We start from the raw sequence: 57671 nt of genomic DNA, 5'->3' as shown, positions 1-57671 counted from the left end.
TTAAACGATATATTTAAAAATAAAAAAACCGCCTAGGCGGTTTTTTTTATTTTTAATCAGCTAAATTTGCGCTGAAAATTCGCTCTGAATCGCGGGGGATGTGGCCAGTTGATAAAAGCTAGCAATGCGTCCTGCACGCGCTTCAACTTCAATATCACGCGATTGTTCTTCGCTTTTAGCGGTTTTTACTTCTGAACTTTCACTATTAGAAAACGACGCACTGACTCTGCTTTTATCTTCGCTGCTGTCTTCGTCATCAGCTGAAGCTAACTCAGCTTGTGCGGCAGCCATTTTCTGTGTGGCGTCTGCCGCAATCGCTCTGTCGGCACCTGAGGGTTCTGCTGGTGCTAGTGCAGCAGCACGTACCGTTTGCATTTTATCGATGGTTGCTTGCGGATCGCCATTGATAATCCCAACATCAATCGGTACTTCACCACCTACGGCATAATTAGTGCCATCGGGGCCTCTTTGGTATTCGTAACTGGGTGAACCGGCATATTGTCCACCAACAGCCGCATGCGCTTGCTCGTGGGTTCGCACTTCGGTATCGCGAGCTTTGAGCTCTTTAATTTGTTGCTGTTCTTGCTCAAGTTGAAGCTCTTCTTGCTCAAGTTGAAGCTCTTCTTGCTCACTAACTTCTTCGGCAGCTTGCTGTTTTTCTTGCTCGGCATCATCTTGATCACTATCAGCATTGCCTTCGCGTTGTTCAATAATTTTGTTGTCTGCAATTTTGCCGCTTGCAGTATAAGTTGAACTATCGCTGTTACCAGGTAGTTTGGCTTTTTCTGCATCACTTTGAGCTTTGTTTTCAGTACTACCAGCGGTGTTTGCAGCGGCTGGGGGAATGACTTCACGTAACTGATTGTCACGCCGAGCAGTCTCCGTATAAACATTTGCAGTGTTTATATTGATAGACGGAAACGGCGTGACGATATTCATGAGGAATTACACTTTGATATCAACTAAAGTGCCTAGTACATCATCTGCAGTTTGAATTGATTGCGTGTTAGCCTTGGCATTAAACTCTTCAACTTTTAAGTTTACTAATGCATCATCAATTCGTGCAGGTTGGGATACCGGCGCGGTTACGGCTTCTTCAGGGCGAGCAGCCGTTAATTGACGTTGCTGCGCTAATTGAGAATCATCTTGCTGCTCTATGCTGGCACGGTTAATCTCAGCGCTGGCCTTTTCAATACCTTGGCTGGCTCTATTAAACCCTTCAACACCGCTATTAAATACAGATCCAATCGGCATAATAATAAACCTCCACCAAATAAATATTGTTTAATTATCGCTCAAAAATCACGCAAAATAAAGCTTTAAACCGCTGTATTCATGGCTTTGCTTCAAAGCATTGATTTAACGGCAGATAAAAATTCTTTTTTATGAGAAATAAATGGCGCATGGGATGCTTTGTCTATCACTTCGTACTCAAAGCCAGAATTAAGTGCGACCATTTTTTCAATTGCTCGATAAGGAACGAGAGAGTCTAAACGCCCAAAAATTCCACTAATCGCGACGGGACAGTGAGAAAATAATTCACGTAAGTCTTCACTTTGCAGTATATCTAACCCCGCACTCAATGCTTGGTTACTCGGCGGCGGTGACTGACTCAATAGTTGTTTTAGCTGTTTTACATCATCTCGCGCCGACTCACTGCCCATCGCTTGAATCGCCAAAAAGCGCTCTATCGTTTTTGAACGCTCTTGCAATAGCTGTTCTTTAAACTGTGTGAGCACTTTAGGTTTAATACCTTCCCAGGGCAATTGCTCTACAAAAAAAGGAGTGGAGGCAACTAAAATAACTTTTGACACTTTTTCTGGCCAATGTTTGGCAATATAAATGGCAAACAAACCGCCTAAAGACCATCCCATCAAAACAGATTGTGGTTTTAATTGCTGACTCACCAGCTGAGCTGCATCATGTAAAGTATACGGTTCCAAAGAGACATCATGAGCACCGTAACCAGGTAAGTCTAAACTACGTACCTTACCAGAATATAAAAATTCTAATTCTGGTTTTATTAACTGCCACACGCCTTGGTTCATTCCCCAACCATGCAACAACACACATTCATTTTGCATATTTGCCTAACCTTAACCAAACTTAAATCTATGATAGCGTTTTAGGGGGAGTTTGTAATGAGGAGAATCAGCGAATGAAACTTAGCCTAACTGATTGGCTGTTTCCCTCGTATTGCGTGTTGTGCCAGAATCAGATACACAGCTCACTGGGACTATGTCAGTTTTGTTTAGATGACCTGCCTTTGCTAGATTTGGCTGAGTATGACAATTTATTTTACCGCCCAGATATTGTAGAAATGTTTCCTAACTGCAGCTTTGAGAAACTATTTGCCTGCGCTTTTTATCAACCCCCTTTTGATTTATGGCTAAAACAACTCAAATTTAATAATCAAATTCATTACAAAAAAGCACTGCAGCAAGTCATCAAAAAACAACTTACTATTTTTACTAATAAACAGCATTTAGCTGCTGCTGTATTTATTATTTTACCTTTGCACAAGTCGCGTTTTTTTAGTCGAGGATTTAATCAGGTTACCCAAGTATGGCAGCCTTGTTTGTCATCCTTTAAGGTCTTGAATAATGTTTTAATACGCAATAAAAACACCTCGGCACAGTCACAACTGAGCAAAACAAAGCGGATAAAAAATTTACAGCAGGCTTTTTCATGTACTGCCAATTTAGAGGGTAAAACGGTGGTCATTATTGATGATATTATGACCACCGGTGCAACACTCAATGCAGCCACCTTGTCGCTAAAAGAAGCGGGCGCTAAACAAGTCTGGGCATTTACGACCTGTTTAACGCCACTTTAGATTTAGTTACCACTGACGCGAAAGGTATGACCGAAAAATAAAGCGTTACTTAATAATCGGCTGGTGCCATACCAGTAACCTCTAAATACAGGGTTGTCTGTCATCGCAATCACACTACCTCGACCATAAGAGTGAGCCATTAGCGCAGCACCGCCGGCCACTTGCTCTACATTAACTGCATCAGTAAAACCAGCAAGTAACGGCTGTTGTGTATAGGTGAGTATATTTACAAACGGCGCTTGCGAGGCTTCAAGTAACCAGGTACTGTTTTTAAATACTGGCAGAGTGTCACGCTTAAATGAAAACGTCAGTGGGTGCGTTGTATCTACATCAGTATTAAATATAGCGCCTGCAATACGCTGGCGACCCGCTAGATGGTCTTTGTCTGCATATTTTAAACCTTGAGTATCAAATGCGCTGGCAACATCTTTACGTGATAAGTAGTTTGCTTTTAATAACTGCTGATCAGCTAAGAACTTTGCCCCGCCTTTATGACCCCAAATAACGCCGCCTTTTCTCACCCAGCTTTTAATTGCCACTTTGTCGGTATCAGATAACGTCGAATAATCGCCATGCGCCAAAACAATATGGCTGTAATTACTGAGCTCTAAAGACGCTAAACGGTTCATTTCAACAATGGTAGGCGCTACGCCTACAAAGCGATCTAGGTAATACCACACTTCACCTGCTTCATATTGGCTAACCCCTTTACCGCCAACTAATAACACCTTAGGCGCAGAAACAACCGCCATAGAGCGCGAGCCTAAGTCGGCACCTTTACTGGTTAAGCCTGTGGTAATTGGCTTAATTTCAATATCAAATTGGCTTTGTGCTTGGTTTAGCTTTGCCACCCAATCAGTCTCTGTTTGCAGTCCTGCAGGGATAATAATACTGCCAGCATCAAAATTTATCTCATTACTTGTTGATGTTGCGGTTAATGGCTTTAATGCAACACGCGCTTTAATGCCTTGCTGTAATAAACTATTGAGCATTTTTGGGGCAAGCATGTCGTCCCAAGCAAATCCGTAGGCATAGTTTTTAGTTAGCGGCGTTAAAACAGGCTGTTTTGCTTTTTGCCAAGCCGTAGTATCAACCTCTAATCCCCAGCGGCTGTTTACTTTAGCAAATGGTAAATTAAACGCATGCGCTAATGTCCAACCTGATACATCGTAAAAAGTGTTATCGGCAAAGTTTTGCTGTTCACTAAAAATAGCTTTAACTAATCGGTATTGTGGTTGCGCAAGCGGCACAAAATAGCTATTAGCGGTAAAGTTTTTACCTTCAGCTTTTAGTCCCTCTTTAACTGGATAAGCATTAATTTGGTGCTGTTTAAGTATGCTTAAAAAGTCGTTAGTACGTGTTTTGTCTTCCCCACCTTGAACAATATAGCCTTGATAGTCTTCATCTTTGGCAAGCTCAACCGCTTTGTTATAAAAGTTAGCCTGATACTCAAGTAAAGCTTGGCGGTTATCAATCGCCGCTTTAAACGTTGATAAGCTCGTTAAAAGTTGGTTTTTAATCGTAAACGCAAAAGTTAGCGGGCCATTGATCGTTTCTTGAATATGACCGCGAGAACTTGCTTGTTCAAATAAAATACCGACACCACCATTTACATCAGGGTAAGTTGAACCTTTGCCATAATAAAAGTCATCAAAGCTTTCTTCTGTAAAATACAGTGCGTTGTTTTCATCTAAAGTTTTTGCATGATAATTTGCAATTGCTTTGGTTAAGCTCACATTTTCTTCAGGGGTAATGGGGTGTTTACGACTTGGGATCCCTGGTTGAAAAAAGTAGCTACTGTTTGGTCCCATTTCATGAAAGTCAGTTAAAATATTAGGTTTCCAATAATGAAACTTGGCTATACGCGCTCGCGACTCAGGGTGCTGCAGTAAAAGCCAATCACGATTTAAATCAAACCAGTAATGATTGGTACGGCTACTTGGCCAGCTCTCTACATGCTCACGCGTTTGCGGATCTGACGATAAGTTCATTCCACGATTACTATTAGCCCAATTAGCAAAACGTGCTAAGCCGTCTGGGTTAAGTGCCGGGTCGAGTAAAATCACCGTGTTGTTAAGTAGCTCATTTATTTCATCACCTTGCGCGGCTGCTAAATAATAAGCCACTAGCAAGGCAGCATTACTCCCTGACGATTCGTTCCCATGAACACTGTAACCCATCCACACAACGCTTGGCTGCTCTGCTAATTTATTGTTTGAGTTATTTAGACGAGCTAAGTGTGCTTGGCGAGTTTGTTCTATATTTTTTAGTTTGTTAGCTGCGGTAATAGTGAGCATAACTAGTGGGCGCTGCTCGTGGGTACGACCTATTACTTCAAAATTAACTCGATCGCTTTTTTGAGCTAAAATTTCCATATAGCGTACAAGCTGATCATGCCTTACATGCCATTCACCCACTTGATAACCAAGTACTTTTTCAGGTGTTGGAATGCTGGGATCAAATTCAACCTGTTGCTCAAAATAATACGACAGGGGCTTTGCCGCACTTGAAAAACTGGCTAGTATCACCATTACTGTAAATATAAACCGCATATAAATAACTCTAAAAATGTTTGTTAATTGCACGCTACCATTGCTTAAAATAGATGCCAACTTTTTACGCTCAACACTAGCCGCAACACGATGAGCGGAGTATGATATGCAGTATCCGAGTAATTTAGTCAAGTATAGACGGTTTTATGATTTCAATTTCCGAAACAGCGCAAGCGCATTTTGCTAAGCTATTAGCAGATCAATCTCAACAAACGAATATTCGTGTGTTTGTTGTTAATCCTGGTACATCACAAGCTGAATGTGGTGTTTCTTATTGTCCAGAAGACGCGGTAGAAGAGAGCGATATTCGCCTAAACTTTAACGGTTTTGACGCTGTTGTTGATGCCGAAAGCGCGCCTTTTTTAGCCGAAGCTGAAATTGATTTTGTTACTGACAAAATGGGCACGCAGCTAACTCTAAAAGCGCCTAATGCTAAAGCACGTAAGCTAGGTGAAGACGCAAGCCTAAATGAACGCGTTCAACACATGTTAGAAACAGAAGTTAACCCACAACTTGCAAATCATGGCGGCCAAGTAAGCTTAGTAGAGATCACCGCTGCTGGTATTGCTGTGCTTCAATTTGGTGGTGGTTGTAATGGTTGCTCTATGATTGATGTCACACTAAAAGAAGGCATTGAAAAAGAAATGATTGCTAAGTTTGATGAGATCACCGGTGTGGCTGACATAACCGATCACGAAGCTGGCGAGCACTCTTATTACTAAGTATTAACCCACTATGCTAAAGCCACTCATTTACCGCTTAGGGAGCGACCCTAAGTTGAGTCTAAAGCGCTTTTTTCTCGGCCTAGCACTGTTTGTGCTGGCCGTGATATTTATCACTTTGGGTTATTACAGTCATTATAGTTTACAAGTCATTGGCATAGTAATTTTAGCGCCGGCATTGTTTTTTGCATTCTGGGGCTACGCGGGTATTTTTGCCAATCGTTTTTCGCAAGTATTGAAAAACATCCCTGCCAAAAATAACGACCCCGATCTGTGGAAATAACGGTTTAATCAAGTAATTGATTATTAGTTTTTAGCTGCTGATATTTAATTATAAGTGTTACACCCCGCATTAGCATAAAGCAACTCATTGCCAACCATAAGCCATTATTTTGCCATTCCTTAAATAGCCAAAACACCCCAAAAAAACCTATTGTCGCCGATAACAGCATACTATTTCGCATTGCTTTAGCACGTGTTAAACCAACGAATATACCATCAAACAAAAAACAACTCATCGCTAAAATTGGCAGCACAATTACCCACGGTAAGTAATGAGTAGCTTCTTCAATAACCTCAGGTACATTAGTCAACAGCTTTATAATAGAGCTGCCAAATAATATAAAAAATACACTATACAAAATGCCAAACAACATGCCCCAAAATACGCTTATTTTTACCCATAGCCTTATCTTTTCAACACTTTGTTGACCTTTCGCTTGGCCTACTTTGGCCTCGCTCGCATAAGCAATTCCATCAAGCGCAAAGCTGACCAACATTAAAAAGTTGAGTAGTACCGCATTGGCTGCCAATGTAGTTTCACCTATACGTGCAGCATAAAAGGTCATAAAGCTAAAACATAACTGCAATACTAAAGAACGAATAAAAATATCGCGATTTAAACTTAATAATCCTGCCATTTTTTCTATGCTAAACCAATTTGCAACCGCTAAACTTATGCCCTGTTTTTTAGCTAGCTGAACCACTAACAGCAAAGCAAAAATTAAAGCCGTGTAATCCGCTATTAATGATGCCCAAGCCGCCCCTGCAACCGCCCAATCAAGATAAACTACAAAATAAATGTCGAGTACAATATTGGTAATATTAGTGACTAACAATAAATAAAATGGCCCTCGCCCATAATGAACGCCGAGCATCCAGCCTAATAAAACTAAGTTACATAGCGCAGCAGGGGCACTAAAAATACGAATACTAAAATACCGATAGGCCTCATTGAGCACATCACTATTGGCAGCAGATAAATAAGCAATGGCGTGTTTTATAAGGGGGGATAATAAAATCAGAATTAAAGCTACGCTGCTGGCCAATAACAAACTGCGTTTGAGTAAAGCTGCCAGCTGAGTTAAATCATTTTTACCGTAAGCCTGTGCCACCAGCCCAGTGGTGCTCATTCTTAAAAAACCAGCAAGCCAAAATAAAATGGAGATCACGGTAGAACCTAAGGCAATTCCCGCTAAATAATGCGCACTCCCCAGGTGACCAATCACTGCCGTATCAACAATTCCTAACAACGGCACAGTAATATTTGATAATATCATTGGACCGGCTAACAACAACAAGCTTTTATGGTGTGCTTTATTATGTATAAGAAATTGTTTCATTTAGTATTATTGTTCCTGATTTGTGGTTCTTTACGTGCGCAAGCAGCTGTTATTCTACAGTATCATCACGTCAGTGAAACCCTTCCCGCGGTGACCAGTGTAAGCGCCAACACTTTTACTAAACACTTAAATTATTTAAAAGAGCATAACTTTAACGTTATTCCACTAAACGAGCTGATTAGCGCATTAAAACAAGGTAAGGCTTTAGACGATAAAACGCTCGCGATTACTTTTGATGATGGATACAACAATAACTACGAACAAGCTGCGCCTATTCTTGAGAAATTTGGCTATCCGTACACTATTTTTGTAAACCCAAAACTCATTGATGAACAAGCGGGTTATGTGATGGGATGGGATAAGCTCAGAGAGCTGGCAAAAAAAGGCGCCCTTATTGCCAACCATAGTGCCGAGCATAACTATCTGCATAAAAAGCGCGAAAATGAAACACAAAGCCAATGGCGTGAACGCACTAAAAACGACATTCTTAGTTCACAGCAGCGTATTAAAGAAGAAATAGGCCACGATTATAAATACCTTGCCTATCCATACGGAGAGTTTAACAATCAGCTACAAGCTCTCGTTACTGAACTAGGCTTTATTGGCATTGGTCAGCACTCTGGTGCAGTTAATCAACATTCTAATTTTAGCCGTTTACCACGTTTTCCCGCATCTGGTTTTTATAGCAAATTAGATACGTTAATTACCAAGCTCAATTCAACTGCTTTTACTATTAATAAATTAACCTATGAAGATAGTGTAACCACACAAAATCCACCGTCGTTAACTATAAATCTAGAGACTGATGATTTTCATAAAAGCCAATTTGCCTGTTATGTATCAAGCGTTGGGCAAGCTGATTTAAATTGGTTAAACGATAATACGGTTGAGGTGACCTCGCCAAAGCAGCTTAATAAAGGCCGCTCTCGCTTTAACTGCACCGCTCCCTCAATAAAAAAAGCAGGCAGTTATTATTGGTTTTCACAGCCTTGGGTGATCAATTAAATTCTATTTTTTAATCACTTGATTTAATAACCGCTGGGTCATTTTCTCCAGCGGTGCTACTTCATTTGCAGCCCCCATATCAATAGCGGCCTTGGGCATTCCCCATACCACAGACGAAAACTCATCTTGCGCCAGCGTATAAGCCCCTTGTTGTTTTAACGCCAGTAAACCTTTCGCGCCATCACTTCCCATACCGGTTAATAGTGTGGCAACAATATACTTAGCACCAATTTCAAGTAATGAGTTAAACAGTACATCTACTGCGGGCTTATGCCTATTTACAGGTTCACCATCATCAAGCTGACAATATAATGCACTACCTTGTTTGCTAATGCGTAAATGTAGCCCGCCGGGAGCTATATAAGCGCATCCTGCTACCAGCTTATCGCCTTGTTGTGCCTCTTTTACGTTAATGGTACAGGTGCGCTGCATTCGCTCTGCAAATGAGGTACTAAATACAGGAGGAATATGCTGCGTTATTACAATGGGTGGGCAGTTTTTTGGCATGCGTATAAGTACTTCTTTTATCGCCTCCGTGCCTCCGGTTGACGCACCAATCGCAATCACTTTATTTACTAAAAATTCGGCATTAGTGGGGATAGGTTCTGCTACAGCACTATTTTTTTTATAGCCTCGAACCCGTGCACTGGCTGCCACTCTGACTTTTTGCTGAACAATATCAGCATATTGACTCATTTGCTCCTTAACGTTAACTGTTGGCTTAGCAATAAAGTCAACTGCACCAATCTCAAGCGCTTCAAGCGTAATGGGTGAACCTTTTTGTGTGAGTGTAGAAATCATCACAACCGGCATAGGACGTAAGCGCATCAGGTTTTTTAAAAAACTAATGCCGTCCATTTTTGGCATTTCAACATCCAACGTTAGTACATCCGGATTATATTTTTTGATCATCTCTCGGGCTTCGTATGGGTCTTGTGCACCCCCTACTACCACAATATCTTTTGCCTGTTGCAGTATCTCTGTCAGCAATTGTCTGATCAGTGCCGAGTCATCAATTATTAATACTTTAATCATAGCCATCCTTAAAACAGCTCTATATCAGTGGCTTTTGTTTGTTGCTCAAGATTATGTAAGTAACGCACTTCACGTTTTTCAATCGTATTATTGTGTAAGTTACGTAGCTTTTTAACTTGTACCTTTCCATTATGAGGATTAAAAAATATTTTTCGTGGCCAAGGCCCGCCCATATCATGCGCCACTAAATTTAGCGCTTCTTCTGCTATATATGCATTGGCAAAACTGATATTGCCAATACCAATATCTGTCATGGCGCTAATTATTTTGCCTCCCCCAAACAGTTTTACTTTTAAGTTTGCCCGGGATGCGCCATTTTTAAGCACTTCATTAATTAAATATTCCATAGCCCAATTACCGTAACGACAACTTAAACTATGCGCTTGCTCAATTCGCTCACCTTTTTGAATTGGTAGCATAAAGTGGTTAATCCCGCCTATGCCTAGCTTATCGTCGTAAACGCAGGCAGCAATACACGATCCTAGTACGGTGGTGATTAGCTCATCATTTTTAGAAACATAAAACTCACCTGGTAATACCTTAGCGACCACACGATCTCGCGAGGCGTCCCAATAGCGTTTAATATGCTCAAAACCCGCTAATACTGGCTTAAATTGCGTGTGCATGGGCTACTTTTTGATACATGGTTTTCCCTAAGTTTTTAAATAAAACATGCTCTTTACCCATGGTTTCTGAATGCCCTAAAAATAAATAACCTTGGTCATTAAGAATATCGGCATAACGGTTAAAAAGCTGATCCTTTGTCTCTTTATCAAAGTAAATCACTACATTTCGGCACAAAATCAAGTCGAAAGGGCCTTTCATTGGCCAGTCTTGTAATAAGTTTAAACGCTTAAATGAAATACATTGCTGCAGCTTAGGTTTAACCTTATAACTTTGCCCATCTTTACTGGTTAAAAACCAGCGTTTTAGTAAAGCATCATCAAGACCATTTACGTTCGCTGCGGTATAAATACCACTTTGCGCCTTCGCCAGTACATTAGAGTCAAGATCAGTGGCTAATATCTTCACATCCCAATCACTTGGAAAAGCTCCTTGCAGCGTCATTGCTAAACTATAGGGCTCTTCACCGGTAGAGCAGCCTGCAGACCAAATTCGAACGCGCTTAGTCTGTTTATTTGTCTTTAACAGGGTTGGTATTAACTGATCTTTTATAAACTCAAAGTGATGCATTTCACGAAAAAAAGAGGTTAGATTAGTGGTAATGGCATTGATAAATGCATCAAACTCCTGATCTTTATGATTTTTTAAGTAATCGAGGTAGCTTGAAAAGTTTGTTAATTTTCGCTCACGAATTCGTCTTGCCAAGCGTGAGTAGACCATCTCTCGCTTATGCTCTCCTAGTACAATACCGCAGGCGTTATAAACTAAATGAGCCACTTCCTTAAAATCACTATCCGTTAATAAAAACTCTTTCATTATTTGCTCTCATTTAAAAATAAAGCGAGGTTCACGCATACATTGCAGGTGAACCTAACTAAAGTGAGTTTAAAACTCCTCCCACTCTTCAGCCGAGTCTACAAAATTTTCACCTTTGCTTTTATTACTAACGAAGCTATTTTGTTGCTGATGAGATATTTCAGGTGTGCGAATAACAGGCGATACCACTGCCATATCTTGCTGGCCTAATGAGAAAAAGTGCAGTAAACGGCGCATTTCATTGGCTTGTTCCGCCATTGATTCACCTGCAGCCGATGCTTGTTCAACTAATGCCGCATTTTGCTGGGTCATTTCATCCATTTGCGATACAGCTTTATTTACTTGCTCAATACCTGCACTTTGCTCTTCAGAGGCTTGGGTAATATCGGCTATCATTTGCGTTACGCGTTTCACCGATACCACAATCTCTTGTAACGTCACACCTGACTCATTCACAAGCGCGCTACCGTCAGCAACTTTGCCAACACTGTCTCTAATTAGCTCTTTAATTTCTTTCGCTGCACCTGCCGAGCGCTGCGCTAAGTTACGTACTTCACCTGCAACAACCGCAAAACCTCGGCCTTGCTCACCGGCTCTAGCAGCCTCTACGGCAGCATTAAGTGCAAGCAAATTGGTTTGGAATGCTATTTCGTCTATCACTCCAATGATGTCGGCAATTTTCTTACTCGATTCATTAATCGCAGACATGCTGGTTACCGCTTTATTAACCACTTCTCCACCCTGAATCGCCTTATCACAGGTTTCTTCAGCTAAGTCATTTGCCACTTTAGCATTATCGGCGTTTTGGCGAACCGTACTGGTCATTTCTTCCATGCTAGAGGCTGTTTCCTCTAACGATGACGCTTGCTCTTCTGTGCGCTGGCTTAAATCAGCATTGCCTTGTGAAATTTCTTCAGCCCCACTGGCCACCAAAGTGGCTGATGTATTAATTCGGTTAATAACCTCAGTTAGTTTATCTGCTGTCGCATTTGCATCTGTTTTCAGTTTTTCAAACGAGCCTTGGTATTCTTTTTCAATCCGTTTAGATAAATCACCAGTGGCCATGGCATCGAGCATATTGCCAGTATCAGTTACCGCATCGTCAACCACTTTAACTAAACTATTAAGACCCTGAGCTAAACGTAAGAAAAAGCCATCTTTACCTTGCTCAGCTACTCGTGCATTTAAATCACCTTTGCTTGCTGCGCCGACTAATTGAGCAATTTCTTTTTCAATAGCGACTTCTGCGGTTCTGTCTTCCCACTCAACTACCGTCCCAATACGCTCATTGTCTGTGGTGATTATAGGGTTTGCCACTAAACCAAAGGTTCTGCCGCCCACTTTAATTTCTGTACTGTAAGTATCCGTTAACTTAGCCAACATATTTTGCTGATGGGCTGGATTTTTATGAAATATATCAATACTTTGATTAAGTAAGTTTTTGCTATCAAAGTTAGGTAAGTCAGTGCGTATATCATTTTGCGCAACACTCATCATATTTCTCACTGCGCTATTCATATACACAATGACATTCGAGGCATCAGCAATCATGGTATTGGTTGCCACGGTATCTAATGCTTGGCGAACACGTAAGTTTTCTTGCGCTCTAGCACGTTCAGCATCCGCTTTAGACACCTCATCAGTAATATCTTGCCATTCAACAATAGTACCTAAGCACTTGCCATCTTGATTTGTCCAAGGAGAAGCAATGATGTCAAAAATAAGACCAGCTAAATTCAACGAAGTTTTATAAGGAGCATCTAAGTTTTTTAGTCGCTCTTGCTGATTAGCTAGTTCCTGATGAAACTCATCAACACGGATATCCATTAACCCAGCGACTGAAAAACTAGGTAAAACAGTTTGCAACTCTTTTTCACGTGCTTTAAACATTTGCTTGATGCAGTCATTCACAAAAATAATGTTTAAATTTTTATCAGCAATCATCACACTTGCTTGGCATACTTTTAATGCGTTAGCCAAGTCGGCCGCTTTTTTAGAGGTTTTTTCTAGCTCTTTTTGCGCTGTGATATCGGTGGCGTACTTAATCACTTTAAATGGCTTACCATTCATATCATAAATAGGATTATAAGAGGCATATATCCAAATTTCCTCGCCTTGTTTACCTATTCTTAAATACTCACCACTGTCATACTCGCCACGCCCAAGTTTATCCCAAAACGCTTGATATTCTTGGCTATTTGCATATTCAGAAGTAACAAACAATCTATGATGCTGCCCTTGTATTTCATTTGCCTGATAACCAAATGTTTTTAAAAAATTATCATTAGCGCCAATAATGGTTCCATCTAAATTAAACTCAATAACCGCTTGTGACTTACTGATTGCGGTAATTTGGCCTGCAGCTTCAACCGCTTTTAACTTTTGCTCAGTAATGTCTGTTGCAAATTTAACGACTTTAAGTACTTGCCCTTGCGAGTCTATAACAGGATTGTATGTTGCTTGGATCCAGACTTCTTTGCCATTTTTTCCAATACGCTTAAATTCATCTGAAATAAATTCACCCGCGTTCAAACGCTGCCAAAATTGACGATATTCATCACTTTGCGTTTCGCTAGGGCTTACAAATAAAGAATGGTGCTGGCCTTGAATCTCAGCGAGTGAGTAGCCCATTACACGAAGAAAATTAACATTGGCAGTAATGATTCTTCCATTAGGCTCAAATTCAATTATTGCTAATGATTTATGCAATGCATTTATGATCAAATCATTGCTTGATTTAGACTGTTTTGAATTACTAAACCATCCCATGCTTATCACCACCTTTAAGTTATTTGCTTTATTTAGTTACTATTACCGCTAAATATTCATGGTTGCCTGTAGGTTAATTAGCGCGACCATTTTATCGCCCACATTCACTAGCCCTGCGACATATTCACTTTCATTTGTTTGGGTTAAACTCGGCACTGCTTTAGCGTCTTGCTCAGCAATACTGTAAACATCCGCTACGGCGTCTACCGTAATCCCCATCACTTTACTTTCTTGCTCAAACTCAACTTTTACAATAATGACTACCGTTAACGGTCCATACTCAATGGTGGGTAAACCAAAGCGCAATCGTAAATCAATAATTGGCACAATGGTGCCGCGTAAATTAATCACGCCTTTTACGTACTCAGGGGCATTTGGCAGTGCGGTTATATCTTCCCAGCTACGAATTTCTTGCACCGTTAATATATCTACTCCGTACTCTTCTTCAGCCATAATAAAGGTGAGAAACTGCTTAATGCCCTCTTTGCGCTGTAGTTCAATATTGCTATTTAATGCTATTGATTCAGAGAACATGAATCCTCCAAGATGGTCGATGGCTCAATACTCAATGCTTGGCTACCTGGCTTTTTTAACCCTGAAAGCTTTATCAAGCCGCTAATATCTAAAATTAACGAAACACGCCCATCACCTAAAATCGTTGCCCCCGACACACCATCCACTTTGTGGTAATTAGCCTCTAAGCTTTTTATAACCACCTGCTGTTGTGAAAGTAAATCGTCGACAAGTAACCCAACTTTTTGATTATCGTTTTCCACGACAACTAGTAAGGTTTTATCTAACGATTCAATGGCATTTTGGTGATTAAAAATGTCGTATAAACGTAAAATAGGAATGTATTCATCACGTAATCTGAGTACATCTAGGTCTTTACCAACACGGCTTACTTTTGCAATATCAATTTGCAACGATTCTACAATCGAGATCAGTGGAATAATGTAAGTATGCTTGGCTACTTTGACTAATTGCCCATCTAAAATAGCTAAAGTGAGCGGTAGCCGAATAGTAAAAGTAGAACCAATTCCAGCAGCAGATGTCACTTCTACCGAGCCATTTAATGATTGAATATTACGCTTAACCACATCCATACCCACACCACGGCCAGATAAGTCACTGACCTCATCAGCGGTAGAAAATCCTGGCATAAAAATGAGTTCGTTAATTTCATCATCTGTTAGCTCACTGTCAGCGGCGATCACTTCATTGGTAATCGCTTTTTCTTTGATCTTTTGAGTGTTAAGACCTTGGCCATCATCCATAATTTCAATGACGATATTGCCGCCCTGATGAAAGGCATTTAATGTAACCTTACCCACAGGATCTTTTCCTGCTGCAATACGTTTTTCTACCGTTTCAATACCATGATCCAATGAGTTTCTTACTAAATGCACCATAGGATCGGATATTTTTTCCATAACGGTTTTATCTAATTCTGTTTGTTCTCCTATCAGCTTTAACTCCACCTCTTTATTAAGCTTTTGGGCAATATCACGTACTAAACGTGGAAAACGACTGAACACAAAGTTAATTGGCAGCATGCGAATACGCATCACGTTTTCTTGTAAGTCGCGGGTGTTATGCGCTAATTGCGCAAGCCCCTCTTGAAGCGAGGTCACCGTGGTAGGCGTCATTTCTTGTTCGCTAAGCTGATTTAGCATTGCTTGGGTAATGACCAACTCTCCAACCATATTAATCAATGAGTCGACCTTATCAATGCCAACACGAATGGAAGTTGACTCAGGCGCTGCTTTTGCACTAGTTGGTGCTTTTGGTTTATTGGTTTTGGGTTCAATAACCGCTTTTGGTGTTTCAATAACAGGTTCGTTGACCACTGCAGCTTCTGCTGCTTTACCATCATTAAATAAGCCTCCGCAAAGCTCAATTTTAATATCGGCATCGTCCTCAACCCACTCAAAAATTTCTCTAATTGCTTGATCGTCACGGTCAGTGTTTAAGAAAAATCGCCAATATAAAAAGCATTCATCGGTCGTTAAATCTTTTATATCAGGTATGACATCAGTAAACGCTTGTACTTCCAATTCACCAAGTTCAGCTAATTCACTGATCATAAACAGCGGTTCGTTACCCGTTTTAAACAAATGAAAATGCGGTTTAAAATCAATTTGATAAGTATTAATAATGACCTGTTCAACACTGGCTTCTGTCACTACGGTTTCACTTTCAGGCATACCAAGTAATCTTTCAAACTGCTCTCGTAATGAGTCAGCTTGGCTTAAATCAGGCTCTTCCTGTACTTTAAGCGAATGCAACAAGGCTCTTAAGCAATCTACTGATTTAAGTAATAAGTTAATATGTTCACTGCTTATATTTCGCTGACCTTCACGTATTTGATCCAGTAATGTTTCTAGAACATGAGTGAAGTTTGCGATTGAATTAAACCCAAAGGTAGCACTGCCTCCTTTAATAGAATGGGCAGCCCTAAAAATAGTATTAATGGTTTCTAAGTCTTCTTCGCCCGGCACTAAGTTGAGTAATTCAGTCTCCATAACATCGAGGCCTTCAAAACTCTCTTCAAAGAACACTTCAAAAAACTGGCTTAAATCAATACTCACAGTGCACTCCTAGGTTAGCGGATTACTTTTTTTAGCACGGCTAATAGTTGATCTGGATTGAAAGGCTTTACAATCCACCCTGTTGCCCCTGCAGCTTTCCCTTCTACCTTTTTATCCATGCCCGATTCTGTGGTTAACATAAGTAGCGGTGTAAACTTATAATTCGGAAGCCCTCTTAACTCTCTAATAAGCGTGATCCCATCCATAACAGGCATATTTACATCAGAAATAACTGCATCAAAACCTTGCTGCTTGGCAATCGCTAATGCCTCACTACCGTCTTTGGCTTCGGTAACATCAAACCCTGCTGTTTTTAACGTAAAACTCACCATTTGACGCATTGATGCAGAATCATCTACAGCTAATATTCTTTTCATATAGACCTCTAATTAGTACTTTCTGGTGCTAGGTATTCACTTAAACCGAGTTGATCAATGGCATTGGTTAATGCATCACTACTGCCAACCCAGGCAATTTTTTGATTAATAGTAAGGAGATGTTTTTGTAGGGCACATAAAAGTTGAACCGAGGCCGTATCAGCAGACATTACATCGCTAATATCTAAGCAAATATCTCGGCTATTATTAAGTTCGCTTAATAAATCTTGATGTAAAACTTCAACATGAACAATTGAAAGTTCGTTTGGTAGTTTAAGCATTTTTTAAGCTTTTCCTTATCAACTCAATCCATAACAAAAGCTTAGACCGAGATAATGAAAACGCCATAAAAACGACTGAAAAATAACCAATTAATTAAAAACCGTTAATAAAAAACGCGAAAAGGGGCATAAAGCCCCTTTAAAATCGTAAAACCTTTAAAAACTAGTTTTTGTAGTATTCGGCTATTTCAATAAATTCTGCGGTTAATTTTGTAGTATTAACCAAAGGCACATCACCTTGTTTAAATTCAGGCTTAAAAATAGCTCTTAGTGCGCCACTGCCATCAACAAGGGCAACAGATGCACTATGATCCACCGCATAGTCTGATTCATTACTATCACTAATTGCGTAAATTAATCCAAGCTCGCGGACAAATGGAAATAAGTCTTTATGCTCACCTGACACAGCTAAAAAATCTGGATTAAAGTAATCTATGTACTCTTTACGTTTTTGGGCAATATCACGTTTAGGATCAACAGATATAAACCATACTTGTAGTGGGTACTCAGCCTGCAAATTTTTATAGACATTGTTGAGCTTAGCTAGCGTCATTGGGCAAATATCAGGGCAACTTGTGTAACCTAAAAACACTAAATTCCATTGACCTAAAAACTGCTGTTTGGTTACTGAATTCCCTTGTTGATCATTCAACGAGAAATCAGATAACGGCTTTGCGGTTTCATAAACTAACGCATCAAGATCTTGTAAATTATTTTTATCACTACAGGCTGATAAAAAGAGTACTGAAAAAACAACTAAACCACACCATAACTGCTTCATATAACTAGCCATTTATCTATAAATAAGATGATAAATAGTATCATCAAATGAATAATCGAAAAACGAAATAAATCCATCGCAGTGTCTTCTTTGGCGGCAAACTTTAAGTTAATTGCTTTGTATATAAATACAATATTGAGAAGACATGCCCCGCTTAGATAAATAAGCCCTGACATGCCAATCAAATAAGGAAACACACATACAATGGCGAGTAATACCGAATATGCAAGCACGCATGTTTTACAAAAATCGATACCATGGGTGACCGGTAACATGGGGATTTTAGCCCGCTCATAATCACTTTTACGCGCGATGGCGAGCGCCCAAAAATGAGGTGGGGTCCAGGTAAATATAATCATCACCAGCAACCAAGGGGCTGCCGCCATTTGATTTGTTTCAGACACCCAACCGAGTAATGGAGGCATTGCACCGGCTAATCCCCCTATAACTATATTTTGTGGTGTGGCACGTTTTAAAAATGACGTATAAATAAACGCATAACCAACAAGTGCAAATAAGGTCAGTATGGCTGTGAGCGTATTTGCCCACAACATCAGCATAATAAACCCAGCAACCCCAATCACAGTGGCAAAGCTCAGTGCATGTAATTTACTTAAACGCCCTTTAGCAACAGGGCGATGGCGGGTGCGTGCCATTTTGCTATCAATTTCACTATCAACAACATGATTAATGACTGCGGCGGCCGCAGAGAGTAATCCAATTCCTAATAAACTGATGAACTGAACCCCAACACCTCTGCCAACATCAGGGGCTAGCGCTAAGCCAACCCATGCTGTTAACACTAGCATAGCCACTACTTTAAATTTACTTATTGCCAAATAATCTTGGATTAAGTGGTAACTTTTAGTCAATAACGATGCGCTATAAACGGGCTGCATTGCTTTTTTATTAATTGTAAGTGCCATAATCATTCCCCTCTAAGTACGTACTTTTAGGTAATAACATAACCTAACCATAGTTAATAACAGTATGGCAGCCATTAAGTTATGCGCCAGTGCCACGCCTAACGGAAAATGAAAATGCACCACGGCTAACCCTAAAGCTATCTGGCAAAATAACGCCACTAGCACACTCACCGTACAGCTTTTAATTTTTTGCGAATAGGCATGACTGTATATACGCCACATCACCAAGGCTAAAACAATGCAAGTAACTAAGGCCCATATTCGATGCAGTAAATGAATAGACATACGCGCCTGTTGCGACAACACACCAAATTCATAATTACTGTGCTCAAGGGGGAGCTGAAAGACACTACTGAATGAAAAAGGCTGAGCGTAACTACACAGCGGTAAGCCATTACAATGTGGAGCCGCATAATTAGCCGCTAACCAACCACCAAGGGCGATTTGTAAAATCAGTACCGTTAATGCCACGAGGCTTAATTTAAAGTGAGGTTTTGCGCCCGCATCACCACCCGTAATAGGTTGACTGGTCAGACGCAAATACAATAGCGTTAATAACGCTAAAATACTAAATCCTCCGAGCAAATGCCCCATAACTATAAGCGGCTGTAGGTTCATAGTAACCGTCCACATACCTAATGCGGCCTGAAAAATAACAAGCAGCAGCAATATCATAGGCAACCTTACAGGCGTGGTTGGGTACTGACGCTTTAGAAAAGCTAAAATAAACAACACTAAAATTAATACCCCAAGCGTGCCTGCAAAGTAGCGATGGATCATTTCTTTCCATGCTTTTGCTTTTTCAAATATCATATCGGGATAACTTTGAATCGCTTGTGCAATCTCTGCTTCGTGTTTAGGCACGGTTAAAAAGCCATAACAACCAGGCCAATCGGGACAACCAAGCCCTGCGTCACTTAAACGCGTGTATGCGCCCAGAGCCACCACAATTAATGCGAATAAACTCGTTGCTAATACCAAATTTTTATAGTTTTTATACATAGCATCCTCTACTTAGCTCGAACGAGAGTAATTGAGTAATTTTTTTAGATCTTTTAATAACCCTTTTTGGATCAAACGGTTTTCTTGTGGTTGAGAACTAAATGGATACTCCAGTACAATTAGCCCCATATGATCGATTAAATACAAACTGGCAGACTTTAACTGCTGTTGCTCATCAATAACATGCCAACGCGTTGTAACTAGCTCAGGCTGTCCCATAATAGCCATATCAACTTTGTGTTGGTTTTTGCCAAGGGCAACATATAAATTGTCTAAAGCGGCTAATTGCTCTGTGCAAGACGCTTTGCATTGTGCTGAATAATTTAAAGCGATGGTCCATTGCTTAGGGTTATGCTGCGCCCAATTGTCTAGCTTAATTTCACGCTCTAAAAATTCACCATGGTTAGTAATTGCTGTAGGTAGCCAATCAAGTTTTAACGCGCTGTAAGCCAGCACTAAGGGAATAGCGCAGCACACAGCAAAGAGTAACAGGGGTTTATTTTTCATTATCTATCCTCTTCCTGCTTGCAAAAATAGCGACCACCACACAGGCAACCGCAATTAAAAACCACTGTACTGAGTAGGCATAATGTTTTTCTGGACTCATAACAACGGCTTCATAATGAGGGGCAGCAATTTCATCAGCTTGACCTTGGCGGTAAGCCATAAAATTCACTAAAGGGCGATTAGATTGGCTACTCAATGCTTGTAAATCAATGATTTGAATTCGTTTGGCTAAATCCGACTGAGTATTGTTATTGGCTAAGGTAAAGCCACTTAAATTATCTTCTTTAATTTGTGCCGTTAACGTAAATTTACCACTAGGTATTGTTACGTTTGGTAGGATTTCTCTTGAACGTTCTGCTTTTACCCAGCCTAAGTTCACTAACAAAAAGCGTGATTCATCAGACAGTTTTAATAATGCCAGTAAGTCGTATCCAACCTGACCATTATAAATTTGGTTATCGAGCAGCCAATAATTATTAGTATCAAAATAACCACTCAGCGAAACTAATACGCCGGTTTTATTCCACTCTTTTGGCAGTTGTTGCAACTGTGCCCAGCTCATAACTCCTTGCTGTTGAATATTTTCAATGGCATTAAGCTGTTGTTGCTTTTGATCTGCGCGCTGTAATTGCCAAAACCCTAAACGCACACAAACTAATACCACAATAACAACCAAGCAAACTGTGATTATTGAGCTAAGCTTTTGTTTGTTAAATACAACTAACTGCATAAGGGTAAATCCAGTGATTATTAAAATTATTATTGTTCTACTGTTATTATTTATATTGTTTAATTTATTTCGTGCTTTATTTATTATGGTGTCGGGAAAAACCAATGGACGCCCCATGTCTCACTTTTTAGGGCGTCGAGTATTATTTTCTGTTGTGGTATTAGTGATGGTAATTGCCGCACTAAAGCTCGGTTTAATTACGGCAAATCAATCACCTTTGCCCACTACAGTACATATACAAAAACAAACAAACATAGCCAAACAACATCAACAAAATGCCAGTACCACGCCGCAGCTTGAAACGCGAAGTGCTTATTTTTTGTAAAGTGGCCTTTTAAAATCCGTAGGAAAACGATTAATAAAATAATGGTACCTAAGGTGACATGCATACCGTGAAAACCGGTTAGCAAAAAGAAAGTATTACCGTAAATTCCCGCATCAAGGGTTAAATTAAGGTCATTATAAGCATAAATATATTCTTCTACTTGGAGCCCTAAAAAGCATACTCCTAGCAAAATAGTTACGCCTAAAAACACCTTAAGTGGCGTGCGTTTGTTATTTTCCATCGCTACATGAGCAAAATGCAGAGTTACCGACGAAGCTAATAAAATAAGGGTATTTATAAGTGGTAACCCTTGCCAGCCCATTGCTTGCGTAGTGGTGCCTCCAGGGGTATTTAACAATGGCCACACAGCCTCAAAAGTAGGCCATAACACTTCGTTAGTCATGGCGTTGTTATCGGCGCCTCCAAGCCAAGGCACAGAAAACATGCGGGCATAAAAAAGGGCCCCAAAAAAGGCCATAAAAAACATGACTTCTGAAAAAATAAACCAGCTCATACCTTGTCTAAATGAGCGATCCATTTGTGCAGAATATAAACCTTGATGCGACTCTTCAATCACATTTTTAAACCAGCTAAACAGCATATAAAGCAATACGGCAATACCCACATACAGTAAGTAAACACCACTGCCTCCCTCTTTACCCATATCCATAACTGTTAAGGCTGCCCCTACCGCAATAAAAAATAGCGCCACCGCGCCAACTATTGGCCATGGGCTTTGATCAGGTACGTAATAATGTTCATATTTTTGATTCATTTCATTTGCTCCTAGTTTTTCACTAGTTTTATAAGCTAGTTATTACTGGCTACTAACTTCTCGCTAATATCAAATACGGTATAAGACAGAGTTAACTCCTCCACATCACTGGGTAACTCAGTATCAACATAAAAAAGTAATTTAAACTCTAACTCCTCGCCAGCTTTTAAAGGTTGCTGGTCAAAGCAAAAACACGCTATTTTGTGTAAATACTTAGCCGCTTTACCCGGCGCTACCGAGGGTATCGCTTGCATCACTTTGTCTTCATTACTGTTGTTTTTAGCGCTAAACATAACCTCACGCATGGCCCCTGGTTTTACATCTACACTGTATTCTTTAGATTTAACCTCAAAAGGCGCACCACTTTGGGCATGCGTAGTAAAACTAACGCTGACCTCTCTATTCTCAGTAATCAAGGTACTTTGCTGTGCTTGTTCTAGCGAGGGCTTACCATTAAGCCCGGTTATATCGCAAAACACGTCATATATAGGCACCATGGCAAATGCAAAAGCAAACATTGCAATGCAAATAACCACCAGCTTTTTTAATAACGGCAAGTGAGTCATTATTTAATGTCCGGTGGCGTTGAGAACGTATGATATGGCGCTGGTGAATCAACTTCCCATTCAAGCCCTTCTGCCCCATCCCAAACTTTTGCAGGCACTTTATCGCCCCCTTTTGCACATTTATACACAACAACAACAAACAGTAATTGTGATAAACCAAAGGCAAACCCACCTATACTAATAATGGCGTTAAAGTCAGCAAACTGCAGCGCATAATCAGGAATTCGACGTGGCATACCGGCTAACCCAACAAAATGCATTGGGAAAAACAGCACATTTACACTTACCAACGACAACCAAAAATGCCATTTTGCCAAGGTAATATTGAACATATTTCCGGTCCATTTTGGCAGCCAATAATAAGCCCCCGCCATAATAGAAAACACCGCGCCCGTTACGAGTACATAATGAAAGTGCGCAACCACAAAGTAGGTGTCGTGGTATTGAAAATCGGCAGGCGTAATAGCCAACATCAATCCCGAAAAGCCACCTAAAGTAAACAGCACAATAAATGCGATACTAAACAGCATCGGCACTTCAAAGCTAATAGAGCCACGCCACATAGTTGCTACCCAGTTAAATACTTTTACGCCGGTAGGTACCGATATCAGCATAGTCGCGTACATAAAAAACAACTCTCCCGCCACGGGCATACCTGTAGTAAACATATGATGCGCCCACACAATAAAGCTCAACAAGGCAATCGAGGAAGTGGCGTACACCATAGAGGCATAACCAAATAGTTTTTTACGTGAAAAAGTAGGCACAATCGTAGAGATAATGCCAAAGGCAGGCAAAATCATAATATAAACTTCAGGATGACCGAAAAACCAAAAAATATGCTGGAACATTACCGGATCACCACCACCAGCGGCATCAAAGAAGCTGGTCGCAAAGTATTTATCGGTGAGTACCATAGTAACTGCACCAGCAAGTACCGGCATAACCGCAATAAGTAAAAAAGCCGTGATCAACCATGTCCACACAAATAACGGCAGTTTCATCCACGTCATCCCCGGAGCACGCATATTCACTATAGTAACCACCACATTAATGGCACCCATAATCGAACTGATACCCATTATGTGTACCGCAAATACAAACATTGCTGTGTTGTCGTTACTATAAGTGGTGGAAAGCGGGGCGTAAAAGGTCCAACCAAATGCAGGGCCACCACCAGGCATAAACAATGACGCTAACAAAATTAAAAACGCAAACGGTAAAATCCAAAAACTCCAGTTGTTCATTCTCGGTAATGCCATATCTGGCGCACCAATCATTAGCGGGATCATCCAGTTTGCCAATCCAGTAAATGCAGGCATTACTGCACCAAATACCATGATCAGTCCATGCACTGTGGTCATTTGGTTAAAAAAGTGTGGATCAACTAACTGTAAACCCGGCTGAAATAGCTCAGCACGGATCACCATGGCCATTGCTCCACCAATCAAAAACATGGTGAGGGAAAAAATTAAATATAAGCTTCCGATATCTTTATGGTTGGTTGTAAATAACCAGCGCTTAAAGCCAGTAGCGGGTTGGTGGGCATGATGAGCCTCATTGGTGTTAGGTTGTTCTGCAATGCTACTCATTATTTAGCCTCCCCATCAGCATCCAGTGCCGCTTGTATTTCGCTTGGTTGAATTACCTCTCCGGTGTCATTACCCCATGCGTTACGCTTATAAGTAATAACGGCTGCTATCTGCTTAATAGATAATTGCTTTGCAAAAGACTGCATCGCTGTACCTGGTTTACCATAAAGTAAAATATCGATATGACCTTTGATATCACCTACCACTATTGGGCTACCTTTAAGTGCAGGAAAAACACCTGGCAGGCCTAAACCAGTTGGTTGGTGACACGCAGCACAGCTCGCCATATAAACTTGCTCACCCAGTGCCATTAACTCTTCTTTTGGTACTACTTGGTCTAATAACGCAGCGTCTGCTTCAGCTGCTTTTTGCTTGGCTTGTTTAGCCTCTGCTAACCACGTTTTGAAGTCTTCTTCTGTTTTAACTTCTACCACAACAGGCATAAAACCATGATCTTTACCGCAAAGCTCTGCACACTGCCCACGGTAAGTACCAACCTCATTAATATTGGTCCATGTTTCGTTAATAAACCCAGGGTTTGCATCTTTTTTAACGGCAAAGTCAGGCACCCACCATGAGTGAATAACATCATCTGAAGTCATTAAAAAACGTACTTTTTGATTAATTGGTAGTACCAGCGGTTTATCGACCTCGAGCAAATAATTCGGGTTTTTATCAGCAAGGTTGGTTATTTCATTTTGAGGTGTAGCTAGCATGGAATAAAACTCAACGTCCTCCCCCATATACTCGTAATGCCACTTCCACTGTGAGCCTGTAATTTTAATGGTGAGATCAGCTTTGCTGGCATCCTCCATGGCAATTAAGGTTTTAGTCGCAGGAATGGCCATAACAATTAATATGACAAAAGGGATCGCAGTCCACAGTATTTCTACTTTGGTGCTTTCATGGAATTGGGCAGGGACAGCCCCTTTAGATTTGCGATGATGAATGAGTGCCCAAAACATAATGGCAAACACGATCACCCCAATCACACAACATATTAAAAAAATAGTCATGTGCAGTTGGTATACATTATTACTTATATCGGTTACGCCTTTACGCATATTATATTGGCTATTAGCAAGCACATTCTGCGAAAAAACAAACAATATAAGCCACAAGGAAGAACTCAGCTTACCCATGTGACGGCTCCTTTGATGCTATTGCTGACGCAAAGCGAAGAGGCATACGGCTTAAACGCCTATTCGTTATTTTTATTTTTTATAAGGGTGCTGGATTTAGTAAATGTGTGTTCTCAAAACGACTAAGCTGTGAGTTATTTTTATTCCAGCTCTTTAATAACTAGTTAAAAAATAAACAATAAGCAAGGTGAGTATGAAAAATAAACAAGGTGTATTTTTTAAAATGCGCAGCTAAAAAAATAGCAACTAGTCAGGCAATTAATCTAAGAGTCAGGTTTAGTAAGGGGTGTATTGAAATTACAGGATAGAAATATAAAAAATTGTTAACTTAAAAAAGCAGAGTAAATTTGTTTATTTATAAAGTATTTAGTGATTTTATTTATGATAGGAGAAGCACTTAACAACATATAGTCATACATTTGATAAGTTAGACATTGTGCTGCTAACAAACCCAGCGCCTAATCACTATTAAGCGCTAAATTATGCTTTAATACTACATCCAGTCAGCGTTACGAATAACACCTACCGCTAAGCCTTCAATATTGAACGACTCATTTTCTAAATCGACCTCAATAGCTGAAAACTCATCATTTTCAGCATGTAAGAGTACTTTTCTGCCCGCTTTTTCTAAACGCTTCACGGTTACATCGTCGTCAACACGGGCAACAATAACTTGTCCATTTTCGGCAACTTGGGTTTTATGCACAGCAAGTAAATCACCATCCATAATACCAATGTCTTTCATACTCATACCGTTAACACGCAATAAAAAATCGGCCGCAGGTTTAAACATTAAAGGGTCAATTTTACAGTGGCTTTCTACATGCTGTTGCGCCAATATTGGCTCACCGGCAGCAACCCTGCCAATTAAAGGCAAGCCCAACTGCTCTGGCTCCTCTTCTTCAACAAGCTGAATGCCCCGACTCGCGCCTGGCTTCATTTTAATAACACCTTTTTTGGCCAGTGCTTTTAAGTGTTCTTCTGCAGCATTCGCACTTTTAAAACCCAGTGTTTGTGCAATTTCGGCACGTGTAGGAGGCATACCAGTGTCTTTAATAAACACTTTAATGAGTTCGAGTATTTGCGCTTGGCGTTTCGTTAATGGTCGCATACAACTGGTTTTCCATACAGTACAATTAACTGTGAGTATATACAGTTATTTAAAAATCGCAAATATAAATTAATGCCTTATATGCCGTTATCATCAAACAATAACCTACTTTAAAAGCAGGGTGATAAATGTAATTATTAGCAACGCATTATCATATTAATAAATTTTAATTCTCAATTACTTATCCAAGGAGCTAGCATGAGTATTTGGCATCAACCGATTACATTAGAGTTTTGTAAGCAATTAGATCAAGGTATTACAGGCCAAGGGACACTCATGAAAACCATGGGAATAGAGATCAGTGAAATTGGTGATGACTACTTAGTGGCAACTATGCCGGCAATTCCAGAGCATCATAACCCTATGGGTATCGTTCATGGGGGTGCAAATGTGGTGCTTGCTGAAACAGTAGCAAGTTATGCCGCTAATTTTGTGGTTGATTTCAATCGATTTTATTGTGTTGGCCAAGAAATCAGTGCAAGTCATTTAAAGGCATCACGCAATGGCACATTAACGGCCACAGCGAGAGCTTATCATATCGGCAAGCGCAGCTCGGTTTGGGATATTAAAATAACCAATAGCCGCAATGAGCTTTGCTGCGTATCACGTATGACCGCAGCCGTAGTTGAGCGAAAAGGCTAGTAAGTCAATTAACCAAGGTTGAAGTTAAATTACTTTTCGAGAGGGTAAATAGTAATTTCTACGCCTGCACCAATTGCAGATATACGTAACAAGGTATCTGCATGTAAGGCTTGGTTAAAGCATTTTGGCGAAGTGCCAGACTCAAACCCAATATCGAAAGTTCTGCGTGAACAACTCAACCATTGCTTTAATGCATTGCGTGAACACGACTCGATTAACTCACACAAGTGATTAATCGCTTTATCTGGCGTGGTTATTTCACCTGCAACCTCAATGCGAGCAAGTTGACGGTATTCGTCTTTATCATAATGTAAAATAGTTGCGACCTTTTTTAAATCAGCAACTAATACGCTAATATCTTGCTTTGACTCAAGCTCTAGATCTACATTTAAAAATTGAATTTCCGACATTATCTCGTTTTTACCCTCTATTAATTTCATTGCAAACTTTAACGCAGTTTTACCGTTATACCAAATCAACAACGCAGGAATTACCTCATTAACGCATTTTTAGCGTTAGCCTCTGAATATTGCCCACTATTTACTCCTCAAAAACGCCCTCTACAAAATACGCAAATTAAAATTAAAGCATGCCGGCGGCAGTTTACTTTTTTATTCTAGGCCTTAAACTAGCCGCTCCTGTAGTTCACGTATGTGATGGATATGATTCGGTTTATTTTAGCTTTGTTGGCTTGCTGTGCTTGTTTTTCAGCAATGGGCGAACAATTTACGCGGTTTTCGAGTGCCAAAAAGCACTTAATTAATACCCTTCCCGAAAACGCTAAAAGTATTTATTGTGGTTGCGATATAAAAAAACAAGGCAAAAAGTTGGTACCCGACCCTACCCATTGTGGCTACGTGCCTCGCAACACACTAACCCGCTCAGGCAAAGTAAATCAACGTGCCCTGCGAATTGAATGGGAACATATTGTCCCTGCATGGGAATTTGGTCACCAGTTACAATGTTGGCAAGATGGTGGGCGTAAAAACTGCCGCAAAGTTAGCGCTAAGTTTCGCATGATGGAAGCCGATATAAACAATTTAGCCCCTGCAATTGGTGAAATTAACGCCGATCGCTCAAACTACCGCTTTGGCATGTTAGCCCAAAACGCGACGCAATATGGTCGCTGTGAGGTTAAAGTTAATTTTAAACAACGTGTTGTTGAACCGCCTGTTCATGCACGTAAACGCATTGCCGATGCGTACGCTTACATGCAAAAAACGTATGGTTTAAAAATTTCAGCTAAACAACAAAAGCTATTTAATGCTTGGCAACAACAAGCTTATGCTGCTAACACAAATAGTAAAAAGCTGTAAGTTTAAATTAAAAGCGTGTAACACACGCTTTTAATTAACCTATAACGCTTGGTGTGGTCCAAATATTTCGTAGTGAATGTTTGAGCTTTGCACACCTAAATCAAGTAGCTGGCCTTTTACGTAAGCCATAAATGATGCTGGTCCACACAAATAAAATGCCCCTTCGCTAATAGGTAATGATGTCTCAAGCACCGTTAAATCCATTAACCCAGTGAAATCACACTCCTCGCCACCTTGATTAAACCAAGTAAATGTTTTTAGCTGTGGATGCATTGCCGTTTGCTGCGCTAAATACCCTTTAAATGAAAATTCGCGGCTGTTTTCACATGCGTGCAAATAACTAATCGCTTGATTTTTATCACCACTAAGTAGCGTTTGAAGCATCGCCATCATCGGGGTTTGGCCAACGCCTGCTGAAATAAGTACCACTGGAGTTGCCTCATTTTTTAAAATGAAGTCTCCCGCTGGCGGGTATAACTCTACTCGTGCGCCTTGCTCTAGTGAGTGTAAATAATTAGACACCACGCCAGGCTTTGGTTGGCACTCTTTTTTAACGCTAATACGATAGTTTTTAGCATTGCTCTTTTGCGAAATAGAATACTGGCGGATCTCTTCATATTCTGCGCCCTCAGGCTTAACTTTAATGCCAATGTACTGTCCTGGCTTGTAGGTAATAACTGCTTTACCATCCACAGGTGTCAGCGTAAAACTAGTTACGAATTCAGATTCAATATGTTTATCAGTAATTTCAAACTGGCGCGTGCCTGCCCAGCCACCATGGTTGTTTTTACTGTGCGCATACAATGCCGCTTCTTCGGTAATACAAATATCAGCAAGTACACCGTAGGCTTCGCGCCACGCATATTCAACATCGGCAGTAAACTGCTCAGGAATAAGCTCTTTTAACGTACCGATTAAATGTGCGCCCACAATAGGATAATGCTCAGGTAAAATATTTAAGCTGGTATGCTTATGATTAATTCGCGCTAGCGCCTCTTTTAACACGGCTAAATTATCAAGATTTTGCGCGTACGCAGCCAATGCATTAAATAATGCAAATTGCTGACGACCCGTTTCTTGATTAGTCATATTAAAAATATGTTTAAGTTCGGGATTATGACTAAACATGCGCTTGTAAAAATGATCGGTTACGACCGTACCTGCCTCTGCAAGCAATGGCACCGTGCTTTTAACTATTTGTATGGTTTTATCGGATAACATGTTTATTTCCTATGTAATAACTAACTGCTTGCATTTAGCATTACACAGAGCGTGCCAACTAATTAAACCTATAATATTCAATAAGTTAAATTAACTCGCTTTACAAGATGAGTCTTTATGACCTACTATAAAACCTGTAAAAATACACTAACAGGTCATTTTGACATGAACCAACAATTCAACCTGACGCAAGTTGCATTAGAACTTGCGCAAAGTACGTTACATGCTCACAGTTTTGAGCAACTTTTAGCCACGGTTGAACGTGTTATTCCCAGCGATGCCAGTGCATTATTGATTCGCCAAGGTGAGCAATTAAAACCCTTAGCCATTAAAGGCCTTATGCCCGATAGCCTAGGACGACGTTTTGATATTGCGGAGCATCCTCGCCTTAAAGCCATCTGCAGTAGTCGTTTGGCTCTGCAATTTGCACATGACTGTCCACTACCTGATCCATACGACGGGCTACTACTGGCTAAAACCGGTGATATTCCAGTGCATGCCTGCTTAGGGTTACCCCTTTATGATAAAAACGCACTACTTGGCATTCTGACCTTTGATAGCCTTAACGCCAATGCGTTTGACGGTATCACCACTGATACACTCAACACCTTACAAACCTTGTGCAGTGCGCACTTTAAAACAGCCCTAGAGCTTGCCCATTACAAACAACATGCGCAGCACTCTAGTGAATTAGTACAAGCGTTAAACCGTGAGGCGCTCAAACGTGATGGTGGTGAAATTATTGGCCAAAGCTCTGCAATACAAACGCTTAAAAATGAGATAAAACTGGTTGCGGCATCAAACTTTAGTGTCCTTATTTTAGGTGATACTGGGGTCGGCAAAGAGTTGGTGGCACGTAATATTCACTTACACTCCGCACGTAAAGATCAGCCATTAATTCATTTAAATTGTGCATCACTGCCTGAAAACCTCGCAGAAAGTGAATTTTTTGGCCATGCAAAAGGCGCTTTTACGGGTGCGCAAAATGCTCGCCAAGGTAAATTTCAGTTAGCCGATGGCGGCACCTTATTTTTAGATGAAATCGGCGAGCTGCCTCTGGCTATGCAAAGTAAATTATTACGCGTACTGCAAAGTGGCGAAGTACAAACCGTTGGCGAAGATGAACTTAAATATGTCGATGTTAGAGTGATTGCAGCAACCAATCGCGACCTAAAACACGAAGTAACACAAGGACGGTTTCGCGCCGATTTGTACCATCGATTAAGTGTTTATCCACTCACAGTCGCTCCATTGAAAGCCCGTGATGAAGATGTTATTTTATTAGCTGGTTATTTTGCAGAAAAAACAGCCCGCAAGCTCGCTATTAAACAGCTAAAACTCAGTATTGAAACGCAACTGCTGCTTAAAAAATATGACTGGCCAGGCAATGTGAGGGAGCTTGAGCATGTGATTAATCGGGCTGCATTAAAGGCTAAACAACATCAGTGGCAGCAACCAATTATTACTATTGAACCTGCGCATTGTGAGCTAAATTTAAGCGCTGTTAACACCTTAGCTCTTGAACACTCAAACCAGCTTGTAATCCCACCTTTAGCAAACAACATTTCGTTAAAGCAAGCCACAGATACCTATACTCAGCAACTTATAATACAGCAACTTAAACAACATAATTATAACTGGGCAAGCACAGCGCGTAGTTTACAGGTCGACCGCGCTAACTTAACGCGGCTAGCCAAGCGCTTAGGTGTTTCAATAAAAAAATCGTTGTAGCCTTTTTAACTTAACTTTCGCTGCCTAAAATAATTTTTTAATAGCTGACTAAACGCTTGAACTTTTGCCGTTCGATGCACTAAATGATGCGTAACCAGCCACAAATCGGTTGGCCAACTCAGTTCATTAGGCAGTACAGGGACTAAATCAGAGTATTGCGCTGCAACATCATGCTGTAATCCGCCAATACCGAGTCCTTTTACTATGGCGCGGGTCGCTTCTGAGGTTTCTGACACTCTTAGCTTAACTTGCGACGGGGGAATATTTTCATCAACCCATGCAAAGTAAGGCACTTTGGCATTATACCCTGCTACACCTGACACAAAGCTATGCAGCGATAGTTGCGCTAATGTTTGTGGCAACCCATAACGGCTAATGTAATGCTTTGATGCATAAAATCCTGACGAGAGCGCCGCTAAATGCTGAGCAATATAATCACCCTCATCCGGTCTGGGTCCAGCTCTTACTGCGATATGTGCTTGGCCATGATCTAAACGTAAACGTTTTTGATCCATAATCACTTGTAATTGCACTTGCGGATGCAAGGTTTGAAACTGCTCACACACCTCACTTAATACATCAATAAAGCCACTAACTGTGGTGAGTAACAAGCTACCTTGCAAGGTGCTATCTGCAGCAATAATGTCATTATGTAGGCGCTCTAGTTCACCATTAATCGCTTGTGCTGTGGTAAATAACTTAGCGCCAATTTCTGTGACTTTGTAGCCGCGAGCATGGCGATGAAATAGTCGCGCATTTAAGCTTTTTTCTAAGTTATTTATTCGCCTGAGCACCGTACTATGGTGAACATCTAACACTTCGGCAGCGGCAGTTAAAGTACCTAAGCGCGCTACCTCGTAAGCAACCTTCAGGTCTTGCCAATCATTAAATTGAATTGCCATGATAACTACTCTTTAATCTGTGCATATACGCACACAAGTTTTGCGTTTATTTGGCTTTTCTGCAAGTGATTATTTGTTAAAGTCACATTATACAAACTCATTATCAGGAGCAGCTCATGACAACACCAAAAATTATTGCCCTAGCAGGTAGCTTACGTAAAGATAGCTTTCATCAAAAACTCATTAACGAAGCGGCACGCTTTGCTTTAGAAAGTGGCGCTGAAGTAGAAGTGATTAAACTCGCAGACTTAGCCATTCCTATGTTTGATGAAGATCTCGAGGCACAAGGCACACCAGCCGGTGTACAACAACTTAAAGACAAACTTCGCGCAGCCGATGGCATTTTGCTGGCCAGCCCAGAATATAATGGCTCTATTACCGCCGTGTTAAAAAATGCTATTGATTGGGCATCGCGCACCGAACAAGGCGCAGAGCCTGCATTTGCAAATAAAGTAACCGCGTTATATGCAGCCTCACCAGGTGGGTTGGGCGGTTTACGGGGCTTAAATCATGTGCGTGATATATTATCAGGCATTGGCAGCTTAGTATTAGCGAACCAACTGGCAGTACCGGCTATTCATACTTTATTAGATGACAACGGTCGAATTAGCGACCCCGCTACCGCTGAAAAAGTGGCTGGTCTTGCACAGCAGTTAGTTAGCGTAGCAAGTAAGCTTAAATAAGCAGCCACTATAACTTTGTTGCTGCAAGCTTTGCAGCAATAAAGTCTTCATGGGTAACATACAATAAATTAGCAACACGACGAATAACGTATTCTTCTTGTGGATCAAGTTCTCCATCGGAGTACGCTAAACGCCAAAGTAATTCAACTATATCAATGCGTTGCTGTGCACTACATTGATTGTTAATTTGCTTAGAAAATTGAAAATAATCAATGGCGTCATCTAAGCTTGCACTTGCTTGCTCGGTTAACTCATCTACTGCTTCATCCGTTAAATCAAAATATTTTTTTAATGTTAGACTTAGCGTATGTTGCTCATCAGCCTGTAAATCGTTATCCGCTCGCATTACCTCAATTAATAATGCGGCAACCGCTGTTTTTAAATCATGTTGTTCAATATCATAATCTTGCTGATCAATACTCGAAAAAAGCTGTTTAATTTGCTTGAACATCACATTTCCCCTTTTTGGGTGTTAGACTTATATCATAACGGGTTTAATAGATATGCTGATCACACTACCCAAAATCAAGATGGAGTTAAAGGTTTATGAGTATAAAAGCCAATCATTACATACATGGAATTATTAGCTGGTGTTTATTAACAGGGTGTTTGAGTGTGTCGGCAGAGCAAAGTGAAATGCAGCGACTTTATGATTTTGATGAAAAGGTGCATTATAAGCAAACTCAAATAGACACTAACAATTACCACTTAGAAATACAGTCTGACGACTACCCACATTTTAGAAACCAAAGTGTGTTTTTGTTGCGCCACGCAAATCGTTTATGTCACGATAATCCTTTTATGTTAAAAGTGACTGAGGGCGTGCAGGAGTACCAACGCTTTCCAACTAAACCGCGTGCTTATCAGCCACCGCTCAGTGTATTTGTGCAGTGTGAAATGCCTGCAGAAAAAACCTCAAAAAAATAACACCTCGTTATTTTCAGTAAAACCACTGAGTATTAAAATAGCCTGTGGTTTTACTGTAGTTAACCTGAACTAAGTTAGTTAACGCCATATCCCCACGGCGCAGCCGGTGGTGTGATAGGTTTAGTTAAATCAAAATCAACACGGAATTCGCGACCTTGGCGAATAAGTCGATAAGTGAACTGTTCAGGGTAAATATACATTTGCCATTTATTGCCTACCGATTGCGGTATGCCTTGGCTAACAAATAACTCTTTTGAATACTGATCTGCAGGGAATGACTGCATATTAGCAAAACCCGCATCCACAGTATGACCGCCATACATAGTAGACACATCATCGCTGCCATCTTTATGGCGATGATCGTGCTTTAGGCTCAAACCACTACCTGTTTTAGTAATAATCCACGTACGTGAAGCATCATCACCGACATGAAACGGCACTTGTAGCTCACGTTCATTACACTTACGCACATGCATAACTAATTTTTTACCGGCAAATGAACTCGGCCCTGTGGCATTATCAACCGTTACTTTACCCTCAAAAGCTTTACCGCAATGTGCAGCAATACTATTGAAAAAGCTATCATGACTTGGAATTGATACTAAAGGTGCTGGGCGAGCTAATGCAGCGGTTGATGCCAGCATAAACGCTGCAGCTATTAATAATTTCATAATGTGTCCCTAAACATGTAAAAAATCAGCTTAGCGTTTAAGCAAACACAAAGAAAATAATCACGATGAACAGCAATAAAAATTAACAGAACAATGGAGCTTTGCTTTAATTAATTGGTAAAAAAATATCGCTTGAAAGAAAATGAGAAATTAAATATCGTTGTTTGATAAAGGAGAAATAACTAATACCAACTCGCTTAATTAAGCGGTCTATTTTGAGGCAGGAAAAACGGGTTGATAGCTAGGCAAGAAATTCGCTATTTAGTTGTTCTAAATGAGAATTTTTTAACACAGATAGCGACACGTTTAGCCCCGCAAAATGATTGAGTATTATTGCGGATTGGTATAAACGTAAAGCCAGTTTTAGCGTGGAGCACATATTTAAATGGAAAAATATATCGGCTTAATAATCATCGTATTACTATTAATTATTCAAAATCGCTACACTCTGCACATATATCAACACCTTGCTGAGCAGCACCCAGAACAATGGAAAAAATTATCACAAAATTCATTAGATGGGACACCCTATGCCAATCTTGCTGAGTCATTTAAAGATGGTTTTTTTTCGACTATCAACGACCCAAAGGTAGTCCGCTACCAGAAATTTAAAACTCTCAATTTATTACTAATGGCAATGATTACATTAGCAAGCTTATTGCGTGGTTTTTTAATATAAGCGATTAAAAAAGCGCAACCTAAGTTGCGCTCCAGTTTCATATGTAAAAGGTTACTGCCACGGTCTTTCTGCGGCTAACTGCTTTTCAAACGCATCAATTTGCGGATTGAGGGTTTCGGTTACACCAATAAAATCTAAGCCACTTAATAAACGCTCTTTTACGTCTTTGCGAATATCAAAGCGAATTGGCGCAAACTTATTGCTGGTAAGCACTTGGTTTTCAAGATCCACATCAATGTGAATATCGTCGTGCTGCTCACTTAACACAAATAACTCTTCCAGCGTTTGCGCTGGCAATGCAATGGCAAGCATTTGATTGTTACCACAGTTATTAAAGAAAATATCAGCAAAGCTTTCAGCTAAAATCACTTCAAACCCATATTGCTTTAATGCCCATGGTGCGTGCTCGCGTGATGAGCCACAGCCAAAATTATCGCGGGTTAATAATATTTGCGCACCTTGGTAACAAGGACGATTTAAAATAAATTCAGGATTTGGCTCGCCATTATCTAAATAACGCCAATCGTAAAACAGTGCTGCATCAAAACCATCACGGCTTGTTGAGGTTAAAAACTGCTTAGGAATAATTTGGTCGGTATCGACGTTGTTTTTATCAAGTGGGGCCATTAAGCCGCTAAAATAGATGCTCATTAAGCTTCTCCTCTAATATCAACAAAGTGACCATGTATTGCAGCTGCTGCCGCCATTGCAGGGCTCACTAAGTGTGTACGTCCGCCGCGCCCTTGGCGACCTTCAAAATTACGATTCGAGGTGGAAGCACAGCGTTTACCAGCTCCTAAACGGTCATCGTTCATAGCTAAACACATCGAACAACCCGGCTCGCGCCACTCAAACCCTGCAGCTTTAAAAATATCGGCTAAGCCTTCATCTTCAGCTTGCTGCTTAACTAAGCCTGAGCCTGGAACAATCAGCGCTTCAATACCAGCTAAAACCTGTTTACCTTCAACAATTTTTGCTGCAGCGCGTAAATCTTCAATGCGGCTGTTGGTGCATGAGCCAATAAATACCGTGTCTACTTTGGCGCTTGATAGTTTATCGCCCGCTTTTAAGCCCATGTATTTAAGCGCACTGCGAATTGCATCGGCTTTAATTAAATCGGTTTCTTTATCTGGATCTGGAATACATTCATCAACGCCAATCACTTGCTCTGGATTAGTCCCCCAAGTAACTTGCGGTTGAATACTGCCTGCATCTAACTCTACTTCTAAATCAAAATGAGCACCATCATCCGTTTTTAAAGTTTCCCAGTAGGCAACAGCGGCATCAAAATCAGCACCTTTGGGTGCAAACGGGCGCCCTTTTAAGTACTCGTAAGTGATTTTATCTGGGGCAATTAAACCTGCCTTGGCACCCATTTCAATGCTCATGTTACACAATGTCATACGGGCTTCCATTGATAGAGCTTCTATGCCTTCACCACAAAATTCAGCCACATAGCCAGTGCCACCAGCAGTGCCTAGCTTACCAATAACCGCCATAATTAAATCTTTAGCTGTTACTGTAGGGCGTAATACACCGTTAATTTGAATTTTTAACGACTTCGCCTTTTTTTGCTGTAGTGTTTGCGTAGCTAATACATGCTCAACCTCTGAGGTACCAATACCATGTGCCAAGGCACCAAACGCACCATGCGTTGAAGTATGACTATCGCCGCAGACTATAGTGGTACCTGGTAAAGTAATCCCCTGCTCAGGGCCAATAACATGCACTATGCCTTGGTTTACTGAATTTAAGTCGTACAGCAAAATGCCAAATTCTTTACAGTTTGCATCCAGTGCCATTAATTGATTTTTAGAGACTTCGCTGGCTGCATCCAGTGAACGACTTTTAGTTGAAACATTATGATCCATGGTGGCAATGGTTTTTTCTGGACAACGCACTTTACGATTTTTTTCACGTAAGCCTGCAAATGCTTGTGGTGACGTCACTTCGTGTACTAAATGACGGTCAATATAAAGTAAATCGGTTTGCTCATTAATGCTGGCAACGGTATGTGCTTGCCAAATTTTATTGTATAAGGTTTGGGCCACTTGCTAACTCCCTGATCTGATTGAGCCACAGCCTGACGGTGTTGTGGCTTTAATAATTAAATGCGTGAAACGATGGCCGCTGCTACATCGGTGGTGGTATAGCCGCCCTGCGGATAAATATCCGGCGTTCCCACACCAGCTTCAACCGCCTCTGCGACTGCTTTTTCAATCGTACGAGCCGCTTCGTCTTGGCCTAATGAGTAACGTAGCATTAAGGCGGCACTTAAAATTTGTGCGATTGGGTTTGCCACCCCTTTTCCGGCGATATCAGGCGCTGAACCACCCGCGGGTTCATACAAGCCAAAGCCTGATTGGTTCAAACTTGCCGACGGTAATAGACCCATTGAACCGGTGATCATCGCGCACTCGTCCGATAAAATATCACCAAATAAATTATCGCAAAGTAATACATCAAACTGGCTAGGTTGTTTAACCAGCTGCATCGCTGCGTTATCTACATAAATGTAATCTAAGCTCACTTCTGGAAAGTCTTTACTCACTTCGGTTACCACTTCGCGCCATAAAACGCTTGATGCTAAAACATTGGCTTTATCAACCGAGGTCACATGATTGCTGCGCAACTTAGCGGCCTCAAAAGCAAAACGTGCAATACGCTCTATCTCTTTACGTGAATAAGTTTGCGTATCAAATGCAGTTTCTTCTGCCCCTTCGCCACTGCGACCTTTCTCACCAAAATAAATACCACCCGTTAGCTCGCGCACACATAAAATATCAAAGCCTTTTTCGCTAATATCAGCACGTAGTGGTGATGCAGCGCTTAATGCGGGTAACAACTGAGCAGGGCGTAAGTTACAAAACAAACCAAAGTGCTTGCGCAGTGGTAACAGTGACGCGCGCTCCGGTTGGTCATTAGGTGGTAAATGTTCCCACTTAGGGCCACCCACGGAACCAAATAAAATAGCATCGGCGTTTTCACACGCTTTTAAGGTCGTATCAGGAAGTGCTTTGCCAAATTCATCAATGGCAGCACCACCAATAGCATGGTGTTCACGGTTCAGAGTAAAGCCAAACTTATCACTGACTGCATCAAGCACTTGCTCTGCAGCTGCCATAACTTCTGGGCCAATACCGTCGCCCGCTAATACGGCAACGCTGTAATGTGTTTTACTCATCCTGCTTTCCTTTGTTGTTTTAAATCAGACACTTTTTGTGCTCGATAAATTAAGTTATAAACCCGAACCATAGCGCGTACTGAGGCTTCGACCACATCGGCCGCAATACCGGCACCGTGATAAGGACGGCCATCATATTTAGCAATAATATTCACTTGTCCTAATGAGCTAGCACCTTGGCCGGTGGCCTCTAAATTGTATTCAATCATTTCAACGCTCATACCAGTTAAGCGCTCAATGGCTGCAAATGAGGCTTCTACCGGGCCGTTACCTGTGGCCGCTTCTTGTTTTGCTTCGCCATCAATCAACAAACCTATCGTTGAGCTGGCTACCGATTGAGAGTTCGACGTAGAGTGAACAAACTCTAATTGATATTTTTCATCTTTGTCGCTGATTTGATTAAAGTAAATCATTGCTTCTAGGTCGTAGTCATATACTGTGCCTTTTTGGTCAGCTAACGCAACGAAACTTTGGTATAAGCTATCCATGTCGTAATCAGATTTTTGATAACCTAATTCTTCTAAGCGATGCTCTATAACATGACGCCCTGAACGCGAGGTCATATTTAATTGATTACTTGGCACACCCACACTTTCAGGTGACATAATTTCATAGGTATTTTGCGCTTTTAATACACCATCTTGGTGAATACCTGAACTGTGGGCAAACGCATTTTCGCCAACAATCGCTTTATTTGGCTGTACCGGCATATTACAAATTTTGGCTACTTGGCGAGAGGCGCGGTAAATTTCTTCGCTTTTTATATCGGTATATACGTTTAAATGGTCTTTGCGCATTTTCATGATCATCGCCACTTCTTCAAGTGAACAATTACCCGCGCGCTCCCCTATACCATTAATGGTGCATTCGATTTGGCGCGCACCGGCTTGAACGGCAGCAACAGAGTTAGCAACGGCTAAGCCTAAGTCGTTATGGCAATGCACACTTAAACGGGCTTTATCAATATTTGGCACGTTGTTCATTAAATGACGGATCATTGCTGCGTATTCATCTGGCGTTACAAAACCGACGGTATCTGGCAAGTTAATCGTGGATGCACCGGCATTAATAGCTTGCTCAACAATTTTGCATAAATCCCAATGTGGTGTACGTCCTGCGTCTTCACATGAAAATTCCACATCATCAGTGTAATTACGGGCAAGCTTGATTGATTTAACCGCCATCGCGGTTGCATCATCTAAGCTCATACGTAGTTTATGCTCAAGGTGTAAAGGGCTGGTTGCAATAAAAGTGTGAATACGGCTTTGCTGTGCACTGCGAAGTGCCTCGCCACAGGCTTCAATATCTTTGGCAACCGAGCGTGCTAAGCCACAAATAATAGGGCCTTTTACTTCAGTGGCAATTCGCTGCACTGAGCGAAAGTCAGCGGGGCTCGAAACCGGAAAGCCCACTTCCATGACATCCACATTTAAGCGGCTAATGGTATGCGCTAGTTGAATTTTATCATCTTCAGTCAGGCTTGCTTTAAGTGCCTGTTCGCCATCGCGTAAGGTGGTATCAAAAATCCATACTTTATCTTGCTCTTGCATAACTGCCCCTCATTCCTGTGTTACCCAAATTTCGATTTATCCCTGCAGCGAGATAAAAAAAACCCCGCAATTGCGGGGTTTTGTTGTTTAGCTCAATGCAAACACACTAATCCCCGCTCACTTGCCACAGCAGTAAGAGGTTTAGTTTTAGTGTAATTAAACGATTAGTTTGCATTTGTTTTCTTGTGTGTGTGTCCAATGAGGCTTATTTTTATCATTGCAGCGCAATAGGTGCAAGCATAAAAATGCCATAAAAATAATTGCACAAGACTTTTAAGGGATTTAAAATTCAACAAATAGATAAAAAAGAGATAAAAAATCCAACCTCAGAGGGCGTGGCGTTTAAATTAACAAGCACCGTAAAGTACAGTGCTTATTTTAACTTTTTTTAATATTTACTCTTTCTTTTCTGCGCGTACGTAATTTGACGCACCACGAGTAATATAGCGTAACTGCCAAATAACTCGCTCAATTAATTCATCGCGTTGCTGACCTTCAATATCTAGCGCTTCGGCGCCAGCATTAAATACCAACGTAACCATAGCCTCTGCCTGAATATACGCATGAATCGCATCACAGGGCGTTTCACTTTCTAAATAATGAGCAAGCTCTAAAATAAAGTGTTTCACTTCACGTGCTACAGCCGCTCTAAATGCTTTTGAGGTACCCGAGCGCTCACGCAGCAATAACCTAAATTGATTACTAGAGTTATCAATAAACTCCATAAAAGTAACCACTGACGTATTTATTACACTGCCGCCACTGGCTATTCGCCTACGAGCTTGACGCATCAGCTGACGCAGCGTTAAACCCGCTTCATCAACCATGGTTAAACCTAGCTCGTTCATATCTTTAAAGTGACGGTAAAAAGAGGTGGGCGCAATACCCGCTTCGCGCGCTACTTCACGCAAGCTCAAATTTGAAAAGCTATGATCAGCACTAAGCTGATTAAAAGCAGCTTCTATTAATGCTTGTCGTGTTTTTTGTTTCTGTTGTGCTCTAACGCCCGACATCAACAGCTCCCTGAATGAATTTGTAATAAATTTTTAATTAAAAAAATAGCTAATAGTACAGTCTAATACTTGACGGCAGCAGATTGAAATATTATTTTAGCGTACAGTTGTACGCTGAGAAATGAGAAAGATGAAAAAACCACCACTTATATGGACCAACGTCCTGTTCTTTAGCCTGACGTTTTTGGCTGCTGTTACACTTGTACCTTGGTATGGGTTTAACTATGGCTTTACAGGCACACAATGGGCTGCTTTTGTAGCTTGCATGTTTTTTGCAGGATTATCGATCACTGCGGGTTACCATCGTTTATGGGCGCACAAAACCTACAACGCACACCCGGTCGTTGAATTTATTTTTGCCTTAGGCGGCGCGTTTGCTTTGCAAAACAGTGCGCTGCATTGGAGCAGCGATCATCGTATTCACCACGGTCAAGTTGATGACCCTGTAAAAGACCCTTATGCCGCTACCAACGGCTTTTGGTATAGTCACATAGGCTGGATGCTGCGCGACTACCAAGGCGATAGCTACGGTGATTACAGCAATTGCCGCGACCTACAACGCAATAAAATAGTGATGTGGCAACATAAACATTACTTAAAGCTGGTAGTTGCCATGAATGTTGGTTTACCACTGGTATTAGGTTTAATGTTAGGTGATGTGTGGGGCATGTTATTACTAGCGGGACTACTTCGTTTAGTACTGAGCCAGCATTTTACCTTTTTTATTAACTCTGTTGCGCACATTTGGGGTTCTCGCCCTTACACAGAAAAAAATACCGCACGCGATAACGGCTTTTTAGCCTTATTTACTTATGGGGAGGGTTATCATAACTTTCATCATATTTTTGCTAGCGATTACCGCAACGGCATTAAGTGGTTTCATTACGACCCAACTAAATGGATGATCCGCTCGTTAGCTGCACTTGGTTTAGCGAGTAAATTAAAGCGCACACCGGTTGAGCGCATAGAAAAAGCTAAAGCAGAAACCTTGATGAGCAAAACACAAGGTCGCCTCGCAAAATTGCCTTTAGCGCAAGATAAGCTTACATTATTACAACAAGAGTACGATTTGTTGCTTAAAAAACTGCAAAATTATTGCTCATTACAAAAACAAGTGTTGGAAGCTAAAAAAAATAATATGGCAAAGCAGTGTGAAAAGTCGGCATTAATGGCACAATATCACGAGCTTGAGGCCGCCTGGGAAACACAAAAACAGGCATGGCTAGCACTTAATGCGAGGTTATTAAAAGCCTCTTTTAGTTAAAATAGGAGTGGCTGTGGCCAAACAACCAGAAAAGAAAAAAGTACCCGTGACATACCAATATGATGCAATCATTATTGGCACGGGTCCTGGCGGTGAAGGGACCGCTATGAACCTCTCTAAAAGTAACAAAAAAGTAGCGGTTATTGAACGCCAAACAGCCGTGGGTGGTGGCTGTGTACATTGGGGTACCATTCCTTCAAAGGCACTTCGTCATTCTGTTAGTCGCTACATTGAATACAAAGCAAATCCTTTATTTAACGTAGGCGAGCGTCCGGTAAGACTTACCTTTCCTGATATTTTACGCCATGCCAGTTCGGTAATTTCAAAGCAGTCAAACTTACGCAGCAGTTTTTACGATCGTAACCGCATTCATATGTTTCAAGGCGACGCTAGCTTTGTTGATAAGCACACTATTGAAATTAGACGTAATGACGGTTCTACTGAGCGCCTTACTGCACAAACGATTGTTATTGCTACCGGCTCACGACCTTATCGCCCACCAGGGGTTGATTTCACCCACTCACGAATTTACGAAAGTGACACTATTTTAGGCCTTGAACACGACCCTCATCGCGTACTTATATACGGCGCGGGTGTAATTGGTTGTGAATATGCGTCTATCTTTAAAGGGCTAGGTGCCAAAGTCGACTTAGTGAATACTCGCGATCGCTTATTGGCGTTCATGGATGCTGAAATATCTGATGCATTAAGCTATCACTTTTGGAATAGCGGTATTGTAATTCGTCATAACGAAGAGTTTGATCGCATTGAAACCCGTGATGACTGCGTTGTTATGCATTTAAAATCGGGCAAACGTGTTAAAGCTGACTGTATTTTATTTGCCAATGGCCGAACCGGTAACACTGACACCCTTAATTTAGAAGCCATTGGCTTAAAAGCAGATAGCCGCGGACAGATAAAAGTAAACGAAACCTACCAAACAGAAGTAGACAATGTATACGCGGTAGGTGATGTTATTGGCTATCCAAGCCTTGCTAGTGCTGCCTTTGATCAAGGTCGAATTGCCGCAGATGCCATCGCGTGTGGTAATTGTGATGAAAAGCTGATTATTGATATTCCAGCCGGTATTTATACTATCCCTGAAATGAGTTCTGTCGGTAAAACAGAGCAACAATTAACTGCTGCAAAAGTACCGTATGAAGTGGGACGTGCGCAATTTAAACATTTAGCCCGCGCGCAAATTGCAGGCACCGATGTGGGCAGTTTAAAAATATTATTTCACACTGAAACCAAAGAAGTACTCGGCGTGCACTGCTTTGGTGAGCGTGCCTCTGAAATTGTGCATATTGGCCAAGCTATTATGGAACAAAAAAATGGTGGCAACACCATCGACTACTTTGTAAATACCACGTTTAACTACCCAACGATGGCAGAAGCCTACCGAGTTGCGGCGTTAAATGGTTTAAATCGCTTGTTTAAGTAATATCAAGCACTAGGTAACAAAAAGCCCGCTTGAATCAAGCGGGCTTTTTTAATAACTCATCGTTATTTAGAAACTATTTATGATATTGCGCACTTAATTCATGCACGGCGTTAATGAATACACCGGCATTTTCTGGGTCAACATCTGGTGTAATACCGTGGCCTAAATTAAATACATGGCCATTGCCAGTACCAAAGTCTTCTAAAATAGTACCAACCTCTTGGCGAATACGATCAGGCGTACCATGAAGCATTGATGGGTCCATATTACCTTGCAGTGCTACTTTATCGCCAACACGACGTTTAGCATCACCAATGTTAATAGTCCAATCTAAACCTACTGCGTCACAGCCCGTTGCGGCAATCGCTTCAATCCACTGACCACCATTTTTGGTAAATAAAGTAACCGGTACTTTACGGCCATCGTATTCACGAATTAAGCCATCAACAATTTTATGCATGTATTGCAATGAAAACTCGTTGTAATCACGCGGGCTTAGTACACCGCCCCATGAGTCAAATACCATTAGCGATTGCGCACCCGCTTTAACTTGCGCGTTTAAGTAATCTATCACCGAATCAGCTAGTTTATCGAGTAATAAATGCAGTGTTTGCGGCTCAGCAAACGCCATTTTTTTGATTTTACCAAATACTTTACTGCTACCACCTTCAACCATGTAAGTTGCAAGTGTCCAAGGCGAACCAGAAAAACCAATTAATGGCACTTCGCCTTTAAGTTCACGACGAATAGTGCTCACTGCGTTCATTACATAGCCAAGCTCATCGGTAGGATCGAGTTTAGGAATTTTTTTAACATCAGCTAGTGACGAAATTGGGCGTTCAAACTTAGGGCCTTCGCCTGTTTCGAAGTACAAGCCTAATCCCATTGCATCGGGAATAGTTAAAATATCACTAAACAAAATAGCTGCATCTAATGGGTAACGGCGCAAAGGCTGTAATGTTACTTCACAGGCTAACTCAGCATTTCTACACAGGCTCATAAAATCGCCCGCTTGTGCACGTGTAGCACGGTATTCAGGTAAATAACGTCCTGCTTGACGCATCATCCATACCGGCGTGACATCAACAGGTTGCTTGGCAAGGGCACGTAAATAACGGTCGTTTTTTAATTCGCTCATAGCGTATAGAGTCCTAGGGCTTTTAGAAATTGTGCAAGATTGTACCACCATATTCACGCCCCCTCTATCGCTAAGCGATTAAATCGCTACAGAGTAGCGCTAGATCAAGTAATTTTTAATTTTCATGTTGCTTTGTACATAAAACAACCAAACAAACGTTAATAATAAAAACTTTTCATTAAACTATTTGCAACATCTAAAAAAGCTTGATATTGTATCTCCCGCGTTAACAAAACAATAACAAAAATTGTTAATATAAAAATAATAAAAATCTCTAATAAAAATAAGAATGCTTGTTTAAACAAGTCTAATAAAGAAATTAAACCACCGTAATAGGTGGTTTTTTCTTGCCTGGAATAAATTACTTACAACTTATACCCTTAAACAAAATTCCCTCTGGTATTACATCTATTTTACTTGTTGATATACACGCCAATTAAATATATCTTGGATAACATAAGTTTTATTTTTAATTTAAAAAATCCAACCCAGCTTAGGAGAAGAATTATGCTGAAGCGTGTAGAAAAAGCTCAACAAAAGTGGGGGGGTAGCCATACGGTCATCGATAATTGGTTAAACGAACGCCAAGAGTTGATTGTGCTTTACTGTAAAATTGCAGGCTTTTCACCTTATGAGAAAAAAGATCAGTCTTTGCCTGAACCATCACAAATTCAGGCATTTTGCCAAATTTTAATGGATTATTTATCTGCCGGCCACTTTGAAGTGTACGACGATATTGCTAAAGCCTGCGAAAAGAAAGGCCTAGAAAGCCAGCAACTCGCTAATACGATATACCCACGTATTTCAGATACCACTGACATCGCTCTGGATTTCAACGATAAGTACGCTGAGGTAGACGCTGAAGATTTACTAGAAGGCTTTGATAACGATCTTTCAGTAATGGGTGAAGCACTCGAAGCGCGCTTTGCACTTGAAGATGAGCTGATTGATAACTTATTTTCTAATCACACTGACTAATTAGTTATTCAACGTAATAAAAAAGGGACCTAAGGTCCCTTTTTTATTATCTATAACGCTTATTCTGCAGCGGCAGCTTCTGCATCATTTTGAATTTCTAATAATTCAACTTCAAAAATAAGTGTTGAATTAGCAGGAATTTTACCTAAATCACGATCGCCGTAAGCAAGGTCTGAAGGAATAGTAAATTTGTACTTAGACCCTACAGGCATAAGTTGTAAACCTTCAGTCCAACCTGGAATTACACGGTTTAGTGGGAACGTTGTCGGCTCGTTACGTGAGTAAGAGCTATCGAACTCAGTACCGTCTAACAATGTGCCTTTATAATGTACTTTAACCACATCAGTTGCTACTGGTTTTGCGCCTTCGCCTTCGCTCATTACTTCGTACTGTAAACCAGACTCAGTAACCATCACGCCTTCTTTTTTAGCGTTATCAGCTAGGTATTTTTCACCTTCAGCTTTGCTTTTTTCAGACTCTACTTTTGCTTTTTCTTCTTGTTTAGTACGCACTGATTCGTCTAATGCTGTTAGTACTTCACGAATTTTATCTTCGTCAATTTTTGCATTACCCGCAAGTGCATCTTCAAAGCCTCGCATTAATAAAGCTTGGTCTAATTCAATACCAATTTCTTTTTTATCCGCTAGATCTTTATTTAAAAAGTTACCTACTGATGCACCAATACCGTACGCTTGTTGCTGTGCTACAGTATCTAGCTTAACGTCTGCTTGCTCTTTTTTTGCTTCTTGATTACAAGCTGTAAGCGCTAAAACTGACGCTGCAATCAATGACAATTTAATCGTCTTTCTCATTTTAAATCTCCGACACACTTTGCAGTTGCCATTTATTGTAATATTACTAGTTAAAGATTAACGGCCTACATGGTAGGCTGCTTGTTTAATAGCTAAACTAAAAACATATCCAGTGATTAGACAAACAACCTAGGCGTTTAACGAGACCTAGTCTAACCTCTCAGTCACTAAGAGTTAAGAGGAAATACCTGTAATATGTCGTTATTTCGTACTTTTTTAGTCGCCACTTGCTGTTTATTAACAATTGCATGTAGTGATGAAAAACAACAAGCAGTGGCCAGTTTTGAGCACACTGCACAGGGCGCCTTTTCATCTGCGTTATCGCACGATGGTCAATACAGCTTAGTGTCTTCTATCCATCATGGGGTCGCCCTTTGGGATAATCAACAGCAAGCGCTTAAATACCAATGGTTTCAACAGCAGGCTGAAGATAGCTTAGTTTATGCCGTAGCCATTGCTTTTGATAATAGCGTGGCTGTTACCGCCGAAAAAACCACCTTTGCGGTCTGGGATATTGCCACCGGCAAAAATAAAGGCTTTTATAAAATACAAAAAGCCAGCATTCGCGATATTGCCATTAGCAACCAAGGCCAAAGTGTTGTTTACGGGCGCAGCGATGGCGTTGTGGTATTTATAAACCTTAACACAGGTAGGCGCATTGAATTTTTAGGCCATCAAGAAAAAGTAAATACCGTTGACCTATCACCCAACGGGCGCTATGCACTAAGCGGCTCTAACGATTATGTTGCCTACTTATGGGATACTCAAAGTGGGCAAGTAGTTCATCGCTTTAATCACCCAACCCGAGTAACGCAGGTCGCTTTAGATCCTCAAGGGCGCTATGCTTTTACCGCCGACAGTATGGCACAAGCAAATGTATGGAAGCTGACTACAGGTGACCTTGTTAGTAAACTAAAGTATATTGCGCGTCAGAAAATTTTTACCGCAGTGCGCTTTAACGATCAAGGCACTTTATTAGCAACCGGTTCACCCAATAAACGGGTTGATTTATGGCAGCTAACCAGCGGTGAAAAAATTCAAACATGGCAAGTCACTCCGCGAGAAGGCAGTAAGCCCAAATCGGCAGTGGTACTTGATGTGGCATTTACAGATAACGGTAAATCATTGTTAACTGAAAGCTCGAGCGGAATCGCTGAGCGCTTTATTATACGAGAACCAAATGAACACAATTGAACATCGGCTAATGGAACTTGAGGCTAAAGTGGCTTTTCAAGACGAAACAATTGAAATTTTGAATGATGAAATAAAAGTTCACCAGCAACAGTTGGCAAAAATAAAGCGCCAAACCGAGTTGCTGGCTGAAAAGCTTAAAGAGTCGCAAGCATCGCAACCTATGATGTCGAATATGCCGGAGCCTCCGCCACCGCATTACTAAACTGTTTAGGTTTAGTCGCCTGGATTAAACACGCCAATGATCTGTTCAAATTGGCGTGTTGATGCCTGCACAGCCTGCTCTGGTTGAGCCATTTTATGACCACACTGCATACATTCAACTTTTTCTACGTCATGCTCTTTGTAGAGCATTAACATATCCATGGTTTTACACTCAGGACACGTTGCTCCAGCAATAAATCGTTTTTTATGTTTCACTTCGTTTTTCCTACCATTTTAACTGACGTTATTTTATCGCAATATTTGCCTACTTGATACGATTGATATAGCTAATAAGATCCGTGTTATAATGGCTGCAATTCAATCAAGGCACAGTAAAGTAACGTATTTATGATCCAAATCTCAGAAATAGAACTGCTTCGCGGTGGCAAAGCTTTATTAAAAAATGCATCGGCTACATTATTTCCAGAGCACAAAGTAGGCCTTGTTGGTGCTAATGGCTGTGGTAAGTCAACGCTATTTAGTTTATTAAAGTCTGAGCTTTCGTTGGATGGCGGTAATTGCAGTATTCCTAAAGATTGGTCACTGGCCTCAGTAAAACAAGAAACCCCCGCCCTTGAAATAAGCGCTATAGATTACGTACTGCAAGGCCACCCTGAATATTATGCGCTACGAATTGCTTTGCGTGAAGCTGAGCAAACCAATGATGGCGACACTCAAGCTAAAGTGCATATTCAGCTTGAAAATATTAAAGGCTATAGCATAGAAGCCAAGGCAGGAGAGCTATTACATGGCTTAGGGTTTGCTAATAACCAAATAGAAAACCCAGTAAGTGCATTTTCGGGTGGTTGGCGTATGCGTTTAAACTTAGCCCAAGCGCTTATTCGCGATGCCGACTTGCTGTTACTGGATGAGCCTACAAACCACCTTGATTTAGATGCTGTGTATTGGCTTGAGCGTTTTTTACGTGCCTACACTGGTACATTGGTACTGATATCTCATGACCGAGAGTTTTTAGATGCGGTGGTTGATCAAATTTGGCATATAGATAAACAACTTATCAATGTATATAAAGGCAATTACTCGCAGTTTGAACGCCAAAAAGCTGAGCGTTTATTACAGCAACAAGCCATGTTTGAAAAACAACAAGATCAAATTGCCCACTTAGAGCAATTTATTACTCGTTTTAAAGCTAAAGCCAGTAAAGCCAAACAGGCACAAAGCCGCGTTAAAGCGCTAGAACGCATGGAAAAACTTGCCCCTGCACATGCTGACTCGCCATTTGATTTTGAATTTGCCGAGCCAACCGCTCTGCCTAACCCGCTAATGACACTCGACAAAGCTAAAGCCGGTTATGGTGATGTGACCATTTTAAACAGTATTAAGCTGAACTTAGTGCCAGGTAGCCGTATCGCGCTGCTTGGTAGAAATGGCGCAGGTAAATCAACACTTATTAAGCTGCTCTCTGGTGACTTACAACCTCAAGCAGGTGAAGTGTTTCAGCATCAGGGGTTAAACATTGGCTACTTTGCGCAGCATCAATTGGAATCACTTGATTTAAAAGCCAGTGCCGTCACTCATCTGCAACGTTTAAACCCTAAAGCCAGCGAACAATCACTGCGTGACTTTTTAGGCGGCTTTGCCTTTGTAGGCGATAAAGCACTCGACCCTGTTGCCCCTTTTTCAGGCGGCGAAAAAGCGCGCTTAGTGCTAGCTATGTTAGTCTATCAAAAGCCAAACTTACTGTTACTCGATGAGCCAACCAACCACCTTGATTTAGAAATGCGCCACGCATTGGTTATGGCATTACAAGGCTTTGAAGGCGCTATGGTCACGGTATCGCATGATCGCCACATGCTTAAAAACACCGCTGATGAATTTTACTTAGTTGATAACGGCGAAGTTACTCAGTTTGGTTACGACCTAGACGCGTATTATCAGTGGCTGCTTAATGCTAATAAAGAAGCCGCTAAAAGCGACACCGATGACGAGCCAAAAGCCCACTCACAAGTAAACCGAAAAGAGCAAAAGCGCTTAGAGGCCGAGTTTAGAAAAGCGATTCAACCGCTTAAAAAGCAAATTGAAAAGCTTGAAAAACAATTGGATAAATTTGCTGCAGAATTAGCTGACGTTGAAGAGGCGCTCGGCGATAACACACTTTATAACGATGAAAATAAAGCTAAGCTCAAAGAGCTAATTACCAAGCAAGCCACACTTACGCCTAAGCTTAATAATGTTGAAGAAGAGTTATTAATGGCCCTTGAAGAGATGGAACAAAAAGAACAGGCATTCGCCGATGAACTTGCTTAACAGCAACGATTTTTGGCAGTTTGCATGTCAGCTTTATAGCGAAGATGGCATGCAAGCGCGCCTGTTAGATTACCAAAACCTGCAAGGTAAAAACGTCAACCTATGCTTGTTGCTGTATTACTTAGATTCTCTCAATCTAGCTATTAACCAAACACAGCTGAGCAAGCTTGAACAATCTATTAGTGAATTTGAGCAGCAGGTATTAAAGCCTCTACGTACTACCCGCGCCTATTTAAAAACAATTCAAACCGAGATTACCGATTACGCCGCAATTCGAAAAGCACTTCTCGGCGCCGAGTTGAAGTTAGAAAAGCAGCAACAAATAATATTGATTGATGTAGTTAATAGTATGGATTTAACAGCCTGTTCAACGCCCAATAACAGCGATAAATATTTGGCATGATTTTTCACCATTATTTTCATCATATCACTTATATTATGAATATTAGCTCGTAATATACGTGGTTACTTTGGTTTGTTTTATAAACCAAGCTGCATATCTTTGGCTTTGTATTGAAACACCTCTTCTAATGGCAAGTTAAAAACTATAGAAATTTTAAAAGCCACTTCTAGAGAGGGTGAATATTTATTTGCCTCAATTGCCATTACCGTTTGCCGAGTTACACCAATAGCATCTGCTAATTGCTTTTGCGTCATTTCATCGCGTAAAAAGCGTAATGTTCGAATAGAGTTAGTTATTACATACTCACTCATAAATATTACCCGTTCTACCTTTATAAAGCTGCGCTATATAGTTGACTATTTCGGCAATCAAAAAAGCACCTACCATGACGTGCATTGGTAAGTATGGAATATTATATTCAATGGCTGGGCCCCAGTTATTAGCTTCAATTTGATACTGAACAATAGCAACACAAATTCCCGTCTGTAATATTATGGCCTTATATTTATAACCCACTAAATTTATTTGCTTTTCTCTCACATCAGGTGGCTGATTTAATTCATTATCACTGATAAATGAAAGTAATAAATAGCTCAATACTATAAGTATCACAGAATAAATTAACACCTGTAGCAATAAACCAGATAACCAAGAAACAGAACTAAGCTGCTGCGTACTCGCATTCATTAGGCTGTTTACATAAAAGTAAGATATGTACACGCTTACTAGTAAATCGATACTCAGCGTCAGTTCTCTAAAACTTATGCTTTGTAAAAATTCTTTAAAGTGCTCTGAACGAGTCATATAAAGCTAACCCCAAGTAAAATATTTTTGACTTTAAAACTATAAGTTCACTCTTTAGCCATGTCAAATATATTTAACACTAGGTTTATTTTATTTAACCTAAAACAAAGCAACGGTTATTCAAAGCTGAACTTTGCTGACCATCTTTATTATAAAAGTGATTAAAAAATCGCAGATAATTTACTAAAAAGTGCAAAATCGACTTAACTTTATTGATCAAAATCAACATCTGCATTGCCCATTTTATAATCTTTTAAATAGCTTGATCTGGATCATATCAAGCCCTGCCAAGCCAGCCTATGATTAACCCATAGACATCAGGAGGCCATTATGGACGTATTCTTTAGAGATTTTTTTAGCGACCCAGTACTATTTTTATCATTTGGATTTTTAGGCGTCGTTATTAGTTTATGCCTCTTCTTTGTGTATTTTTTCATGAAAAAAGTACACGATGCAGATATTAAAGAACAGCATTAAGCACGACGCACAAAGCGCCTTATTAGTTTACTGATTAGGCGCTTTTTATTTTTAAATATAAAAAATTTGCTACACTAGCGCTTCGTTTATTGCAAAGTGCGTAGTACAGACATGATCCCTAAGTTCAAACCCGCATGGTGGATGACCAACCGACACGTTCAAACCATAATGCCGCGTTTTTTTCGCCCTTTTCACCATACTCGCTACGAACTTGCGCAACTTGATACACCCGATGGTGACTTTATTGAGCTTGCTTGGTCACTCCCGCATAACGAAACGGCGCCGCTCGCAGTGGTACTTCATGGACTTGAAGGCAACATAAATAGTTTTTATGCCAAAGGCATGATGAAAGCATTAAAAAAGCAAGGGTTTGCAGTGGTGCTAATGCACTTTAGAAACTGCTCAACCGAAGTCAATCGCCTGCCAAGAGCCTACCATAGTGGCGACACTGCCGATTTAGCTTTTTTTATAAACCATTTAAAACAGCAATTTCCAAAGCGCCCGATTGTGGCGGTTGGCTTTTCATTGGGTGGTAATGTGCTGGCTAAATACTTAGGGGAAGAACACATTCACTGCCCGCTTAGTGCAGCCGCCGTGATATCTGCGCCCTATGATTTGTCATCATCTAGTGATGTTATTCGTAAAAGCTTAGGTAAAATTTACCAAAAATATTTGCTCGATCGGATGAAAAAGTCGATGCAACGCAAACTACCACAAATTAAACAGCAAATACCGATCACCACCGATCAGTTAATGGAAATTGACGATTTATTAGAGTTCGATAACCAGCTTACAGCACCGCTACATGGCTTTGAAAATGCGCACGACTACTACAAAAAAGCCAGTGCCATGCCGTATTTAAAAGATATTGCGACACCCACACTAATTATTCATGCCAAAGACGACCCTATGCTGTCGATTAAAGCAGTTCCAAGTAGTCAGAATGTGAGTGAGCATGTTACGCTGCGTATCTCAGAGAAGGGCGGCCACGTAGGTTTTATTAGCGGTAACAACCCATTTAAACCCGTGTTTTGGTTAGAGCAAGTGGTGCCTGATTATTTTAAGCAATGTGTATTTAATAACACCGATAAAGAGTGGCTATGATTATTCCTTTTGAACAACTTGATAAAGACACACTGTACAACCTAATTGAAAGCTACGTTTTGCGCGAAGGCACTGACTATGGCGAACAAGAGTTCAGTATTGAAAGTAAAGTAGCGCAAGTAAATCAGCAATTAAAAAGCGGCGAAGCTATGGTATTTTTCTCTGAGCTACATGAGTCGGTCACCATAATTTCTAAAAGTGAATTCAAAGCACTACAAAGTGAAGCGCAATTCGACGAGTAAACTTGTCAGACACGGCGTAAAAATAGACAATGGCTTTTTTAACTTAAAGAGCCATTATAAATGATAAAACTAAGCTCAATAGTTATTGCAATGTCGATTGCATTAACAGGTGCAGTACACGCAGAAATTAATCCCTCGGATAAAGCAATTAAGCTTGCACACGATACCATTTTAATCGATACCCACATTGATGTACCTTACCGTATTCACGCAAAATGGGCTGATGTAACTAAAGCTACTGATGGCGGCGATTTTGATTACCCTCGTGCAGTAAAAGGCGGTTTAAACGCGCCATTTATGTCGATTTATATTCCTGCTCATTTAGAGTTTGAAGGCAAAGGCAAAAGCTTTCAATTAGCGAATCAATTGATTGATGGTATGGAAGCAATTGCACAACGTGCACCTGACAAGTTTGCCATTGCCAGCTCAACAAGCGATATCGAAGCACAATTTAAGCAAGGTAAAATGTCGATTGCTATGGGCATGGAAAACGGCTCACCCATTGAAGGCGATTTAAACAACCTACAGCATTTTTTTGACCGTGGTGTGCGCTATATCACCCTTGCTCACTCGCAAAGCAACCATATTTCTGACTCATCATACGATATTCGTCGCAAGTGGAAAGGCCTAAGCCCATTTGGTAAAGAACTAGTAAAAGAGATGAATAATATCGGCATGCTGATTGATGTGTCTCATATCTCGGACGATGCGTTTTATCAAGTGATGGAACTGTCTAACACCCCTGTGATTGCATCACACTCATCACTACGTAAATACACACCAGGTTTTGAGCGTAATATGAATGACGACATGTTATTAGCTCTTAAAAAGAACGGTGGTGTTATTCAAATTAACTTTGGTTCAAGCTTTGTTACTGCTAAAGCAGGTACGTGGGGCAAACAGTTAAAAAGTAAAAAAGAAGCGGTAAAAAAAGATGGTACTAAGTTAAGTAAAGATTTTGATGCGATGTACCGCGCTAAAAACCCTTACCCATTTGCAAGCTTAGAGCAAGTGCTTGATCATATTGATCACGTTGTGAAGTTAATTGGTATAGAGCATGTTGGTATTGGCTCTGATTACGACGGCGTAGGTGACTCACTGCCTATCGGTTTAAAAGATGTGTCTAGCTACCCAAACCTTGTACAAGGCTTAATGGATAGAGGCTACAGCGATAGCGATATTAAAAAGATTTTAAGCGGCAATACGCTAAGAGTGTGGAAGCAAGCTGAGCAATACGCAAAATCTCATTAAGCTTTACGCGCTAGGCTTAGGTCTAGCGCTTATAGCCACTTTAAACACCGTATTTCGCCACTCACGCCCCGCATTCTTAATTAACCCGTATATTTAACCCTCATTTAACACACTTTTTAACAGACTTATATTTCGAAAACAGATAAATTACCCATTTTAGAGGCTGATTATTTTATGACTATAAACAAAGGAACTATTGCTATAGCAACACTTGCCTTGGTAATTTCATGCTACGGAACATTTTTTAAAGATCAGGCCAGTTCGCTTAATAAACCCAACCAGCAACAGCTAAGCTCCACAGTTTCTATTAGTACTCCTGCAGAATACCAGCAATCAAATGAAGCCCTAATTGACGAACTAAGCAAGAAAGTAAGTTCGCTACAACGCAAAATAGCAAACTTAAAACTGCACGCTAATGACTCTTATCAAGAACAAGATACCGACGAATTTAAGGAGCTTGTTCTTGACGTACTAGAGGAAAAACAGCAGCAAGAAGATGAAAAACGACGTGAGCAAAATCCTCTTTATAGCTTTTATGCAGATTTACCAGAAGACTATGATTTAAGGATCAAATCAGAACCTGATTATGCTAAACAAATAAACTCTCAATTAAGAGAGCAAACTTTAGATCCAAGCATCTCTGATTTAAATAGGTTAGCTGCACTGAGCCAACTGCAAATGAATATGTATATTCTAAATAAATCTACTATGCCTGAGTATGACTATGAAGTAGTGGGTAACATTTTAAATTTAGCGAACAACAGTAGTGACGAAAAATTTAAAATTCAAGCTGTTGAGTTATCAACTCAAACACCGGTACTTGATTACCGCCTTGCAGAGCAGTTTACAAACTTGTTAGAGCAAGACTCGAATGATTATATCCGTCGCTTAGCTGCACAAGGGTTGATGGCGCAATACTACCAAGCTCAAAATAAACAAGGTGGTTATACGAAGCAAATGGCGCAACATCTACTTTCAGTTTATGACAATACCTCTGACAATGCAGTCAGGGCAACGCTTGACGAAATGATGGGTAACCAAGATATGCTTGATGAATTACGTAAGAGTGCTGGTTACTAACTAATTAAGTCCATACTCCTACTTTGTTACAGCGATAACATTAATAATTACATTTTACCTCAGGCATAAAAAAACCGAGACTGAGCTCGGGTTTTATTAATGCTTAATGCATTACAACAAATGATTACTCTACGATAGTTGCTACAAAGCACCGATGCCTAAGTAAGTGCGCCACCTTCATGCTTTATCCTCTGAGTTCGATAAAACTCAACCCATACTACGATGATCAAATTAATACCGCTTTGCTCTGCCTGAAGCCTCGCACCTAATACCTGAAACCTGTATTTTTCTTGAGACATTAAAAAGCCCGACGCTAAGCTCGTTTTTTTTCGTATTAATTAGCTAGGCTAATTATTACTCGTTGAACGTTGCTACAAAGCACCTACCCCTAAGGTAAGAGCGCCACCTTCACATGAAGTAAATTGCAGACATTAAAAAACCCGAGGCTAAGCTCGGGTTTTTTTAGTATTAATTAGCTAGGCTAATTATTACTCGTTGAACGTTGCTACAAAGCACCTACGCCTAAGGTAACTGCGCCACCTTCACATGATGTAAATCGCAGCCATTAAAAAAGGCCACCTAAGTGACCTTTTTCTAACAATTAACTTAAACGTTAATTATTACTCTACGATAGTTGCTACAACACCAGCACCTACAGTACGGCCACCTTCACGGATAGCGAAACGAAGACCTTCGTCCATCGCGATTGGCGCGATTAGCGTTACAGTCATCTTAACGTTATCACCAGGCATTACCATTTCTACGCCTTCTGGTAACTGTACGTCACCTGTTACGTCAGTTGTACGGAAGTAGAACTGTGGACGGTAACCTTTGAAGAATGGAGTATGACGACCACCTTCATCTTTCGAAAGTACGTATACTTCTGAAGTGAATGTAGTGTGTGGCTTGATTGAACCAGGCTTAGCTAGTACTTGACCACGTTCAACGTCTTCACGCTTAGTACCACGTAAAAGTGCACCAATGTTCTCACCAGCACGACCTTCGTCAAGAAGCTTACGGAACATCTCAACACCAGTACAAGTAGACTTAGTCGTCTCTTTGATACCAACGATTTCAACTTCGTCGTTCACGTTGATGATACCAGCTTCAACACGGCCAGTTACAACAGTACCACGACCTTGGATTGAGAAAACGTCTTCGATAGGCATGATGAATGGCTTATCGATGTCACGCTCTGGCTCTGGAATGTAAGTATCTAGTGCTTCTGCAAGCTCTACGATTTTAGCTTCCCATTGCTCTTCGCCTTCAAGTGCTTTAAGTGCAGAACCTTGAATTAGTGGTAAGTCATCACCTGGGAAGTCGTATTCAGAAAGAAGTTCACGAACTTCCATTTCTACTAGCTCAAGTAGCTCTTCATCATCAACCATGTCACATTTGTTCATGAATACAACGATGTAAGGAACGCCAACTTGGCGAGAAAGTAGGATGTGCTCACGAGTTTGTGGCATAGGACCGTCAGTCGCAGCAACTACTAAGATAGCGCCGTCCATTTGAGCAGCACCAGTGATCATGTTTTTAACATAATCGGCGTGACCAGGACAATCTACGTGTGCGTAGTGACGAGTAGGCGTATCGTACTCAACGTGTGAAGTTGAGATTGTGATACCACGCTCGCGCTCTTCTGGAGCGTTATCGATTGATGCGAAATCTTTAGCAACACCGCCGTATACTTTTGCAAGTACGTTAGTGATTGCTGCAGTTAGTGTAGTTTTACCGTGGTCAACGTGGCCGATTGTACCAACGTTTACGTGCGGTTTTACGCGTTCAAACTTTTCTTTTGCCAT

Annotated in this window: 62 protein-coding genes; 22 read left to right on the top strand and 40 right to left on the bottom strand. The window is 40.8% G+C overall.

The features are described from left to right. Positions 1-60: 60 nt before the first annotated feature. From L641_RS0113735 to bioH, 3 genes are all read right to left on the bottom strand, one after another. Entirely contained in the window at positions 61-939 is an 879-nt protein-coding gene (locus L641_RS0113735) for a putative metalloprotease CJM1_0395 family protein (RefSeq protein ID WP_024602193.1), read from the bottom strand. 6 nt (positions 940-945) lie between these two features. After that, entirely contained in the window at positions 946-1254 is a 309-nt protein-coding gene (locus L641_RS0113730; protein WP_008112879.1) for a hypothetical protein, read from the bottom strand. Positions 1255-1346: 92 nt separating this feature from the next. Then, positions 1347-2084 (bottom strand): pimeloyl-ACP methyl ester esterase BioH, encoded by a 738-nt coding sequence (bioH, locus tag L641_RS0113725; RefSeq protein ID WP_013466117.1) that lies wholly within the window; start codon positions 2082-2084, stop codon positions 1347-1349. Between the two features lie 74 nt (positions 2085-2158). On the opposite strand from bioH, the gene L641_RS0113720 reads away from it, so the two are divergent. Further along, a complete protein-coding gene (locus tag L641_RS0113720) occupies positions 2159-2836 on the top strand; it encodes a phosphoribosyltransferase family protein (protein ID WP_016900084.1) in 678 nt (225 codons plus the stop codon). 2 nt (positions 2837-2838) lie between these two features. Here the strand turns inward: L641_RS0113720 and L641_RS0113715 are convergent, their stop codons facing one another. Continuing rightward, positions 2839-5388 (bottom strand): M14 metallopeptidase family protein, encoded by a 2550-nt coding sequence (locus L641_RS0113715; protein ID WP_024602192.1) that lies wholly within the window; start codon positions 5386-5388, stop codon positions 2839-2841. A gap of 146 nt (positions 5389-5534) precedes the next feature. Between L641_RS0113715 and nfuA the strand changes: the two genes are divergently transcribed. Together nfuA and L641_RS0113705 are read left to right on the top strand one after the other, a co-directional pair. Continuing rightward, entirely contained in the window at positions 5535-6110 is a 576-nt protein-coding gene (gene nfuA, locus L641_RS0113710; RefSeq protein ID WP_013466120.1) for a Fe-S biogenesis protein NfuA, read from the top strand. Between the two features lie 13 nt (positions 6111-6123). Beyond that, positions 6124-6393 (top strand): hypothetical protein, encoded by a 270-nt coding sequence (locus L641_RS0113705; RefSeq protein ID WP_024602191.1) that lies wholly within the window; start codon positions 6124-6126, stop codon positions 6391-6393. 4 nt (positions 6394-6397) lie between these two features. Here the strand turns inward: L641_RS0113705 and dinF are convergent, their stop codons facing one another. Continuing rightward, positions 6398-7732 carry an MATE family efflux transporter DinF gene (gene dinF / locus L641_RS0113700; protein WP_076916068.1) on the bottom strand — a complete coding sequence of 445 codons (1335 nt, stop codon included), beginning with the start codon at positions 7730-7732 and terminating at the stop codon, positions 6398-6400. On the opposite strand from dinF, the gene L641_RS0113695 reads away from it, so the two are divergent. Further along, positions 7712-8737 (top strand): polysaccharide deacetylase family protein, encoded by a 1026-nt coding sequence (locus L641_RS0113695; protein ID WP_024602190.1) that lies wholly within the window; start codon positions 7712-7714, stop codon positions 8735-8737. The genes dinF and L641_RS0113695 overlap by 21 nt on opposite strands. Before the next feature lie 3 nt (positions 8738-8740). Here L641_RS0113695 and L641_RS0113690 read toward each other — a convergent pair whose 3' ends face one another. The 13 genes from L641_RS0113690 to L641_RS0113630 form a co-directional block, all read right to left on the bottom strand. Continuing rightward, positions 8741-9772 carry a chemotaxis response regulator protein-glutamate methylesterase gene (locus L641_RS0113690; protein ID WP_024602189.1) on the bottom strand — a complete coding sequence of 344 codons (1032 nt, stop codon included), beginning with the start codon at positions 9770-9772 and terminating at the stop codon, positions 8741-8743. Between the two features lie 8 nt (positions 9773-9780). Continuing rightward, the gene (gene cheD / locus L641_RS0113685) at positions 9781-10398 is read right to left on the bottom strand and encodes a chemoreceptor glutamine deamidase CheD (RefSeq protein WP_024602188.1); all 618 of its coding nucleotides are present in this window, start codon (positions 10396-10398) and stop codon (positions 9781-9783) included. Beyond that, positions 10382-11212, bottom strand: a complete 831-nt coding sequence (locus tag L641_RS0113680; RefSeq protein WP_024602187.1) for a protein-glutamate O-methyltransferase CheR — start codon at positions 11210-11212, stop codon at positions 10382-10384. Before L641_RS0113680 ends, cheD begins: the two co-directional genes overlap by 17 nt. Positions 11213-11281: 69 nt before the next feature. Then, positions 11282-13981: a methyl-accepting chemotaxis protein gene (locus L641_RS0113675; protein WP_024602186.1), complete on the bottom strand. Its 2700-nt coding sequence runs from the start codon at positions 13979-13981 to the stop codon at positions 11282-11284. Between the two features lie 48 nt (positions 13982-14029). Then, complete coding sequence (locus L641_RS0113670; RefSeq protein WP_013466129.1) at positions 14030-14515, bottom strand: chemotaxis protein CheW; 486 nt, start codon at positions 14513-14515, stop codon at positions 14030-14032. Further along, on the bottom strand, positions 14497-16572 hold the full coding sequence (locus L641_RS0113665; RefSeq protein WP_024602185.1) for a chemotaxis protein CheA: 2076 nt from the start codon (positions 16570-16572) through the stop codon (positions 14497-14499). The genes L641_RS0113670 and L641_RS0113665 overlap by 19 nt, the downstream gene beginning before the upstream one ends. 14 nt (positions 16573-16586) lie before the next feature. Continuing rightward, on the bottom strand, positions 16587-16949 hold the full coding sequence (locus L641_RS0113660; protein WP_013466131.1) for a response regulator: 363 nt from the start codon (positions 16947-16949) through the stop codon (positions 16587-16589). An 8-nt stretch (positions 16950-16957) separates the two neighbouring features. Next, entirely contained in the window at positions 16958-17230 is a 273-nt protein-coding gene (locus L641_RS0113655; protein ID WP_024602184.1) for an STAS domain-containing protein, read from the bottom strand. A 163-nt stretch (positions 17231-17393) separates the two neighbouring features. Beyond that, entirely contained in the window at positions 17394-18011 is a 618-nt protein-coding gene (locus L641_RS0113650; protein ID WP_024602183.1) for an SCO family protein, read from the bottom strand. After that, positions 18008-18937 carry a heme o synthase gene (cyoE, locus tag L641_RS0113645; RefSeq protein ID WP_024602182.1) on the bottom strand — a complete coding sequence of 310 codons (930 nt, stop codon included), beginning with the start codon at positions 18935-18937 and terminating at the stop codon, positions 18008-18010. The genes L641_RS0113650 and cyoE overlap by 4 nt, the downstream gene beginning before the upstream one ends. A gap of 12 nt (positions 18938-18949) precedes the next feature. Next, positions 18950-19939, bottom strand: coding sequence for a COX15/CtaA family protein (locus tag L641_RS0113640; protein ID WP_024602181.1), 990 nt, complete (start codon positions 19937-19939; stop codon positions 18950-18952). Positions 19940-19951: 12 nt separating this feature from the next. Then, complete coding sequence (locus L641_RS0113635) at positions 19952-20446, bottom strand: hypothetical protein (RefSeq protein WP_024602180.1); 495 nt, start codon at positions 20444-20446, stop codon at positions 19952-19954. Beyond that, positions 20436-21176 (bottom strand): SURF1 family protein, encoded by a 741-nt coding sequence (locus L641_RS0113630; RefSeq protein WP_024602179.1) that lies wholly within the window; start codon positions 21174-21176, stop codon positions 20436-20438. Before L641_RS0113630 ends, L641_RS0113635 begins: the two co-directional genes overlap by 11 nt. Here L641_RS0113630 and L641_RS23790 point away from each other — a divergent pair. Beyond that, on the top strand, positions 21130-21501 hold the full coding sequence (locus L641_RS23790; RefSeq protein ID WP_308200203.1) for a DUF2909 domain-containing protein: 372 nt from the start codon (positions 21130-21132) through the stop codon (positions 21499-21501). The genes L641_RS0113630 and L641_RS23790 overlap by 47 nt on opposite strands. On the opposite strand, the gene L641_RS0113620 is transcribed toward L641_RS23790, so the two are convergent. The 5 genes from L641_RS0113620 to lexA form a co-directional block, all read right to left on the bottom strand. Then, on the bottom strand, positions 21401-22276 hold the full coding sequence (locus L641_RS0113620) for a cytochrome c oxidase subunit 3 (protein ID WP_024602177.1): 876 nt from the start codon (positions 22274-22276) through the stop codon (positions 21401-21403). The genes L641_RS23790 and L641_RS0113620 overlap by 101 nt on opposite strands. Positions 22277-22311: 35 nt before the next feature. After that, positions 22312-22842: a cytochrome c oxidase assembly protein gene (locus tag L641_RS0113615; protein ID WP_024602176.1), complete on the bottom strand. Its 531-nt coding sequence runs from the start codon at positions 22840-22842 to the stop codon at positions 22312-22314. After that, positions 22842-24434, bottom strand: a complete 1593-nt coding sequence (gene ctaD / locus L641_RS0113610; RefSeq protein ID WP_008114160.1) for a cytochrome c oxidase subunit I — start codon at positions 24432-24434, stop codon at positions 22842-22844. The genes L641_RS0113615 and ctaD overlap by 1 nt, the downstream gene beginning before the upstream one ends. Then, the gene (gene coxB, locus L641_RS0113605; RefSeq protein WP_024602175.1) at positions 24434-25576 is read right to left on the bottom strand and encodes a cytochrome c oxidase subunit II; all 1143 of its coding nucleotides are present in this window, start codon (positions 25574-25576) and stop codon (positions 24434-24436) included. Before coxB ends, ctaD begins: the two co-directional genes overlap by 1 nt. Positions 25577-26069: 493 nt before the next feature. Beyond that, positions 26070-26687, bottom strand: coding sequence for a transcriptional repressor LexA (gene lexA / locus L641_RS0113600; protein WP_008114166.1), 618 nt, complete (start codon positions 26685-26687; stop codon positions 26070-26072). A gap of 198 nt (positions 26688-26885) precedes the next feature. Here lexA and L641_RS0113595 point away from each other — a divergent pair, with 198 nt between their 5' ends. Beyond that, positions 26886-27329: a PaaI family thioesterase gene (locus tag L641_RS0113595; RefSeq protein WP_013466144.1), complete on the top strand. Its 444-nt coding sequence runs from the start codon at positions 26886-26888 to the stop codon at positions 27327-27329. A gap of 29 nt (positions 27330-27358) precedes the next feature. Here the strand turns inward: L641_RS0113595 and L641_RS0113590 are convergent, their stop codons facing one another. Next, positions 27359-27739, bottom strand: a complete 381-nt coding sequence (locus L641_RS0113590; RefSeq protein ID WP_024602174.1) for a hypothetical protein — start codon at positions 27737-27739, stop codon at positions 27359-27361. 252 nt (positions 27740-27991) lie between these two features. Here L641_RS0113590 and L641_RS0113585 point away from each other — a divergent pair, with 252 nt between their 5' ends. Next, complete coding sequence (locus L641_RS0113585; protein ID WP_013466146.1) at positions 27992-28645, top strand: endonuclease; 654 nt, start codon at positions 27992-27994, stop codon at positions 28643-28645. A gap of 39 nt (positions 28646-28684) precedes the next feature. On the opposite strand, the gene hmpA is transcribed toward L641_RS0113585, so the two are convergent. After that, positions 28685-29866 (bottom strand): NO-inducible flavohemoprotein, encoded by a 1182-nt coding sequence (gene hmpA, locus L641_RS0113580; RefSeq protein WP_024602173.1) that lies wholly within the window; start codon positions 29864-29866, stop codon positions 28685-28687. A 165-nt stretch (positions 29867-30031) separates the two neighbouring features. Between hmpA and norR the strand changes: the two genes are divergently transcribed. After that, the gene (gene norR, locus L641_RS0113575) at positions 30032-31597 is read left to right on the top strand and encodes a nitric oxide reductase transcriptional regulator NorR (RefSeq protein ID WP_024602172.1); all 1566 of its coding nucleotides are present in this window, start codon (positions 30032-30034) and stop codon (positions 31595-31597) included. A gap of 5 nt (positions 31598-31602) precedes the next feature. Here norR and L641_RS0113570 read toward each other — a convergent pair whose 3' ends face one another. Continuing rightward, entirely contained in the window at positions 31603-32499 is an 897-nt protein-coding gene (locus L641_RS0113570; RefSeq protein ID WP_013466149.1) for a LysR family transcriptional regulator, read from the bottom strand. Between the two features lie 116 nt (positions 32500-32615). Between L641_RS0113570 and L641_RS0113565 the strand changes: the two genes are divergently transcribed. Next, a complete protein-coding gene (locus tag L641_RS0113565; RefSeq protein ID WP_013466150.1) occupies positions 32616-33182 on the top strand; it encodes an NAD(P)H-dependent oxidoreductase in 567 nt (188 codons plus the stop codon). A gap of 7 nt (positions 33183-33189) precedes the next feature. Here L641_RS0113565 and L641_RS0113560 read toward each other — a convergent pair whose 3' ends face one another. Next, on the bottom strand, positions 33190-33633 hold the full coding sequence (locus tag L641_RS0113560; RefSeq protein ID WP_013466151.1) for a TerB family tellurite resistance protein: 444 nt from the start codon (positions 33631-33633) through the stop codon (positions 33190-33192). A 95-nt stretch (positions 33634-33728) separates the two neighbouring features. Here L641_RS0113560 and L641_RS0113555 point away from each other — a divergent pair, with 95 nt between their 5' ends. Beyond that, positions 33729-34109: a hypothetical protein gene (locus tag L641_RS0113555; RefSeq protein ID WP_013466152.1), complete on the top strand. Its 381-nt coding sequence runs from the start codon at positions 33729-33731 to the stop codon at positions 34107-34109. A 74-nt stretch (positions 34110-34183) separates the two neighbouring features. On the opposite strand, the gene L641_RS0113550 is transcribed toward L641_RS0113555, so the two are convergent. Continuing rightward, positions 34184-34780 (bottom strand): hypothetical protein, encoded by a 597-nt coding sequence (locus L641_RS0113550; protein ID WP_024602171.1) that lies wholly within the window; start codon positions 34778-34780, stop codon positions 34184-34186. A 385-nt stretch (positions 34781-35165) separates the two neighbouring features. On the opposite strand from L641_RS0113550, the gene L641_RS0113545 reads away from it, so the two are divergent. Next, positions 35166-35459, top strand: coding sequence for a hypothetical protein (locus L641_RS0113545; RefSeq protein ID WP_013466154.1), 294 nt, complete (start codon positions 35166-35168; stop codon positions 35457-35459). 51 nt (positions 35460-35510) lie between these two features. On the opposite strand, the gene leuD is transcribed toward L641_RS0113545, so the two are convergent. From leuD to fabR, 5 genes are all read right to left on the bottom strand, one after another. After that, complete coding sequence (gene leuD, locus L641_RS0113540; protein ID WP_013466155.1) at positions 35511-36110, bottom strand: 3-isopropylmalate dehydratase small subunit; 600 nt, start codon at positions 36108-36110, stop codon at positions 35511-35513. Beyond that, the gene (gene leuC / locus L641_RS0113535) at positions 36110-37510 is read right to left on the bottom strand and encodes a 3-isopropylmalate dehydratase large subunit (protein ID WP_008465616.1); all 1401 of its coding nucleotides are present in this window, start codon (positions 37508-37510) and stop codon (positions 36110-36112) included. The genes leuD and leuC overlap by 1 nt, the downstream gene beginning before the upstream one ends. A 56-nt stretch (positions 37511-37566) precedes the next feature. Then, complete coding sequence (leuB, locus tag L641_RS0113530; protein ID WP_013466156.1) at positions 37567-38643, bottom strand: 3-isopropylmalate dehydrogenase; 1077 nt, start codon at positions 38641-38643, stop codon at positions 37567-37569. Beyond that, on the bottom strand, positions 38640-40193 hold the full coding sequence (gene leuA, locus L641_RS0113525; protein ID WP_013466157.1) for a 2-isopropylmalate synthase: 1554 nt from the start codon (positions 40191-40193) through the stop codon (positions 38640-38642). Before leuA ends, leuB begins: the two co-directional genes overlap by 4 nt. A 395-nt stretch (positions 40194-40588) precedes the next feature. After that, entirely contained in the window at positions 40589-41206 is a 618-nt protein-coding gene (gene fabR, locus L641_RS0113520; protein WP_013466159.1) for an HTH-type transcriptional repressor FabR, read from the bottom strand. 130 nt (positions 41207-41336) lie between these two features. Here fabR and L641_RS0113515 point away from each other — a divergent pair, with 130 nt between their 5' ends. Continuing rightward, positions 41337-42470: a fatty acid desaturase gene (locus L641_RS0113515; RefSeq protein WP_024602170.1), complete on the top strand. Its 1134-nt coding sequence runs from the start codon at positions 41337-41339 to the stop codon at positions 42468-42470. A 13-nt stretch (positions 42471-42483) separates the two neighbouring features. Beyond that, entirely contained in the window at positions 42484-43914 is a 1431-nt protein-coding gene (sthA, locus tag L641_RS0113510; RefSeq protein ID WP_016900074.1) for a Si-specific NAD(P)(+) transhydrogenase, read from the top strand. Between the two features lie 73 nt (positions 43915-43987). Here the strand turns inward: sthA and hemE are convergent, their stop codons facing one another. Then, positions 43988-45052: a uroporphyrinogen decarboxylase gene (hemE, locus tag L641_RS0113505; RefSeq protein WP_013466162.1), complete on the bottom strand. Its 1065-nt coding sequence runs from the start codon at positions 45050-45052 to the stop codon at positions 43988-43990. A gap of 507 nt (positions 45053-45559) precedes the next feature. Here hemE and L641_RS0113500 point away from each other — a divergent pair. Continuing rightward, positions 45560-46030, top strand: a complete 471-nt coding sequence (locus L641_RS0113500; RefSeq protein ID WP_013466164.1) for an Rsd/AlgQ family anti-sigma factor — start codon at positions 45560-45562, stop codon at positions 46028-46030. A gap of 59 nt (positions 46031-46089) precedes the next feature. Here L641_RS0113500 and fkpA read toward each other — a convergent pair whose 3' ends face one another. After that, the gene (gene fkpA, locus L641_RS0113495) at positions 46090-46842 is read right to left on the bottom strand and encodes an FKBP-type peptidyl-prolyl cis-trans isomerase (protein WP_024602169.1); all 753 of its coding nucleotides are present in this window, start codon (positions 46840-46842) and stop codon (positions 46090-46092) included. Between the two features lie 195 nt (positions 46843-47037). On the opposite strand from fkpA, the gene L641_RS0113490 reads away from it, so the two are divergent. Then, positions 47038-48036, top strand: a complete 999-nt coding sequence (locus L641_RS0113490; RefSeq protein WP_013466166.1) for a hypothetical protein — start codon at positions 47038-47040, stop codon at positions 48034-48036. Next, complete coding sequence (locus tag L641_RS0113485) at positions 48023-48238, top strand: SlyX family protein (RefSeq protein WP_013466167.1); 216 nt, start codon at positions 48023-48025, stop codon at positions 48236-48238. Before L641_RS0113490 ends, L641_RS0113485 begins: the two co-directional genes overlap by 14 nt. 11 nt (positions 48239-48249) lie before the next feature. On the opposite strand, the gene L641_RS0113480 is transcribed toward L641_RS0113485, so the two are convergent. Further along, positions 48250-48453, bottom strand: a complete 204-nt coding sequence (locus L641_RS0113480; RefSeq protein ID WP_008114218.1) for a YheV family putative zinc ribbon protein — start codon at positions 48451-48453, stop codon at positions 48250-48252. A 132-nt stretch (positions 48454-48585) separates the two neighbouring features. On the opposite strand from L641_RS0113480, the gene L641_RS0113475 reads away from it, so the two are divergent. Then, a complete protein-coding gene (locus L641_RS0113475) occupies positions 48586-50505 on the top strand; it encodes an ATP-binding cassette domain-containing protein (RefSeq protein WP_013466169.1) in 1920 nt (639 codons plus the stop codon). Beyond that, the gene (locus tag L641_RS0113470) at positions 50492-50908 is read left to right on the top strand and encodes a TIGR02444 family protein (protein WP_013466170.1); all 417 of its coding nucleotides are present in this window, start codon (positions 50492-50494) and stop codon (positions 50906-50908) included. Before L641_RS0113475 ends, L641_RS0113470 begins: the two co-directional genes overlap by 14 nt. A 77-nt stretch (positions 50909-50985) precedes the next feature. On the opposite strand, the gene L641_RS0113465 is transcribed toward L641_RS0113470, so the two are convergent. Both L641_RS0113465 and L641_RS0113460 read right to left on the bottom strand, forming a co-directional pair. Then, positions 50986-51219, bottom strand: coding sequence for a helix-turn-helix transcriptional regulator (locus tag L641_RS0113465; RefSeq protein WP_013466171.1), 234 nt, complete (start codon positions 51217-51219; stop codon positions 50986-50988). After that, on the bottom strand, positions 51212-51712 hold the full coding sequence (locus L641_RS0113460) for a hypothetical protein (protein ID WP_013466172.1): 501 nt from the start codon (positions 51710-51712) through the stop codon (positions 51212-51214). The genes L641_RS0113465 and L641_RS0113460 overlap by 8 nt, the downstream gene beginning before the upstream one ends. A 588-nt stretch (positions 51713-52300) precedes the next feature. Between L641_RS0113460 and L641_RS0113450 the strand changes: the two genes are divergently transcribed. From L641_RS0113450 to L641_RS0113435, 4 genes are all read left to right on the top strand, one after another. Then, positions 52301-53293 (top strand): hydrolase, encoded by a 993-nt coding sequence (locus tag L641_RS0113450; RefSeq protein ID WP_013466176.1) that lies wholly within the window; start codon positions 52301-52303, stop codon positions 53291-53293. After that, on the top strand, positions 53290-53535 hold the full coding sequence (locus tag L641_RS0113445; RefSeq protein WP_008114225.1) for a YheU family protein: 246 nt from the start codon (positions 53290-53292) through the stop codon (positions 53533-53535). The genes L641_RS0113450 and L641_RS0113445 overlap by 4 nt, the downstream gene beginning before the upstream one ends. A gap of 60 nt (positions 53536-53595) precedes the next feature. Continuing rightward, a complete protein-coding gene (locus tag L641_RS0113440) occupies positions 53596-54786 on the top strand; it encodes a dipeptidase (protein WP_024602168.1) in 1191 nt (396 codons plus the stop codon). Positions 54787-54960: 174 nt separating this feature from the next. Next, positions 54961-55866, top strand: coding sequence for a hypothetical protein (locus tag L641_RS0113435; protein ID WP_024602167.1), 906 nt, complete (start codon positions 54961-54963; stop codon positions 55864-55866). Positions 55867-56024: 158 nt separating this feature from the next. Here L641_RS0113435 and L641_RS23395 read toward each other — a convergent pair whose 3' ends face one another. Both L641_RS23395 and tuf read right to left on the bottom strand, forming a co-directional pair. Beyond that, positions 56025-56165, bottom strand: coding sequence for a hypothetical protein (locus L641_RS23395; RefSeq protein ID WP_013466179.1), 141 nt, complete (start codon positions 56163-56165; stop codon positions 56025-56027). Between the two features lie 321 nt (positions 56166-56486). Further along, positions 56487-57671, bottom strand: coding sequence for an elongation factor Tu (gene tuf, locus L641_RS0113425; protein ID WP_013463851.1), 1185 nt, complete (start codon positions 57669-57671; stop codon positions 56487-56489).

It is taken from the genome of Pseudoalteromonas sp. TB41, from assembly GCF_000497975.1.
Classification (GTDB): Bacteria; Pseudomonadota; Gammaproteobacteria; order Enterobacterales; family Alteromonadaceae; genus Pseudoalteromonas; species Pseudoalteromonas tetraodonis.
The sequence above is the reverse complement of the archived record's forward strand: the minus strand, read 5'-3'. Positions and strand labels throughout refer to the sequence as shown.

Bases quoted from the DNA above. Each gene is read 5' to 3' on its own strand.
- L641_RS0113675 (WP_024602186.1), bottom strand. From the start codon at position 13,981: ATGGGATGGTTTAGTAATTCAAAACAGTCTAAATCAAGCAATGATTTG.
- L641_RS0113695 (WP_024602190.1), top strand. From the start codon at position 7,712: ATGTATAAGAAATTGTTTCATTTAGTATTATTGTTCCTGATTTGTGGT.
- bioH (WP_013466117.1), bottom strand. From the start codon at position 2,084: ATGCAAAATGAATGTGTGTTGTTGCATGGTTGGGGAATGAACCAAGGC.
- leuD (WP_013466155.1), bottom strand. From the start codon at position 36,110: ATGAGCATCTATTTTAGCGGCTTAATGGCCCCACTTGATAAAAACAAC.
- nfuA (WP_013466120.1), top strand. From the start codon at position 5,535: ATGATTTCAATTTCCGAAACAGCGCAAGCGCATTTTGCTAAGCTATTA.
- hemE (WP_013466162.1), bottom strand. From the start codon at position 45,052: ATGAGCGAATTAAAAAACGACCGTTATTTACGTGCCCTTGCCAAGCAA.
- L641_RS0113615 (WP_024602176.1), bottom strand. From the start codon at position 22,842: ATGACTCACTTGCCGTTATTAAAAAAGCTGGTGGTTATTTGCATTGCA.
- L641_RS0113435 (WP_024602167.1), top strand. From the start codon at position 54,961: ATGACTATAAACAAAGGAACTATTGCTATAGCAACACTTGCCTTGGTA.
- cheD (WP_024602188.1), bottom strand. From the start codon at position 10,398: ATGCACACGCAATTTAAGCCAGTATTAGCGGGTTTTGAGCATATTAAA.
- cyoE (WP_024602182.1), bottom strand. From the start codon at position 18,937: ATGGCACTTACAATTAATAAAAAAGCAATGCAGCCCGTTTATAGCGCA.
- L641_RS0113460 (WP_013466172.1), bottom strand. From the start codon at position 51,712: ATGACTCGTTCAGAGCACTTTAAAGAATTTTTACAAAGCATAAGTTTT.
- L641_RS0113570 (WP_013466149.1), bottom strand. From the start codon at position 32,499: ATGGCAATTCAATTTAATGATTGGCAAGACCTGAAGGTTGCTTACGAG.
- L641_RS0113595 (WP_013466144.1), top strand. From the start codon at position 26,886: ATGAGTATTTGGCATCAACCGATTACATTAGAGTTTTGTAAGCAATTA.
- fabR (WP_013466159.1), bottom strand. From the start codon at position 41,206: ATGTCGGGCGTTAGAGCACAACAGAAACAAAAAACACGACAAGCATTA.
- L641_RS0113720 (WP_016900084.1), top strand. From the start codon at position 2,159: ATGAAACTTAGCCTAACTGATTGGCTGTTTCCCTCGTATTGCGTGTTG.
- norR (WP_024602172.1), top strand. From the start codon at position 30,032: ATGAACCAACAATTCAACCTGACGCAAGTTGCATTAGAACTTGCGCAA.
- coxB (WP_024602175.1), bottom strand. From the start codon at position 25,576: ATGGGTAAGCTGAGTTCTTCCTTGTGGCTTATATTGTTTGTTTTTTCG.
- L641_RS0113515 (WP_024602170.1), top strand. From the start codon at position 41,337: ATGAAAAAACCACCACTTATATGGACCAACGTCCTGTTCTTTAGCCTG.
- fkpA (WP_024602169.1), bottom strand. From the start codon at position 46,842: ATGAGAAAGACGATTAAATTGTCATTGATTGCAGCGTCAGTTTTAGCG.
- L641_RS0113660 (WP_013466131.1), bottom strand. From the start codon at position 16,949: ATGAAAAGAATATTAGCTGTAGATGATTCTGCATCAATGCGTCAAATG.
- leuB (WP_013466156.1), bottom strand. From the start codon at position 38,643: ATGAGTAAAACACATTACAGCGTTGCCGTATTAGCGGGCGACGGTATT.
- L641_RS0113715 (WP_024602192.1), bottom strand. From the start codon at position 5,388: ATGCGGTTTATATTTACAGTAATGGTGATACTAGCCAGTTTTTCAAGT.
- tuf (WP_013463851.1), bottom strand. From the start codon at position 57,671: ATGGCAAAAGAAAAGTTTGAACGCGTAAAACCGCACGTAAACGTTGGT.
- L641_RS0113635 (WP_024602180.1), bottom strand. From the start codon at position 20,446: ATGAAAAATAAACCCCTGTTACTCTTTGCTGTGTGCTGCGCTATTCCC.
- L641_RS0113705 (WP_024602191.1), top strand. From the start codon at position 6,124: ATGCTAAAGCCACTCATTTACCGCTTAGGGAGCGACCCTAAGTTGAGT.
- L641_RS0113485 (WP_013466167.1), top strand. From the start codon at position 48,023: ATGAACACAATTGAACATCGGCTAATGGAACTTGAGGCTAAAGTGGCT.
- L641_RS0113650 (WP_024602183.1), bottom strand. From the start codon at position 18,011: ATGAAGCAGTTATGGTGTGGTTTAGTTGTTTTTTCAGTACTCTTTTTA.
- L641_RS0113680 (WP_024602187.1), bottom strand. From the start codon at position 11,212: ATGAAAGAGTTTTTATTAACGGATAGTGATTTTAAGGAAGTGGCTCAT.
- L641_RS0113470 (WP_013466170.1), top strand. From the start codon at position 50,492: ATGAACTTGCTTAACAGCAACGATTTTTGGCAGTTTGCATGTCAGCTT.
- L641_RS0113620 (WP_024602177.1), bottom strand. From the start codon at position 22,276: ATGAATCAAAAATATGAACATTATTACGTACCTGATCAAAGCCCATGG.
- L641_RS23395 (WP_013466179.1), bottom strand. From the start codon at position 56,165: ATGTCTCAAGAAAAATACAGGTTTCAGGTATTAGGTGCGAGGCTTCAG.
- leuA (WP_013466157.1), bottom strand. From the start codon at position 40,193: ATGCAAGAGCAAGATAAAGTATGGATTTTTGATACCACCTTACGCGAT.
- L641_RS0113545 (WP_013466154.1), top strand. From the start codon at position 35,166: ATGGAAAAATATATCGGCTTAATAATCATCGTATTACTATTAATTATT.
- L641_RS0113440 (WP_024602168.1), top strand. From the start codon at position 53,596: ATGATAAAACTAAGCTCAATAGTTATTGCAATGTCGATTGCATTAACA.
- hmpA (WP_024602173.1), bottom strand. From the start codon at position 29,866: ATGTTATCCGATAAAACCATACAAATAGTTAAAAGCACGGTGCCATTG.
- L641_RS0113640 (WP_024602181.1), bottom strand. From the start codon at position 19,939: ATGTATAAAAACTATAAAAATTTGGTATTAGCAACGAGTTTATTCGCA.
- ctaD (WP_008114160.1), bottom strand. From the start codon at position 24,434: ATGAGTAGCATTGCAGAACAACCTAACACCAATGAGGCTCATCATGCC.
- L641_RS0113630 (WP_024602179.1), bottom strand. From the start codon at position 21,176: ATGCAGTTAGTTGTATTTAACAAACAAAAGCTTAGCTCAATAATCACA.
- L641_RS0113690 (WP_024602189.1), bottom strand. From the start codon at position 9,772: ATGATTAAAGTATTAATAATTGATGACTCGGCACTGATCAGACAATTG.
- L641_RS0113475 (WP_013466169.1), top strand. From the start codon at position 48,586: ATGATCCAAATCTCAGAAATAGAACTGCTTCGCGGTGGCAAAGCTTTA.
- L641_RS0113490 (WP_013466166.1), top strand. From the start codon at position 47,038: ATGTCGTTATTTCGTACTTTTTTAGTCGCCACTTGCTGTTTATTAACA.
- L641_RS0113585 (WP_013466146.1), top strand. From the start codon at position 27,992: ATGATTCGGTTTATTTTAGCTTTGTTGGCTTGCTGTGCTTGTTTTTCA.
- L641_RS0113560 (WP_013466151.1), bottom strand. From the start codon at position 33,633: ATGTTCAAGCAAATTAAACAGCTTTTTTCGAGTATTGATCAGCAAGAT.
- lexA (WP_008114166.1), bottom strand. From the start codon at position 26,687: ATGCGACCATTAACGAAACGCCAAGCGCAAATACTCGAACTCATTAAA.
- L641_RS0113445 (WP_008114225.1), top strand. From the start codon at position 53,290: ATGATTATTCCTTTTGAACAACTTGATAAAGACACACTGTACAACCTA.
- L641_RS0113450 (WP_013466176.1), top strand. From the start codon at position 52,301: ATGATCCCTAAGTTCAAACCCGCATGGTGGATGACCAACCGACACGTT.
- dinF (WP_076916068.1), bottom strand. From the start codon at position 7,732: ATGAAACAATTTCTTATACATAATAAAGCACACCATAAAAGCTTGTTG.
- L641_RS0113670 (WP_013466129.1), bottom strand. From the start codon at position 14,515: ATGTTCTCTGAATCAATAGCATTAAATAGCAATATTGAACTACAGCGC.
- L641_RS0113555 (WP_013466152.1), top strand. From the start codon at position 33,729: ATGAGTATAAAAGCCAATCATTACATACATGGAATTATTAGCTGGTGT.
- L641_RS0113500 (WP_013466164.1), top strand. From the start codon at position 45,560: ATGCTGAAGCGTGTAGAAAAAGCTCAACAAAAGTGGGGGGGTAGCCAT.
- L641_RS0113655 (WP_024602184.1), bottom strand. From the start codon at position 17,230: ATGCTTAAACTACCAAACGAACTTTCAATTGTTCATGTTGAAGTTTTA.
- L641_RS0113465 (WP_013466171.1), bottom strand. From the start codon at position 51,219: ATGAGTGAGTATGTAATAACTAACTCTATTCGAACATTACGCTTTTTA.
- L641_RS0113730 (WP_008112879.1), bottom strand. From the start codon at position 1,254: ATGCCGATTGGATCTGTATTTAATAGCGGTGTTGAAGGGTTTAATAGA.
- L641_RS0113565 (WP_013466150.1), top strand. From the start codon at position 32,616: ATGACAACACCAAAAATTATTGCCCTAGCAGGTAGCTTACGTAAAGAT.
- L641_RS0113550 (WP_024602171.1), bottom strand. From the start codon at position 34,780: ATGAAATTATTAATAGCTGCAGCGTTTATGCTGGCATCAACCGCTGCA.
- L641_RS0113590 (WP_024602174.1), bottom strand. From the start codon at position 27,739: ATGTCGGAAATTCAATTTTTAAATGTAGATCTAGAGCTTGAGTCAAAG.
- L641_RS0113735 (WP_024602193.1), bottom strand. From the start codon at position 939: ATGAATATCGTCACGCCGTTTCCGTCTATCAATATAAACACTGCAAAT.